Source organism: Pseudomonas ulcerans (genome assembly GCF_036324125.1).
GTDB classification, from domain to species: domain Bacteria; phylum Pseudomonadota; class Gammaproteobacteria; order Pseudomonadales; family Pseudomonadaceae; genus Aquipseudomonas; species Aquipseudomonas ulcerans.
On record NZ_JAZDQN010000011.1, the window covers coordinates 1 to 57,120 of the forward strand.

Genomic DNA, 57,120 nt, shown 5'->3' on the forward strand with positions numbered 1-57,120 from the left:
TGGGGGGGGGGTGGGGGGGGCGGCGCCCCCCCGGGGGCCGCCCCACCCCCCCCCCCCCCCCGCCCCGCCCCCCCCCCCCCCCCCACACGGTCCCTGCCAAAGCCTCACTCCATCTCGATGATGACCTGCTCCTGCCACTTCTGCGGCAGTGCCTTGGAGGTCGCTTCCCAGGCCGCCGCATCCTTGATCGGCTGGGCCGCGCGATATTGCTCGTTAGGCAGCAGCTTGGCCTGTACCTCGGCCGGCAGCTTCAGGTGCTCGGCGCGGATCGGACGGGCGTGGCCGATGGCCAGGTTGGTCTGGCCGGCATCGCTGAAGATGTACTCGCGGGCCAGCTTGGCCGCGTTCGGGTGCTTGGCGTACTTGTTGATGATGGTGGTGTAGCCGGAAATCACCGAGCCATCCGCCGGGATCAGCACTTCGAAGCGCTTCGGATCGATCTGCTCGCGGTAGCTCAGGCCGTTGAAGTCCCAGACCACGCCGACTTCCACTTCGCCCTTCTCCAGGGTCTGGATGGTCGGGTTCGCCAGCGACAGGCGCTTCTGCTGGGCCAGCTTGGTGAACAGTTGCAGGCCAGGCTCGATGTTCTTCTCGTCGCCCTTGTAGGCGATCGCCGCGGCCAGCACGCCGTTGGCGGCCTGGGCGGCGGTACCGACGTCACCGATGGCGACCTTGTACTTGCCCTTTTCCAGGTCATGCCAGGTCTTCGGGATGTCTGCTTCCTTCACCAGTTGCTTGTTGACGATGAAGGCGATGGTGCCGGTATAGGCCAGGGCCCAGTGGCCGTCCTGGTCCTTGGCCCAGTCCGGGACCTGGTCCCAGGTGCTCGGCTTGTACGGCTGGGTCACGCCCTTGGCCACGGCGATCGGGCCGAAGGCGGCGCCGACGTCGCCGATATCGGCGCTGGCGTTGTCCTTCTCGGCGTCGAACTTGGCCACTTCCTGGGCCGAGCTCATGTCGGTGTCCATGTGCTTGAGGCCGTACTTGCTCGCCAGGTCGGCCCAGGTCCCCTTCCAGTTGGCCCAGGCGTCAGGCATGCCGACGCTGTTCACGGTGCCTTCCTTGCGGGCGGCGTCTTCCAGGGCTTTGAGGTCGGTGTCGGCGGCGAACGCCGAGTGCGACAGGGCAATGCTCGCGCCTAACAGAGAGGCCAGGAAAAGCTGTTTCATCCGAAGCTCCTTAATGGGTGCCTTGCACAACGTGAGAGGTTGGGGCGGGTTGCGTTTCGGTTGGTCTAGGTCAGCAATACCTGAGCCAAGGTAGGGGGCTTGCGTGACAGTTTGATGTCGATGAACGCTACCGAGGTTCGCCAACTGACCCTGGAAATACAGCGTAGACCACCCTGGAAAGCCCGCCCGCCGGGGCTTTCGCCGTTACCCTGGATGACCGTTCGGCGGCCCTGTCATCTGGCGTTCATCTGCGTTGCCTAAGCTCAAGGGGTTTTCCGGCACGGCATTTGCGCACCATTGCGGTACCGATGCGAAGCTGGACTAGTCCAGAAAGGAAGCCTTTGATGCACGCACTGGCGCCCCGCGCAGTTACATCGATCTGCCATGCCTTGCAGGAGCAGATCGAACACGGCCTGCTCCCGCCGGGAGGCAAGCTGCCGGCCGAACGCAAGCTCAGCGAAGTGTTCGACACCACCCGCATCACCCTGCGTGAAGCACTGGTGCAACTGGAGGCACAGGGGCTGATCTACCGCGAGGAACGCCGTGGCTGGTTCGTGGCGCCGCAGCGGCTGACCTACGACCTGATCCAGCGTAGCCACTTCCACGCCATGGTGCGTGACCAGGGTCGCACGCCGGCCACCGAGCTGCTTTCGGCGCGCCTGCAACCGGCGGCCGCGGCGATCTGCGCGCGTCTGCAGTTGCCGGCGCTGTCCAGCGTGATCCAGATATGCCGCCTGCGCCGCATCGACGGGCGCGCGGTGCTGTATGCCGAGCACTACCTGAACCCGGAGTACTTTCCCGGCATTCTCGACCACGACCTTGGCCAGTCGCTGACCGAGATCTATGGCCGCCACTACGGGATCCAGTACGGAAAGGTGCGTTTCGAGATCCTCCCGACCGCCTTGCCGGTGGCAGCGGCATCGGCACTGAAGGTGTCGCCGGGCAGTGCCGGGCTGCACATCACCCGGGTCAACAGCGACCAGGACGGGCGCCTGATCGACTGTGATCTGGAATATTGGCGGCACGATGCGATCCGCATCCGTGCCGATGCCGGCTAGCGCTAGCTCTTCTCGCTGCCGCCCCCGGCGGTGATGACTTGCACGGAAAGGCGGGGCGTGGCCAGGTCCAGGCCCGCCTCGTCGAGCTGGCGCTTGAGCGCCAGGTTGAAGGCCCGCGACACCTCCCACTGCTTGATCGGCGCGGTCTTGAAGCGTGCGCGCAGCACCGCCGAGCCGGACTCGAAGCTTTCCACCCCCTGGAACTCCAGCGGCGACCAGATATTGCGTCGCTGCAACGGATCGGTGCGCATCTTCTGCCCGACGTCGCGGACCAGGGCGATCGCCTGGTCGATGTTCATGTTGTAGGGAATGGCGATGCGGAAGATCGCGTAGCCGAACTCGCGGGAGTAGTTCTTGATGCTCTTGATCTCGCTGAACGGGATGGTGTGGACGATGCCGTCGATGTCCCGCAGGCGCACGGTACGGATGGTCAGGCCCTCGACGGTGCCCAGGTGGCCGCCGACATCGACGTAGTCGTCGATGGCCAGGGAGTCCTCGATGATGATGAACAGGCCGGTGATCAGGTCGGCCACCAGCGACTGCGCGCCGAAGCCGATGGCCAGGCCAATGACACCGGCACCGGCGAGCAGCGGGGTGACGTTCATGCCCATGTTGGCCAGGGCGACGATCAGGCCGATGATGAAGATGGCCACGAACAGCACGTTGCGGATCAGCGGCATCATGGTCTGTGCGCGGGCATTGGCTAGGCCCTTGCGCGAGCGGGTCAGGGCGTGATGCACGGCAGTGTCGGCGAGGATCCACACCAGCCAGGCGGCGATCAGGGTACCGGCGAGCCCGGCCAGGCGCATCGCCACCTCATGGCCTTCGCCTTCGGCGAAGCCGATCAGCGAGAAGCCCCAGACCCGTAGGCCCAGCTCGATGAACGCCAGCCACACCGCCAGGTGCACCAGGGTGTAGGCGAAGCTGCGCAGGCGTTCGGCGTAGACCGCCTGGCGGCGATTGGCACGGCGCGGCTTGAGCGAATGGCGGCGCACCAGGCCGTTGATCACCATGCACAGGATCACCAGGACGGTGCACATCAGCGACTGGCGCAGGGCAGTGCTGGTGTCGCCGGCGGACACGAAGGTGGCGAACAGGGAGATCCCCACCAGCACCAGCGCCGGAAGGTACCAGAAGGTACCGAGGACCTCGATGGTGTCGCTCAGGGCGCGGCGCTTGAGGCGCTGGGCCAGCGGCTGGTTGCGGATCAGGTGGGCGATGGGGCGGCGGAAGCGCAGGATGAACAGGGCCGTGGACAGCGCCGCCAGCACGTTGGCCAGGGTCGCCAGGGCGTGGGCCAGGTGGGTGCCGAGGGCGAGGTACAGGCGCGGATCGTTCATCGCCTCGCCGAAGGCGGCGAAGCTGCCGATCAGCCACAGCGGGCGGAAGGCCTGGTGCCGGAGGATATGCAGGGCGCGATGGCGGTGCGGGCCGTCGAGCAGGGAAAAGGCGATGACGCAGATGGCCGAGAAGCAGGTGCCGACCACCAGCGCATAGGCCAGCACCATGGCCATGGACTTGCCCAGCGACGAGGGCAGGGCGAAGCTCAGGTACACGGTGATCACCAGTGCCACCAGCCAGGGCCCGAGCTTGCGCAGGGCGAAGCGCACCAGGTCCCAGGTGCGCGGGTGCTGGGGCAGTTCCTCGGTCAGGCCGAACTTCACCCGCAGGCGATGGCTGGCCCAGTTCAGCGCGTAGGCCAGCAGGCTCCACAGGGCGATGATGGCGATGAAGCCGAACAGCAGGCCCGGCAACTGCTGGACCGGGACCTTGAGCGCAGAGAGCTCGATCTGCGCCAGCTCCATTTCGTCGGACCAGCGCTTGAACGGACTGGCCTCGCCGCTGAACTGCTTTTCCAGCTCGGCGAGGGTGCCGCCGATCAGGCCCAGCACGCCCTGTTCCGGTTCCGGCTGGGCTTGGCGGGTGCTGTCGCGAAGCTTCTTCAGGTCGTTGAGCAGGCGCGTGCGCTGCTGGTCGTTTTCCAGGGTGGTGATGACTTCGTCGAGGGACTTGCCCAGCGGCTCGCTGGCTTGTGGCTGGGCCGGGGCACTGCCGCCAAGCAGGCCTGGCAGGCCGGCGGCGTTGGCCGGGCCAGCGGTGGCGAGGAGAACAAGGAGCAGGGCGAGACAACGCAGGACGACAGACACTGGACGATCAACCTCGAACACCGGTAATCGGCGCAGTGTAGAGGATTTCTCAGGTCAGTTTTTCGAGGATCTTCCAGACCATGATGCCGAGTATCGACAGCATGCCCAGCCACATCATCAACACGCCCCAGTTGCTGTCACGTTTGGTGAAGCCGATGGTCAGCAGGATCAGGCCGGCAAGCACCGGAAGGAACATCGAATGAAACGCAGACATGCGCAAGGTCCTTCTTCTTCCTCGGAAACGTCAGGCAGAAGCATAGGCGCAAAACGAGCGAAGCGGCTTGACCGGTGTCACGGATCGCCAAAAAGGGCGGGGCAGAGCGCCCCGCCTCGGGCTTACGGTAGCTCGCGGCTGCGGTAGAAGGCGGTCAGCACCTTGACCAGGTGGGCGAGGTCCTGGCTGCCGCACAGCTCGCGGATCGAGTGCATGGCGAAGGTCGGCAGGCCGATGTCGACGGTGCGCACGCCGAGGTGGCTGGCGGTGATCGGGCCGATGGTCGAGCCGCAGCCCATGTCGCTGCGCACCACGAAGCTCTGCACCGGTACTTCCTCGGCCATGCACAGGTGGCGGAAGAATCCGGCGGTTTCGCTGTTGGTGGCGTAGCGCTGGTTGTTGTTGACCTTGATCACCGGACCGGCGTTGAGCTTGGGACCGTGGTTGCCGTCGTGCTTCTCGGCGTAGTTGGGGTGCACGCCGTGGGCGTTGTCCGCCGAGACCAGCAGCGAGCGCTGGATGGTGCGTACGTACTCGTCGCCATCCGGCAGCAGGCGGCGCAGGGTCTGTTCGAGCATCGGGCCGTCGGCGCCGCAGGCCGAGCAGGAACCGACTTCCTCGTGGTCGGTGCACACCAGCACGCAGGTCTCGTCGCTGTCGGCACCGAGCAGGGCCTGCAGGCCGGCGTAGCAGGACAGCAGGTTGTCGAGGCGCGCACCGGCGATGAACTCGCCGTGCAGGCCGACCAGGGCGGCATCCTGGGTGTCGTAGAAGCTCAGTTCGTAGTCCAGCACCACGTCGGCGTTGAGGCCGTGCTCGCGGGCCAGTTGCTCGGTGAGCAGGGCGCGGAAATCGACGCGCTCGTCGCCGGCGACCTGGGCCAGGATCGGTGGCAGCTCGGTCTGCGGGTTGATCGCCCAGCCTTCGTTGGCGGTGCGGTTGAGGTGGATCGCCAGGTTGGGGATCACTGCGATCGGCAGCTTGAAGTCGACCAGGGCGCTTTCCACCTTGCCGTCACGGCGGAAGGTGACGCGGCCGGCCAGCGACAGGTCGCGGTCGAACCACGGCGCGAGCAGGGCGCCGCCGTAGACTTCCACGCCCAGCTGCCAGAAGCCGTGGCGCTGCAGCTCAGGCTGCGGCTTGACCCGCAGGCACGGGCTGTCGGTGTGGGCGCCGACCAGGCGGATGCCGTCGAGCAGCGGCGAGTGGCGGCCGAGCTTGATGGCGATGATCGAGGAGTCGTTGCGGGTCAGGTAGTAGCGACCGCCGGGCACCGTGGCCCAGCTGTCGCGCTCGTCCAGGCGCTGGTAGCCGGCCGCTTCGAGGCGCTGGGCCAGGCTGGCGGTGGCGTGGAAGGGCGTGGGGGAGGCTTTGAGGAATTCAATCAGGCCTTGGTTCAGGGCGTCGCGCATAAGTCACTCCAGACAGCAGTGGGCGCGAGTTTAGCGCAGATGTGCTTATGGGAGCACGCGGACCCTGTGGGAGCGGGTTCACCCGCGATTGCGATGGTGAATTCACTAAAGTAATCGCGGGTGAACCCGCTCCCACAGGATCCTGTGCAATATCAGCCCAGCGATCGGACATTCAGAACGGTGCCGGGCACTCGAACTTCAGGCGCTCGCCGCTTACCGGATGGGTAAAGCTCAGCATCGAAGCATGCAGGCACAGCCGCTCATGGGCGGCCAGGGCTTCGGGGTTGGCGTAGAGGCGGTCGCCCAGCAGCGGATGCCCGATCGACAGCATGTGCACGCGCAGCTGGTGCGAGCGCCCGGTGATCGGCGTCAGCTCGACCCGGCAGTGGTCGCCACAGCGTTCGACGATGCGCCAGAAGGTCAGGGCATGCTTGCCCTGCTCGTGATCCACCACGTGGCGCGGCTTGGTCGGCGGGTCGTAGCGCAGGGGCAGGTCGATGCTGCCGCTGTCCAGCGCCGGTTGTCCCCAGCACAGGGCGGTGTAGGCCTTCTCGGTCTCGCGGTCGTGGAACTGGCGCGACAACTCGCGGTGGCTGTCGGCATCGCGGGCAAGGAGGATGATCCCCGAGGTCTCCCAGTCGAGGCGGTGGACGATCAGGGCATCGGGAAAGCCGTTTTCCTGCAGGCGGGTGATCAGGCAGTCCTTGTTGTCCTCGGCCCGGCCGGGCACGGAGAGCAGCAGGGTGGGTTTGTTGATCACCAGGATGGCGTCATCCTGGTACAGGATCTCGACGTTGGACAACGGCATTGCGTGTTCTCTGCAAACGCCAACGGCGACGGCCAGGTCCAGGCTTTGCAGCCTGGCCCCGGCCGTCGCCGCGGCAGGTTACCCGGGACGCCTCAGGTGCGGTCGGGCAGGGTGATGTTGAGTTCGAGAATCGAGCAGCTGCCCTGGTTCTCCAGCGCCACCTGCACGTCATCGTTGCCGATGTTGACGTACTTGCGGATCACCTCTACCAGCTCCTTCTGCAGGGCCGGCAGGTAGTCCGGGGTGCTGCGCTGTCCGCGCTCGTGCGCCACGATGATCTGTAGACGCTCTTTCGCAACCGACGCGGAACTGGGTTTTTTGTTGGCACGAAAGAAGTCAAAAAGGTTCATGGTTCAATTGCCTCCAAACAGGCGCTCGAAGAATCCCTTCTTCTGCACGTCGAGGAACCGGTGTTCCACGGTTTTGCCCAGCAGGCGGTCGACGGTGTCGCTGTACGCCTGGCCAGCATCGCTCTGGTCGTCGAGGATGACCGGGACGCCCTGGTTGGAGGCCTTGAGCACGGCCTGGGATTCGGGAATGACACCCAGCAGCGCGACGGAGAGGATTTCCTTGACGTCTTCGACGCCCAGCATCTCGCCCTTGCTCACGCGCTCGGGGTGGTAACGGGTGATCAGCAGGTGTTCCTTGATCGGGTCTTCGTTGCGCTCGGCACGGCGCGACTTGCTGGCCAGCAGGCCGAGCATGCGGTCCGAGTCGCGTACCGAGGAAACTTCCGGGTTGGTCACGACGATGGCTTCGTCGGCGAAGTACATCGCCAGGTGCGCGCCCTTCTCGATACCGGCCGGGGAGTCGCAGACCACGTAGTCGAAGGTTTCCTTCAGTTCCATCAGGACCTTCTCGACGCCTTCCTGGGTCAGCGCGTCCTTGTCACGGGTCTGGCTGGCGGCCAGCACGTACAGGTTTTCCAGGCGCTTGTCCTTGATCAGGGCCTGCTGCAGGTTGGCTTCGTTGTTGACGACGTTGACGAAGTCGTACACCACGCGGCGTTCGCAGCCCATGATCAGGTCGAGGTTACGCAGGCCGACGTCGAAGTCGACGATCACAGTCTTGTGCCCGCGCAGCGCGAGGCCGGTACCGATGGCGGCACTGGTGGTGGTCTTGCCCACACCACCCTTGCCGGAAGTCACCACGAGAATCTTGGCCAAGGTGTATCACCCCTAAAAATGATGAAAATGGACGCGTGGTCCCAAAAATACAAAAAACGGCAACTAACTGATGAAGTTGCGCGGAAAATGGCGGCAGTATCCGTTAAAGGCGGGTGATGTTCAACACGTCTCCGGACAGGCTGACCTGCACCCCGGCACCCCACAGCGGATCGCGTCGCAGGTCTTCGGAAACCTTGTACTGCCCGGCGATGGAGACCAGCTCGGCGGTCATCTGCTGGCAGAAGATCCGCGCCTTGGTATTGCCTTTTATGCCCGCGAGGGCGCGACCGCGCATTGGCCCGTACACATGGATGTTGCCATCGGCGAGAAGTTCCGCACCCGGGCTGACCGCCGACACCACGACCAGGTCGCCACCCTGAGCATAGATCTGTTGGCCACCGCGTACAGGCGAGGTGATGATCTTCGTCGGGCGCACCGTTGGCTCGGGCGGCGGAGGCGGTGGCGCAGGGGCGGGTTCGGGCTTTTTCACCGGTTCGATTTCCACCGGGTCCACCGGCCGTTCGCGGGCGCCGGACGGCGGCAGCACCGGCAGGTCGATGGCGATGGCCGCGGCGATGTCCTCGATGCGGCTGGCGCGGATGGCCAGGGTGCGCAGGCCATGCTGGCGGCAGATGCGCATCATCCCCGGCAGGTCGACGCTGCCTTCGCCGGCCGGCAACTTGTCCAGCGCCAGCACCAGCGGCGTGTTGCTGAAGAAGTTGGGCGCCTGGGCCACCTTGGCCGCCAGCTGCCGGTCGAGTCCATCGAGATCGTTCCGGGCAAGCTCCAGCACGGTGATGGCGAGCATGCTGCCCTTGAGCTGGAACACGGGGGCTTGGTCTGGCGTCTGGCTTTGGCTCATGGTCTGCGTCGAGGCGGCTTTGTTGCGAAAAGTGCCCAGACTTATAACGAGAACGCCGGTTAGCCGCAACCCACGTGGAACCGTTGTAGAATGCCCGGCCTTTTTCTTTCCGGAATCTTGAATGGATCGCCCGCGTTTTCAACCTCGTTTCCTGCACCCGCGTTTCTGGCCGTTGTGGCTGGGGCTCGGCCTGCTGTGGCTGATCGTGCAGCTGCCATACCCGGTTTTGCTGGGGATCGGTCGTGCCCTCGGCGCCGTGATGTACCGCGTCGCCGGCTCCCGGCGGGCGATCGCGGCGCGCAACCTGGAACTGTGCTTCCCGGAATTGCCGTCCGTCGAGCGAACCCGCCTGCTCAAGGAAAACTTCGCGTCCACCGGCATCGCCTTCTTCGAAATGGCCATGAGCTGGTGGTGGCCAAAGGCCCGTCTGGCGCGCCTGGCGCACATCGAGGGGCTGGAGCACCTGCAGGCGGCGCAGCGTGATGGCCAGGGTGCCATCTTGATGGCCCTGCACTTCACCACCCTGGAGATCGGCGCCGCACTGCTCGGCCAGGAGCACACCATCGACGGCATGTACCGCGAACACAAGAACGCCCTGTTCGACTGGGTCCAGCGCCGCGGTCGCGAGCGCCACAACCTCGACTCGCTGGCGGTGGAGCGCGAGGATGTGCGCGGCATGCTCAAGCTGCTGCGTGCCGGCCGTGCCATCTGGTACGCACCGGACCAGGACTACGGCGCCAAGCAGAGCCTGTTCGTGCCGCTGTTCGGCATCCAGGCGGCGACGGTCACCGCCACCACCAAGTTCGCCCGCCTGGGCCGGGCCCGGGTGATTCCCTTCACCCAGCAGCGCCTCGCCGACGGCAGCGGCTACCGCCTGGTCATCCACCCGCCGCTGGCGGACTTCCCCGGCGAGACCGAGGAAGCCGACTGCCTGCGCATCAACCAGTGGATCGAACAGGCGCTGCGCGAGTGCCCCGAGCAGTACCTGTGGGCCCACCGGCGCTTCAAGTCGCGGCCGCCGGGAGAGCCGAAGCTGTACAAGAAGTAAGCAGGCTTTATCGGTCATCTCAGGGAGTAAGCGCATGGCAGCAGCAGAACCGGTCACCGGCCTGATCCTTTCCGGCGGCGGCGCCCGTGCCGCCTATCAGGTCGGGGTCCTGGCGGGTATCGCCGACCTGCTGCCACAAGGCGCGGCCAATCCCTTCCCGGTGATCGTCGGCACCTCGGCCGGGGCGATCAATGCGGTGACCCTGGCCAGTGGTGCCCTGCAGTTCGCCGAGGCGATCCGGCGCCTGACGGCGTTCTGGCAGGGCTTTCGCAGCCACCAGGTGCTGCGCAGCGACTGGCCTGGTGTGGTGCGCCAGGCCAGTCGCTTCGTCGGCCACAGCCTGCTCGGCCTGGGCCGCCAGGTGCCGGTGGCGTTGCTCGACAGCTCGCCGTTGCGCGGCCTGCTGACCGAGCACCTCGACCTTGGCGGGATCGGCCATGCCATCGAGCAGAAGCATCTGCGCGCGGTGGCGGTGACTGCGTTCGGCTACGAGTCGGGGCAGGCGGTGACCTTCTATCAGGGGCGTGGTGCCATCGACCCCTGGTTGCGCCATCGCCGCATCGGCCTGCCGACGCGTCTGAGCATCGAGCACCTGCTGGCCAGTTCGGCGATCCCGCTGTTGTTCGCGCCGGTCAAGCTGGGGCACGAGTACTACGGGGATGGCGCGGTGCGCCAGTCGGCGCCGATCAGCCCGGCGCTGCACCTGGGGGCCAACCGCATCCTGGTGGTGGGGGTCAGCGGCAACCCGCGCGGCCCGGCGGATACCATGCCCCATGCGCGGGTCTACAGTGGCCAGCCGCCGAGCCTGGCGCAGATCGGCGGGCACCTGCTCAACAGTACCTTCATCGACAGCCTGGAAGACGATCTGGAGCTGCTTCAGCGTCTCAATCACCTCAGCCACCTGGTCCCCGCGCAGGAACGGCCGCAGCGCCTGGGGCTGACGCCGGTGGAGGTGCTGGTGGTCGCGCCGAGCCAGCCGCTGGACGAGATCGCCGCGCGTCATCGGCGCGAGCTGCCGGCGGCCTTGCGTCTGTTCTTGCGTGGGCCGGGGGCGACCAAGACCAGCGGAGCCGGGGTGCTTAGCTACCTGCTGTTCGAGGCAGGGTACTGCAGCGAACTGATCGAACTGGGGCGGCGGGATGCCTTGGCCAAGAGTGCCCAGCTTCGCAGCTTCCTGGGCTTGCCCGGAAATCAAAGCTGACGCATGACCCCTGTGGGAGCGGGTGAACCCGCTCCCACAGGGGGCTGTGTCGTTCTGTTATTCGGCGATCTGCAGCTTGCGCGACTCGGTATAGACGTAGCGCACCTTCTCGTACTCGAACGGCGAGTTCATCTGGCCGTAGCGGAAGTTGGTGGTGTAGCGCTTGTCGATGGCGCGCAGCACCCAGATTTCCGGGTGATTGCTGCTGACCTCGGCGACGTTGAGGAAGTTGATCTGGTTTTCCGCGCCGTAGTCCACCACCAGGCCGCCGGTATCGCGCAGGTTGGACGGGCCGAGGATCGGCAGCATCAGGTACGGACCGCCTGGCACGCCCCACACGCCGAGGGTCTGGCCGAAGTCTTCGTTCTGCTTGGGCAGGCCCATCTTCGCCGCCGGATCCCACAGGCCGAACACGCCGATGGTGGTGTTCAGCAGCAGGCGCCCGGTGATCTCCATGGAGCGCTGGCCCTTGAACTGCAGCAGGCTGTTGAGCAGGTTGGGCACATCGCCCAGGTTGCTGAAGAAGTTGCTCACGCCGCTGCGCAGGAACTCCGGGGTGACGTAGCGGTAGCCGTTGACCACCGGCAGGAACACCCATTGGTCGAAGCGGTAGTTGAAGTGATAGACCCGGCGGTTCCACGACTCCAGCGGGTCGTAGACCTCAAGGGCGTCGAGGGTCGCCCGCTCGAATTCGCGCTGGTCCAGCCCGGGGTTGAACTTGAGCTCCTTGAGCGGCTCGGTGAAGCCGTCGGTGTCGAGGACGCTGGCCGCCGGGGCGGGTTCGTCGGCGAAGGCCGGCGCGGCGGCCAGCAGCAGGGCGGTGATCAGCAGGCGTTTAACCACGGAAGAACTCCAGCATGTCGTCGCTGTTGACGCGGTAGTTGAGGTTGCCGCAATGGCCGCCATGAGGGTAAAGGGTCAGCCGGTCGCCGAAGGTCTTGCGCAGGAAACCGATGTCGCCGGGGCCGAGGATCACGTCGTCGGCGTTGTGCATCACGGCGATCTTCGGCGACTTGCTGAGGTAGTCCTGCAGGGCGTAGAGGCTGACCTGGTCGATCAGTTGCAGCAGGCTGCCGCCGTCGGTGCGGGCGCGCCACATGGGGATCACCTGCTCGGTCAGGTAGCAGTCGAAATCGCATTGCAGCGCGCGCTTGAAGAACGGCGTCAGGCTGCTGCCCTCGGTAATCGGAAACTTCGGCGGAATGATCAGGCCGCGGCGGTTGATCAGGTCCGAGGTGAAGGCGATGTCGGCGGCGGAGAAGCGGAACGAGCTGCCGATGAGCATGGCCATCTGTTCGTTGGACAGGTGCTGGCGCGACTGCTGGAAGTCGTAGAGCAGGGCGTCGTTAAGGTCGATGTAGCCCTTCTGCTGGAAGTAGCGGGTCAGCTTGTTGAGCACCAGTTCGTAGAAGTTGGTGTGGCTGGTGATGCCCTTGACCTCGGTCTGCACCAGGCGGTCGAGGTTGGTGATCGAGGTATACAGGTTCACCGGTGGGTTGAGCAGCAGCACGCGCTTGAAGTTGAAGCTGCGCCGGGTCTCGTCGAGGTGGGCGACGAAGGCCGCGTCGAGGGCGCCGAGGCTGTAGCCGCTGAGGTAGAACTCTTTCACCGGCAGGCGCGGGTGCTGGGCGCGCACGCCTTGCATGACCCGGTAGAGGTCCTCGGCGTCCTCGCTGCTGATGCCTGGCGTGGCGAAGCGCGAGGCGGCGCTCATGAAGTCGTAGCTGGTCGGCGAGGACAGCTGTACCACATGGAATCCGGCCTTGTAATAGAGGCGCTTGAGGTATTCGTTGATGCTGGCGTTATAGGGTGCGCCGGTGCCGGCGATCAGGAAGATCAGCGGCGCCTCGTGGTCCTGGCGGGCCAGGCGGTAGGTCAGTTTCTTCACCGGCCAGAAGTTGTCCGGCAGGGTGAAGGCGCGCTCGGGGCGCATGTTCAGGGTGTAGTCGTTCTGGGTGATGTCATCGTCCGTGGGCAGCTCGGGACGCAGGTCCGGCGGCGTGGTGGCGATGGTCGCCTCGAACGGATTGGTCAGTGGATAGCCGTAGGTGGCGGCATCGATATCCGCAGCCGACGCGGCCGCACTCAGCAATAGGCCGCCTAGCAGGGCAGCGAGGCGCAGTGGTCGAAACATGACGGATCCCCGGAAAAGACAAAAATCGCATTGCACCCTAGGACACTTGTGTGACGGAAGAAGTTGCCAAGTGCCACTGTCTTTGTTGTCCCGGATGTTGCCGCGCCCGGCTTGATGGCTGCAACACCGGGTTGCATTTCTCTCTGGGGTAAAAATAGCCGAGGCGGGCGCTTTCGCCTTGCGCAGACGGCCCGAGGGATTATGCTGGCCACCGATTTTTCTGACTTTGGAGTACCCCATGTCCCAGCGGTTACCACTGATCGCCTTGCTGCTGTTCATCCCGCTGTGGCTGGCTGCCAGTTACGGCGTGCGCTACGGGTTCATGGAGGACCCGCAGTGGGTCGGGGTCTGCTCGGCACAGGTGCAGGTGTGGGAGTGTTCGGTGCGCTCGACCCTGGGGCTGACCATCCACTTCCGGATCCTGGCGTGGATCGGCCTGGGCCTGGCGCTGCTGGCGACCCTGGTGCCACGCCGTGCCGGCTGGTGGCTGGCGGTGCTGGCGCTGGTGGCGGGGATTCCGGCGCTGGTGCTGTACACGGCGAGCATTGCCGTGTTCACGGTGGTGCTGGCGGGGTTACGTCTGGTTAGAAAGGGATAGCAGGCAGGTTTTGGGACCGCTGAGCGGTCCCAAAACCACTCAGCGCCGAACCCGCAGGCAGCGCCACAAGGCTGCGGCCATCGCCACGCCGACCGCCGCCCAGACCCAGGCCTGCTGGCTCAGCAGCCCCTCCCGGTACAACTGGGGCGCAATGCCCGCCCCCACGATGAAGGTCAGCAAGGCCACCTCGGCCCGCGGCACGCGGACCGGCCGCAGCAGGTACACCAGCGCCGGCACCACGAACGCCGCACTCGGGAAACTGCGATAACGCGGATCGAATACCAGCGCCAGCACGCTCACCGCTGCCGCGAAGCCCGCCGCCACGACCCACCAGCCCGCCCGCGCGTCCAGCCAGGCGAACAGCCGCTGGCGCCAGCCCTCGCGAGAGGCCAATGCCAGCGCCCCGTGGGCCAGCACCAGCAGGTTGAGCCCTGCCAGCAACACCACCCACAGCCATTCACCCATGAAGCGGCTGTTGGTCCGCGCCAGTTCGCCCCACAAGCCAAGACTCGCCGCGCCGATCGCCGCCAGCAGCGGCAGAGCCAGGGCATTGCGCGTGCCCCGTACCGGCCCGGCCAGCACCAGCACGCCGATGAACAGCGCCACGCCGGCCGCCAGCCATTGCGGCCACAACGGCAGGTTGCTCACCGGTCCTTCGAGCACGCCCTTGTCATGCCGGTCGGCGTCGTACAGCCCCCAGTAGCCGCCCACCGCGCCTTCGCTGGCGCGCTTCCACGGCTGGTCGAAGGCTTCGATCAGGTTGTAGTGCCAGCCGTTCTTCTCGGCCATGGCCACGAAGCCGCGGATGAAGCGCGCCTCGTTGACCCGGCTGGGCAGGGCGGTCTCGCGCTGGCGGCCCTCGCTGGGCCAGCCGGTTTCGCCGATCAGGATGTCCTTGGGCGCGAACCTGTTGCCGAACACCTGGCGGATCTCGCCGACATGGGCCAGGGCATCGTCGATGCCGCGTGGATCGTCTTCCCAGTACGGCAGCAGGTGGATGGTCAGGAAGTCCACTGCCGGGGCGATCTGCGGGTGCTGCAGCCAGAATTCCCAGACATCGGCGTAGGTCACCGGCACCTGGACCTGGCTTTTCACCTGGCCGATCAGCTCGGCCAGGCGGTCACCGGTGATTTCCTTGCGCAGCAGGGTCTCGTTGCCGACGATCACCGCGCGGACCACGTCCGGGTTGGCGTTGGCCGAGGCGATCAGGGCCTTGATTTCCTTGTCGGTATCCAGCGGATTGCCGTTGACCCAGGCCCCCAGCATCACCTTCAGCCCGTACTTGCGCGCGATGGCCGGGATGCCTTCGAGGCCGGTCATGGAGTAGGTGCGGATGCACTCGAAGCGTTTCGACAGCAAGGCCAGGTCGGCATCGATGCGCTCGGGGCGCAGGGTGAAGGGCTGGTCGAAGGGCGACTGGTCCTTGTCGAACGGGGTGTAGGACGCGCACTGCAACTTGTGCGTGGCACTGGCGGCGTCGGGCAGCACCACCGGCTTGCCGAGCCCGTACCAGAGCCCGGCGAGGGCGAACAGGCCGAGCAGGCAGGCGAACAGGTAGGGCGGCAGCGCAAAGCGGGCGGTCGAGGGCATGGAGCGTTCCGGTGGGCCAACAAAGCCGCCAATACTACCCGTAAACGCCTGCGGATTTTTCCTTGGCATGCAAAGTTCGGACAGGTTTTGCGCAAGCCCCCGGGAGCCGGGCAGATGCTGGCCAGATGGTGTCGTTTCTCGATGTTTCGAGGTCGCTGACAGAGCAGGATCATCGCGCCCCGGGGTTGATGATGGACGCCATCAGTACTCCGCTGATGCGGTCCTGGTCCAGGTTTTATGGCGTGAAGGGGGCGCCGTGCACCAGAACAAGACGTAGCCCGATCTGCGTCGGGCGCTTGACTCTATCCGTGAAGCGACAAGGGGAAGCTTTGATGAAAATGCGACGACTCCTAGGGGCGGGCACCGCCCTGGTATTGGCATTCAGCGCCGCGCAGGCGATGGCCAAGGAAGTGAGTATCGGTTATGTCGATGGCTGGTCCGATAGCGTGGCGACCACCCATGTGGCGGCCGAGGTCATCAAACAGAAGCTGGGGTACGACGTGAAACTCATGCCGGTGGCCACCGGCATCATGTGGCAGGGTGTCGCCACCGGCAAACTCGACGCCATGCTCTCCGCCTGGCTGCCGGTCACCCACGGCGAATACTGGGCCAAGAACAAGGACAACGTGGTCGACTACGGCCCCAACTTCAAGGACGCCAAGATCGGCCTGATCGTGCCGGAGTACGTCAAGGCGCAATCGGTGGCGGACCTGAAGACCGACGAAGGCTTCAAGAAGAAGATCGTCGGCATCGACGCCGGCTCCGGCGTGATGCTCAAGACCGACCAGGCAATCAAGGACTACGAGCTCACCGGCTACAAGCTGCAGGCCAGCTCCGGCGCGGCGATGACCGCCGAACTGGGTCGTGCCTACGACAAGAAGCAGGACATCGCGGTGACCGGCTGGGTGCCGCACTGGATGTTCGCCAAGTGGAAACTGCGCTTCCTCGAAGACCCGAAAGGCGTCTACGGCGCTGCCGAGACCGTGAACAGCATCGGCAGCAAGGAGCTGGCGAGCAAGGCTCCGGAAGTCGCCGAGTTCCTCAAGAAGTTCTCCTGGCAGTCCAAGGACGAGATCGGCGAGGTCATGTTGGCCATTCAAGAGGGCGCAAAGCCTGATGCCGCCGCCAAGGACTGGGTCGCCAAGCACCCTGAGCGCGTCGCCGAATGGACCGCCAAGTAATGGCTTGATGCCTCTATCCTGAGGCTTGCAAGGCCGCTCCCCGGTTTCCCGGCGGGCGGCCTTGTCGTTTCCGGGTTGTTACGGCGTTCGCAAAACACTTTTACATCTAAGACTAAGGTCGTCTGGAGCGCGTTCATGGGCAGCATAAAGTGGTGACGGGTTCTACCTAATCTGTGCTGCGAGGACAAAAACAATGAACGACAGCATTTACCTATCGATACAAAACAGCCCGCGGTTCAAGGAGCTGGTGTCAAAACGCGAGCGTTTCGCCTGGATTCTCTCGGTGATCATGCTCGGCCTTTACTCTGCTTTCATCCTGCTGATTGCCTATGGCCCGCAAGTACTGGGCGCCAAGATCAGTCCCGACTCGTCGATCACCTGGGGCATTCCCCTCGGCGTGGGCCTGATCCTCTCGGCCTTCATCCTCACCGGCATCTACGTACGTCGTGCCAATGGCGAGTTCGATGAGCTGAACAACGCAATCCTCAAGGAGGTTCAGCAATGATCCGGCGTGTACTGGCAACCTTGGCCATCGGCGCGTTCGCACCCGCCGTCTGGGCCGCCGACGCCCTCACCGGCGAGGTGCAGAAACAACCGCTGAACGTCGCGGCGATCCTCATGTTCGTCGCCTTCGTCGGTGCCACCCTGTGCATCACCTACTGGGCCTCGAAGAAAAACAACTCGGCATCCGACTACTACGCCGCCGGCGGCAAGATCACCGGCTTCCAGAACGGCCTGGCGATCGCCGGCGACTACATGTCCGCGGCGTCCTTCCTGGGGATTTCCGCCCTGGTGTTCACCTCCGGCTACGATGGCCTGATCTACTCGATCGGCTTCCTCGTCGGCTGGCCGATCATTCTCTTCCTGATCGCCGAACGCCTGCGCAACCTGGGTAAATACACCTTCGCCGACGTGGCCTCCTATCGCCTCGGCCAGAAGGAAATCCGCACCCTGTCCGCTTCCGGTTCGCTGGTGGTGGTGGCCTTCTACCTGATCGCCCAGATGGTCGGCGCCGGCAAGCTGATCCAGCTGCTGTTCGGTCTCGACTACCACATCGCGGTCATCCTGGTCGGCATCCTGATGTGCATGTACGTGCTGTTCGGCGGCATGCTGGCGACCACCTGGGTCCAGATCATCAAGGCGGTGCTGCTGCTCTCCGGTGCCAGCTTCATGGCGCTGATGGTGATGAAACACGTCAACTTCGACTTCAGCCAGCTGTTCTCCCAGGCCATCGCCGTGCACCCGAAAGGCGAGGCGATCATGAGCCCCGGCGGCCTGGTGAAAGACCCGATCTCGGCCTTCTCCCTGGGTCTGGCGCTGATGTTCGGTACCGCCGGCCTGCCGCACATCCTGATGCGCTTCTTCACCGTGAGCGACGCCAAGGAAGCCCGCAAGTCGGTGTTCTACGCCACTGGCTTCATCGGCTACTTCTACATCCTGACCTTCATCATCGGCTTCGGCGCGATCCTGCTGGTCAGCACCAACCCGACCTTCAAGGACGCGGCTGGCGCCCTGATCGGCGGCAACAACATGGCGGCGGTGCACCTGGCCGACGCGGTAGGCGGCAGCATCTTCCTCGGCTTCATCTCGGCCGTGGCCTTCGCCACCATCCTCGCGGTGGTTGCCGGCCTGACCCTGGCCGGTGCCTCGGCAGTGTCCCATGACCTGTACGCCAGCGTATGGCGCAAGGGCAAGGCCAACGAGAAGGACGAGATCCGCGTATCGAAGATCACCACCATCGCCCTGGCGATCCTCGCCATCGGCCTGGGCATCCTCTTCGAAAGCCAGAACATCGCCTTCATGGTCGGCCTGGCGTTCTCCATCGCGGCCAGCTGCAACTTCCCGGTACTGCTGCTCTCGATGTACTGGAAGAAGCTGACCACCCGTGGCGCCATGATCGGCGGCTGGATGGGCCTGATCAGTGCCGTGGCACTGATGATCCTCGGCCCGACCATCTGGGTGCAGATCCTGCATCACGAGAAGCCGATTTACCCGTACGAGTACCCGGCGCTGTTCTCGATGCTGATTGCCTTCGTCGGTATCTGGTTCTTCTCGATCACCGACAAGTCCAAGGCCGCTGAAGACGAGCGCGCGCTGTTCTTCCCGCAGTTCGTCCGTTCGCAGACAGGCCTGGGTGCCAGTGGTGCGGTTTCCCACTGATCCCGAGCTGAAATGAAAAAGACGGCCCTTTCGAGGGCCGTCTTTTTTTGTCCGCGGGTCAGGTCATATGTAGCCGAGCAACAGCAATATCAGCAGGACGATCAGCACCGTGCCGATGACCCCCGACGGCCCGTAGCCCCAGCTTCTGGAGTGCGGGAAGACCGGCAGGCCGCCGATCAGCAGGAGGATCAGGATGATGATCAGGATTGTGCCCATGACGGATTCCTCTGGTTTCGGTCGGATGGGCAGACCTGCCGTTCAGGTCCGCTTGCAATTGTGATTGCCGGCGGGAGCAGAAAGTTTAATCGGGGTGCTTTCGAGGCCCTCGAAGTCACCGAAAAACCTCGGGGCTTTGCCCCCGCCATTCAGCAACCTGATACCCCTCCAGCCCGCGCAGACCCTTCGCTACACTGCCCCTCATCGACCAAACGCACACAAGGCAAACCGTCTATGCACAACCGCATGATGATCACCGGCGCAGGCTCCGGACTGGGGCGCGAGATCGCCTTGCGCTGGGCCCGCGAGGGCTGGCAACTGGCATTGAGCGACGTCAATGACGAAGGCTTGCGCGAGACCCTGGCCCTGGTCCGCGAGGCCGGCGGCAGCGGCTTCGTGCAGCGCTGCGACGTGCGCGACTACAGCCAGCTGATCGCCCTGGCCCAGGCCTGCGAGGAACACTTCGACGGCATCGACGTGATCGTCAACAACGCCGGTGTCGCCTCCGGCGGCTTCTTCGCCGAACTGTCCCTGGAAGACTGGGACTGGCAGATCGCGATCAACCTCATGGGCGTGGTCAAGGGCTGCAAGGCCTTCCTGCCGCTGCTGGAGAAGAGCAAGGGCAAGATCATCAACATCGCCTCCATGGCCGCGCTGATGCAGGGCCCGGCGATGAGCAACTACAACGTGGCCAAGGCCGGCGTGGTGGCGCTGTCGGAGAGCCTGCTGGTGGAACTGCGCCAGCTGGATGTCGGCGTGCACGTGGTCTGCCCGTCGTTCTTCCAGACCAACCTGCTCGACTCGTTCCGCGGCCCGACGCCGGCGATGAAGGCCCAGGTCGGCAAGCTCCTGGAAAGCTCGCCGATCAGCGCCAGCGACATCGCCGAGTACATCTACCAGCAGGTTGCCCGCGGCCAGTTCATGATCCTGCCCCACGAGCAGGGACGCATGGCCTGGCACCTCAAGCAGCATGACCCGCAGGCGCTCTACGACGAGATGGCCAGCATGGCCGAGAAAATGCGCGCCAAGGCCCGTCCGGGCCAATCCTGAGGCGTGCGATCAGGTATCCTCGGCTTTTTGCCAGTACCGGGGATACCAGTGATCAACTACCTGCTGTTCTTCTTTGCCGCCGTGTTCGAGATCGCCGGCTGCTACGCCTTCTACATGTGGTTACGGCTGGACAAGAGCGCCTGGTGGATCGCCCCGGCGCTGCTCAGCCTGACCCTGTTCGCCCTGCTCCTGACCCGCGTCGAGGCGGCCTACGCCGGGCGCGCCTATGCCGCCTACGGCGGGATCTACATCGTCACTTCGCTGCTGTGGCTGGCCTTCGTCGAGAAAGGCCGCCCGCTGGCCAGCGACTGGCTCGGCGCCTTGCTCTGTGTGCTGGGAGCGACGGTGATCCTGCTGGGGCCGCGGTTTCACCAGGCGGGCTGAGTTTGTAGGGTTTTTCCGTAGGTTTGGTCTGGCGGTGTGGTAGGACACCTCTATTTGTCGGCCAGACCGTTGAAGCGGACTACGCCGCCGGCCAGTCTCCGAATTCATCTTGAAATGGAGGATTCGGGAATGCTGGTCATAGGACGCGAGATTGGCGAAGTCATCAACATAGGTAACGACATCAAGCTCAAGGTGATCGCCGTGGACGGCGGCACCGTGCGCTTCGGCGTCAGCGCGCCGCGCAACGTGGAGATCCATCGCGCGGAGATCTATCAGAGGCTGGCGGAGGAACTGCAGAAGCAGAAGGCCGGCTGATCAGTCGAACAGCTCTTTCGGCACATCATGCTTGGGCAGCAGCTGGCATTGCTGGCTGTCCAGGTCGAAGAGGATGAATGCCTGTCCCTTCGCCAGGGCCTGGCGCACCCGCAGCACGCGGGTTTCCAGTGGGGTGTCGTCGCCGTTGTCGGTGCCGTCGCGGGTGACGAAATCCTCGATCAGGCGGGTGAGGGTCTCGGCTTCGAGTTGGTCGTAGGGGATCAGCATGGGGGCCTGCTCTTGAAGTAATGGCACATGCTACCTGCTTTGTTGATCGCCGCGGACCCTGTAGGAGCGGGTTACCCGCGATTGCGGCAGTGGGTTCACCATCGTAATCGCGGGTGAAACCGCTCCTACAGGTGTCCTCACGATCAATCCCTGCGGCCAAGCACCTCATCCACTGCCGGCACCCGCGTCTCGCTTTCCATCTGCGCATCGTGTTCCAGCTGGTGACTGAACCGCTCCAGCGAACTCCCCGCCGGATGCGAATCCGCCGCGAACACCGGCGGGCTCAGCAGGTAAGCGCCCAGCAGTCGGCTCAACGCCGCCAGGCTGTCGATATGGGTCCGCTCGTAGCCATGGGTCGCATCGCAGCCGAAGGCCAGCAGCGCGGTGCGGATATCGTGCCCGGCCGTGATTGCCGAATGCGCATCGCTGAAGTAATAGCGGAACAGGTCGCGGCGAACCGGCAGGTTGTGTTCGCCGGCCAGCTTCAGCAGATGCCGCGACAGGTGATAGTCGTAGGGCCCCGACGAGTCCTGCATCGCCACGCTCACCGCATGCTCGCTGGACTGCTGCCCGGGCGCCACCGGGGCGATATCGATGCCGACGAACTCGCTGACATCCCAGGGCAGTGCGCCGGCCGCGCCGGAGCCGGTTTCCTCGGTGATGGTGAACAGTGGATGGCAATCGATCTGCGGCTGCTGGCCGCTTTCCACCACCGCCTTGAGCGCCGCCAGCAGGGCGGCGACCCCGGCCTTGTCGTCCAGGTGCCGGGCGCTGATATGGCCGCTTTCGGTGAATTCCGGCAGCGGATCGAAGGCGACGAAATCCCCCACGTTGATGCCCAGCGACTCGCAATCGGCGCGGGTCGCGCAGTAGGCGTCCAGGCGTACCTCGATGTGTTCCCAGCTCACCGGCATCTGGTCGATGGCGGTGTTGAAGGCGTGCCCGCTGGCCATCAGCGGCAACACGCTGCCGCGCAGCACGCCGTTGTCGGTGAACACGCTGACCCGGCTGCCTTCGGCGAAGCGGCTCGACCAGCAACCCACCGCCGCCAGGCCGAGGCGGCCGTTGTCCTGCAGGCAGCGCACGCTGGCGCCGATGGTGTCGAGGTGGGCGGAAACGGCGCGGTCGGGAGAGTTGCGCCGGCCCTTGAGCGTGGCGCGGATGGTGCCGCGGCGGGTCAGTTCGAAGGGGATGCCCAGTTCTTCCAGGCGCTCGGCGACATAGCGCACGATGGTGTCGGTGAACCCGGTGGGGCTGGGGATCGCCAGCATTTCCAGGAGGACTTTCTGCAGGTAGTTCAGGTCCGGTTCGGGTAGGGGGGCGGACATGGGGACTCCTCTGATCATTGCGTCGGCCGGCTGTGGGGGAACAGCAGGTCGACGAAGCGTTCGGCAACGGGTTGCGGCTCATGGTTGGCCAGGCCGGCCCGTTCGTTGGCTTCGATGAATACGTACTCCGGCTGGTCGGCGGCGCGGACCATCAGGTCCAGGCCGACCACCGGGATATCCAGGGCGCGGGCCGCCTGGACCGCGGCCTCGGCCAGCACCGGGTGCAGGCGCGCGGTGACATCTTCCAGGCAGCCACCGGTGTGCAGGTTGGCGGTACGGCGCACGGCCAGGCGCTGCCCGGCCGGCAGCACGCTGGCGTAGTCGAAGCCGGCGGCCTGGACCGTGCGCAGGGTCTCGTCGTCCCGCGGGATGCGGCTTTCGCCGCCAGTGGCGGCCTGGCGCCGACGGCTTTGGGCCTCGATCAACTGTTCGATGCGGTGCAGGCCGTCGCCGACTATTTCGGCGGGATGGCGGATCGCCGCAGCGACCACCTCGAAACCGATTACCACGATGCGCAGGTCGAGGCCCTGGTGGAAGCTTTCCAGCAGGACCCGGCTGTCGAAACGGCGGGCCTGCTGGATGGCCTGTTCGAGTTCCTCCGGCGTGCTCAGGTTGACCGCCACGCCGTTGCCCTGTTCGCCGTCCACCGGCTTGACCACCACGGCGCCGTGTTCTTCGAGGAAGGCCAGGTTGTCGTCGGTCTCGCCCGCAAGTTGCTGCGCTGGCAGGCGCAGGCCGGCGGCGGCAAGGGTGCGGTGGGTCAGTTGCTTGTCCTGGCACAGGGTCATGCTCACCGCGCTGGTCAGGTCGCTCAAGGACTCGCGGCAGCGCACCCGGCGGCCACCGTGGTTGAGGGTGAACAGGCCGGCATCGGCGTTATCCACCTGCACGTCGATGCCGCGGCGGTAGGCCTCCTCGACGATGATCCGCGCGTAGGGATTGAGCCCGGCTTCAGGGCCCGGGCCGAGGAACAGCGGCTGGTTGATGCCGTTCTTGCGCTTGACCGCGAAGGTCGGCAGGGTGCGGAACCCCAGCTTGGCGTAGAGGCGCTTGGCCTGGCGGTTGTCGTGCAGCACCGAGAGATCGAGGTGGCTGAGGCCGCGACTCATGAAGTGCTCGATCAGGTGGCGCACCAGCACCTCGCCGACACCGGGCCGGGTGGTGTTGGGATCCACCGCCAGGCACCACAGGCTGCTGCCCAGTTCCGGGTCGTCGAAGGCCTTGTGGTGGTTGAGGCCCATGACGCTGCCGATCACCGCGCCGCTGTCCTCGTCCTCGGCCAGCCAGTACACCGGCCCGCCCAGGTGACGCGGGGTGAGCAGGGCGGTATTCACCGGCAGCATGCCGCGGGTCTGGTACAGGGTGTTGATCGCTTGCCAGTCCTCGTCGTTCTGCGCGCGGCGGATGCGGAAGCCGCGAAACACCCGGCTGGCCGGGCGGTAGTCGCTGAACCACAGGCGCAGGGTGTCCGAGGGGTCGAGGAACAGCTGTTGCGGGGCATGGGCCAGTACCTGTTGCGGCGCCGCCACGTACAGGGCGATATCCCGTTCACCGGGGCTTTCTTCCAGCAGCGCGGCGGCCAGTTGTGCCGGTTCCGCCCAGGTGTGCCCGATCAGCAGCCGGCCCCAGCCGCAGTGCAGGGCACGGGGCTGGTCGCTGGGCTCGTTGCCTTCACCGGCCAGGCGCGCCTGCAGACGTTCGTAGGACGGCACCTGGCCGCGCAGCAGGCGCTGGCCGTAAGCGGTTGCGTGGGCTTTCATCAGTCAGATTCCTTGCTCGCTGAGCCACAGGTTGAGGGCTGCCAGTTGCCAGAGCTTCGAGCCGCGCAGCGGGGTCAGCTGGCCATGCGGGTCGCTGAGCAGGCGGTCGAGCATCGCCGGGTTGAACAGCCCGCGATCCTGGCTCGGGTCCAGCAGCAGGTCGCGTACCCAGTCCAGGGTCGCGCCTTGCAGGTGCTTGAGGCCGGGCACCGGGAAATAGCCTTTCTTGCGGTCGATCACCTCGCTGGGAATTACCAGGCGGGCCGCTTCCTTGAGCACCTGCTTGCCGCCGTCCGGCAGCTTGAAACGCGCCGGGATGCGTGCCGACAGCTCCACCAGGCGGTAGTCGAGGAACGGCGTGCGGGCTTCCAGGCCCCAGGCCATGGTCATGTTGTCGACCCGCTTCACCGGGTCGTCCACCAGCATCACCGTGCTGTCCAGGCGCAGGGCCTTGTCCACCGCGTCGCGGGCGCCGTGCTCGGCGAAGTGCTGGCGGACGAAGTCGCCGGCGGCGTCGTGCTCCAGCAGCCAGGGCAGTTGCACGGTGTCGCGGTACTCGGCATGGCTGCGGTCGAAGAACGCCGCGCGGTAGGCCGCCACCGGGTCGGCGGCGCCGTCCACCTGCGGGTACCAGTGGTAGCCGGCGAACAGCTCGTCGGCACCCTGGCCGCTCTGTACCACCTTGCAATGCTTGGCCACTTCCCGCGACAGCAGGTAGAAGGCGATGCAGTCGTGGCTGACCATCGGCTCGCTCATGGCGCGGAATGCTGCCGGCAGCTGGGTGATGATCTCGCGCTCGTCGATGCGCAACTGGTGGTGGCGGGTGCCGTAGTGCCTGGCGATCAGGTCGGAGTACTGGAACTCGTCGCCGCGTTCGCCGCCGGCATCCTCGAAGCCGATGGAGAAGGTCGACAGGTCGTCGACGCCGACTTCCCGCAGCAGGCCGACCAGCAGGCTGGAGTCGACGCCGCCGGACAGCAGCACGCCGACGTCCACGGCCGCGCGCTGGCGGATGGCCACGGCCTGGCGGGTGCTGTCGAGGACGCGGTCGCGCCAGTCTTCCAGGGTCAGGTCCTGCTCATCGGTGTGAGGGCCGTAGTGCAGGCTCCACCATTGCTGCTGCTCGGCGCGGCCCTGGGCGTCGATGCGCATCCAGGTGGCCGGCGGCAGCTTCTCGATGTTGGCCAGCAGGGTGCGTGGCGCGGGCACCACGGCGTGGAAATTAAGGTAGTGGTTGAGCGCCACCGGATCGAGTACCGGGTCGATATCGCCGCCTTGCAGCAGGGCGGGCAGGGTCGAGGCGAAGCGCAGGCGCTCGTTGGTGCGCGACAGGTACAACGGCTTGACGCCGAGACGGTCGCGGGCGAGGAACAGTTGCTGCTTGTCACGCTCCCAGATGGCCAGGGCGAACATGCCGTTGAGGCGCGGCAGCAGTTGCTCGCCCCAGGCGTGATAGCCCTTGAGCAGGACTTCGGTGTCGCCCATGGAATGGAAGGTATAGCCGAGGTCTTTCAGCTCGCGGCGCAGTTCCGGGTAGTTGTAGATGGCGCCATTGAAGGCCAGGGCCAGGCCCAGCTGGTTGTCGACCATGGGCTGCGCCGAGGCGTCGGACAGGTCCATGATCTTCAGGCGACGATGGCCGAGGGCGATCGGGCCCTGGCTGAAAAAGCCCCAGGCATCGGGGCCGCGAGGGGCCAGGTGGTGGGTGATCCTCTCGACCGCGGCGAGATCCGCCGGGCGCGATGGGGTGGCTACAGGGGTGAAACGAAACTCTCCAGCTAATCCGCACATAGGTCCTTACCGGTTTTGCCGTTGGGGAAGGTGCCCGAACAGGGGGCACTCAGGAACTGACCGGTGGGGATTGCTGGAGTTTTAGATCGATATGGAATAAGCCAGGAAAGGCGTTCAGATCATGAAGGTTCTACGCGGACCCTGTGGGAGCGGGTTCACCCGCGATTGCGATGGTGGATTCACTGACGTCATCGCGGCGGTCCGGCGTTCCGGTGAACCCGCTCCCACAGGGTCCGCGTTGTTCTCAGGCTTTGCCGCGCTTGAGCTCGCGCAACATGAAGCGATTGGGGTGACAGGCCTGGGCCATCTCCTGCGGTACCGGCAAGGCATCGCCATTGATCCAGGCCGCCACCAGTTCGCCGCACAACGGCGCGGTGATCAACCCGCGCGAGCCATGCCCGCTGTTGACGTACAGCCCGTCCAGCCACGGGCACGGCGCATTGGGCACCTGCCGCGCATTCCTGGCCAGCGCGGCATAGGTCTCGGCGAACAGCGCAGCATCCGCCACCGGCCCCACCAGCGGCAGGTAATCCGGGCTGGTACAGCGAAACGCCGCGCGACCTTGCAGGTGCTGTGGATCGAGGTGATCGACAGCCAGGCGCTCGGCCAGATCCGGGGAAATCTCCCGCAGCAGGTCGAGGTTGCTGCGGTGTTCCTCCACCGTCGGCTCCAGCCCGGTGGCATGGAAATCGAAACTGGCGCCAAGGGTGTGTTCGCCATGCCGTGGCGGCGCCACGTAGCCGTCGGCACAGACCACGGTCTGCAAGGCCTGGCTCGCCGCTGTTACAGGCAGGCGGGTGATCTGCCCGCGGATACGCTTGAGCGGCAACCCCGCGCAGCCTTCGAAGCGGCGGATCTCAGCGGCGCCAGCCAGCACGACGACGGGCGCTGCGGCCAGCACCCGCTCGCCGTCGAGGGCCTGCCACTGGCCATCGATCCGGCGCAGTTGCAGCACTTCATGGTGGCTGAGCAGGCGCACATTCGCCTGGCCCGCCTGCCATCGGCACAGCGCCGGCGGATGCACCCAGCCGCCCTCCGGATAGAACAGCCCGCCGCTGGGCAGGGTCACCCCGGCCACGGTTTCGGCCTGCTGGCGATCTAGGCGCTGTACCAGTTCCTTGCTGAAGGCCCCGGCCAGCTGGGCCTGGCGCTGGTCTTCCTTGGCGTCGAAGGCCAGTTGCAGCACCCCGCAATCGTCCCAGTCGCTGCCCCGCTGCAGGCGCTGGAGCAGGCGCCGGGTGTGGCCGAAACCGCTGACGATCAGGCGCGACAGCACAGTTCCGTGGGCCGATAGCTTGAGGTACAGCACGCCCTGCGGGTTACCCGAGGCTTCCTCGGCGACGTGTTCGTGACGTTCCAGCAGGGTGACTTGCCAGCCACGGGCGGCCAGGCTGGCGGCACTGGTGCAACCGGCCAGGCCTGCACCGATCACCAGGGCATGGCGCGGGCCTTCGACGGGGGCTGGGCGTCGATACCACGGCTCGGTGAGCGGCAGTGGCGGCTGTTCGGCGGGCCAGCCCTCGAAGCGACCGCGCAGCACCTCCCATTTCTTGCCGATGCCCGGGATGCGCTTCATCTTGAAGCCCACCGCGATCAGCGCGCGGCGTACCCAGCCGGTGCTGGTGAAGGTGCCGAGGGTGGTGTGCGCTGTCGACAGGCGCCCGAGCTGGGCGAACAGCTCCGGGGTCCACATGTCCGGATTCTTCGCCGGGGCGAAGCCGTCGAGGAACCAGGCGTCGATATGGCCGTCGAGTGTCTCGAACTGTTCGCGGGCATCGCCGATCATCAGGGTCAGGCTGACCCGGCCGTCGTCGAAGAGAAAGTGCTGGTAGCCCTCGTGCACCGCCACGTACTGCTCAAGCAGGGCCTTGCCCTGGGCGGCCAGTTCGGGCCACAGGGCCAGGGCGCGGGTCAGGTCGGCGCGGGTCAGGGGAAACTTCTCGGCGCTGATGAAATGCAGGCGCGTGCCCGGCGCTGCGCAGGCGTTGAACAACTGCCAGGCGCAGAGGAAATTCAGCCCGGTGCCGAAGCCGGTCTCACCGATCACCAGGCACGCGCCCGGGGCCAGCGCGCTGAAGCGCTGGCGCAGGTCGTTCTGCTCGATGAACACATGGGCGGTTTCCTCCAGGCTCTGGTCCTTGGAGAAATAGATGTCGTCGTACTGCCGCGAATAAGGGCGGCCCAGTTCGTCCCAGTCGATCTGGGCATGGCGTGGGGCAGGGGTGTCGGTCATGGAGGGGCTCGGCAACAGCGGATCGCACATTCTAGCCGATCGCCGCAGCGCCGTTTGATCTGGCGCAAGCCGGACAAAACCAATGGCAATCCGCTAGTCTTGCTTATCCAAGAAGGGAGCCTGGTATGTTCGAATCCGCTGAAATCGGTCACTCGATCGACAAAGAAACCTACGAAGCTGAAGTGCCCGCCCTGCGCGAGGCGCTGCTTGAAGCCCAGTTCGAACTCAAGCAGCAGGCGCGCTTCCCGGTGATCGTGCTGATCAACGGCATCGAGGGCGCCGGCAAGGGCGAGACCGTCAAGCTGCTGAACGAATGGATGGACCCACGGCTGATCGAAGTGCGCACCTTCGACCAGCAGAGCGACGAGGAACTCGCCCATCCGCCGGCCTGGCGCTACTGGCGGGCATTGCCGGCCAAGGGGCGCATGGGTGTGTTCTTCGGCAACTGGTACAGCCAGATGCTCCAGGGGCGGGTCCACGGCCATTTCAAGGATGCGGTGCTGGACCAGGCCATCAGCGGCGCCGAGCGCCTGGAGCAGATGCTCTGCGACGAAGGCGCGCTGATCTTCAAGTTCTGGTTCCACCTGTCCAAGAAACAGATGAAGACCCGCCTCAAGGCCCTGAAGAAAGATCCGGTGCACCGCTGGCGTATCAGCCCGCTGGACTGGGAGCAGTCGGAGACCTACGACCGCTTCGTGCGCTTCGGCGAGCGGGTGCTGCGCCGCACCAGCCGCGACTATGCACCCTGGCATGTGATCGAGGGCGTCGACCCGTACTACCGCAGCCTGGCGGTGGGCAAGATCCTTCTCGAAGGCCTGCAGAACGCCCTCAAGGCCAAGAGCATCAAGGCGCCGACGCCGATCGCGCCGCTGGGCGAAAGCATCGACCAGCTCAGCCTGCTGCAGGCCCTCGACCTCAGTGTCCACCTGGACAAGCACGACTACGAGAAGCAACTGGTCAGCGAGCAGGCGCGCCTGGCCGGCCTGCTGCGCGACAAGCGCATGAAGCACCACGCGCTGGTGGCGGTGTTCGAAGGCAACGACGCCGCGGGCAAGGGCGGGGCGATCCGTCGCGTGGCGGCGGCGCTCGACCCGCGCCAGTACCGCATCGTGCCGATCGCCGCGCCGACCGAGGAAGAGCGGGCCCAGCCGTACCTGTGGCGGTTCTGGCGGCATATTCCGGAGCGCGGCAAGTTCACCGTGTTCGACCGTTCCTGGTATGGCCGGGTGCTGGTGGAGCGGGTCGAGGGCTTCTGCACGCCGGCCGACTGGATGCGCGCCTACGGCGAGATCAACGATTTCGAGGAACAGCTGAGCAATGCCGGGGTGGTGGTGGTCAAGTTCTGGCTGGCGATCGACCAGCAGACCCAGCTGGAGCGTTTCCAGGAGCGCGAGGAGATTCCGTTCAAGCGCTTCAAGATCACCGAGGAAGACTGGCGCAACCGCGACAAGTGGGATGCCTATGCCCAGGCGGTGGGCGACATGGTCGACCGCACCAGCACCGAGATCTCGCCGTGGACCCTGGTGGAGGCCAATGACAAGCGCTGGGCGCGGGTGAAGGTCTTGCGCACCATCAACGACGCGCTGGAGGCGGCGTTCCGCAAGCACAAGAAATAATCCCCGGACGACGCGGTCGGTGCACACCGACCGCGTCGTTTCAGGCTTCGATACACAGCTCCATGTCCTCCCCAGACCAGCACAGTTATTTCCCCAACTGTCACTGTGTAATCCCGCTGTTGCTCCCTAGGGTCTGTACGAAATGTATTCGAGCGAAGGCCAGGCAAGGCAAAAACAGGCGAGGAAGCGGAGTTTACTGGTGTAAATGAGCATTCCGAGCCTGTTTTTAACGCAGCATGGGCGAGCTCGGATGCATTTCGTACAGAGCCTAGACTCATGCCATCCACCACCCCGGGAATATCGAGGCCATCATGCATACCACCTCCGGACGCTGGGCGTACGGGTTGTTCCTCGCGCTGTCCACCGCCGTGCTCTGGGGCATCCTGCCGGTCAAGCTGAAGCAGGTGCTGCAGGTCATGGACCCGGTCACCGTCACCTGGTATCGCCTGCTGGTCTCCGGCGGCCTGCTGTTCGCCTGGCTGGCGGCAAGCCGCCGCTTGCCGTCCTTCACCGTGCTGGGCCGGCGCGGCAAGGGGCTGGTGGCGCTGTGCATCCTCGGCCTGACGGGCAACTACGTGCTCTACCTGGTCGGCCTCAAGCTGGTCAGCCCCGGCACCGCGCAACTGGTGGTGCAGATCGGCCCGGTGCTGTTGCTGGTGGGCAGCGTGCTGGTGTTCAAGGAGCGCTTCAGCCTGACCCAGGGCTTTGGCCTGGCCTTGCTGCTGGTGGGTTTCGGGTTGTTCTTCAACCAGCGCCTGGAAGAATTGCTCACCTCGCTGGGGGCCTACACCACCGGCGTGCTGGTGATTCTCCTGGCGTCGACGGTGTGGGTGTTCTACGCCCTCGGCCAGAAGCAGCTGCTGACGGTGTGGAACTCGATGCAGGTGATGATGGTGATCTACCTGTCCTGCGCCTTGCTGCTGACACCCTGGGCGCATCCGCTGGAAGTGCTGCAATTGAGCGCGCTGCAAGGCTGGCTGCTGTTCGCCTGCTGCCTGAACACCCTGGTGGCCTATGGCGCCTTCGCCGAGGCGCTGGCGCACTGGGAGGCCTCGCGGGTCAGCGCGACCCTGGCCATCACCCCGCTGGTGACTTTCGTCACCGTGGCGCTGGCCGCCTGGCTGTGGCCGGACTTCGTCAGCGCCGAGCAGATCAACCACCTGGGCTATATCGGTGCCTTGGTGGTGGTCTCGGGATCGGCGCTGACCGCCCTGGGCCCATCCCTTAGTGCCGGCTGGAAGGCCAGGCGCGCACGCCTGGCCGGTTGATTCAGCCCTTGCCACCCGCTTCGAGCATCTGCTCGGGGCGTACCCACTGGTCGAACTGGGCGTCGGTCAGGTAGCCGAGGGTCAGCGCCGCCTCGCGCAGGGTGGTGCCTTCGGTGTAGGCCTTCTTGGCGATTTCCGCCGCCTTGTCGTAGCCGATATGCGGGTTCAACGCGGTCACCAGCATCAGCCCGCGTTCCAGGTGCGCGGCCATCTGTTGCGGGTCCGGCTCGATGCCGGCGACGCAATGCTGCTGGAAGTTGCGGCAGCCGTCGGCAAGCAGTTCGATGGACTGCAGCAGGTTGTGGATGATCACCGGCTTGAACACGTTCAACTGCAAGTGCCCCTGGCTCGCCGCGAAGCTGATCGCGGTGTCGTTGCCCAGCACCTGGCAGGCCAGCATCGACAACGCCTCGCACTGAGTCGGGTTGACCTTGCCGGGCATGATCGAGCTACCCGGCTCGTTGGCCGGCAGGCGCACCTCGGCCAGGCCCGCGCGCGGCCCGGAGCCGAGCAGGCGCAGGTCGTTGGCGATCTTCATCACGGCCACGGCGAGGGTCTTCAGGCCACCGGCGAGGCTGGTCAGCGGTTCATGCCCGGCCAGGGCGGCGAACTTGTTCGGGGCGGTGACGAACGGCAGCCCCGACAACGCTGCCAGCTCCGCGGCAATCGCCTCGGCGAAGCCGTGGGGGGCGTTCAGCCCCGTGCCCACCGCCGTGCCGCCCTGGGCCAGCTCGCACACGGCGGGCAGCGAGGCGCGGATGGCGCGCTGGGCGTAGTCGAGCTGGGCGACCCAGGCCGAGACTTCCTGGCCGAAGGTGATCGGCGTGGCATCCATCAGGTGCGTGCGCCCGGTCTTGACCAGGTGCAGATGCCGCGCCGACAGCTCGGCCAGCCCCGAGGACAGCTCGGCGATGGCTGGCAGCAACTGGGCGTGCACGGCCTGGGCGGCGGCGATGTGCATGGCGGTGGGGAAGCAGTCGTTGGAGCTTTGCGAACGGTTGACGTGGTCGTTGGGGTGTACCGGATCCTTGCCGCCGCGGCCCTTGCCGGCCAGTTCGTTGGCCCGCCCGGCGATCACCTCGTTGACGTTCATGTTGCTCTGGGTGCCGCTGCCGGTCTGCCAGACCACCAGCGGGAACTGGTCGTCGTGCTCGCCGGCGAGCACTTCGTCGGCGGCCTGTTCGATCAGCCGGGCGATATTCGCCGGCAGGTCGCCGTTGCGGTCGTTGACCCGCGCGGCGGCTTTCTTGATCAGCGCCAGGGCGTGCAGGACCGCCAGCGGCATGCGTTCCTTGCCGATGGCGAAGTTGATCAGCGAACGCTGCGTCTGAGCGCCCCAGTAGACCTGGTCCGGAACTTCGACCGGGCCGATGCTGTCAGTTTCGATGCGGCTCATGTGCTACCCACTCCTTATGCAAGATGCCAGGTTTGACCAGACAGTTTAGGCGCCGATTCGAAAGGTCGGTTCCATAGCCCGCTCGCCCTATTGAGCGCCTGTCGCCGTCGGCGCAGAATGCTCTACTCTGGAAACACTCACTTACTCTTTTAAGGAATTCCAATGACCCGTCTCCGCGCCCTTTGCACGGCTGTCGCCCTGGTTTGCGCAAGCGGCCAGGTGTTCGCCGCTGGTCCAAGCCACGATGCTGCGGCAGAGAAGTTTCTGACCCTGGCGCACGCCGACAAGCTCGGAACCCCGGTCTACATGCAGGTTCAGCAGATGTTCGCCCAGCGCTTCGAGCAGACCAAGGCGCCAGCCTCGAAGAAAGCCGTGCTCGACAGCTACCAGGCCAAGGCCAACGCCGCGCTGGACAACGCCATCGGCTGGAACAAGCTCAAGCCCGACATGATCAAGCTGTACACCAACACCTTCAGCGAGCAGGAGCTGAAAGACCTGGTGGCCTTCTACCAGTCGCCGCTGGGCAAGAAAGTCCTGGAGAAGATGCCGGTGGTCACCCAGCAATCCGCCCAGATGACCCAGCAGAAGCTGGAAAGCGCGGTGCCGGTGGTGAACAAGCTGCTGGCCGACATGACCAACGAACTCGACCCGAACGCCGGCAAGGCCGCCGCGCCGGCCAAGAAGCCGTAAGCGGAGTCGCCGATGTCGATGCAACAGAAGATCGAACAGAGCCTGGGCGCCCTGGCGCCCTCGCATCTGCAGGTACTGGACGAAAGCCATATGCACAGCCGCGGCGTGGAAACCCACTACAAGGCGGTGCTGGTCAGCGAACAGTTCGAAGGCCTGAACAGCGTCAAGCGCCACCAGAAGGTCTACGCCACCCTCGGCGACCTGATGGGCCAGTTCCATGCCCTGGCGCTGCACACCTACACCCCGCAGGAGTGGGAAAAGACCGGCATCGCGCCGGCGTCCCCGACCTGCGCCGGAGGCAGCAAGCACTGATTTCATCGTCAGGCTTTGCTAGAATCCGCACCCGCGCCGCTTGTCGGCGCGTTTTTATTTGTATTTCTGACCCGGTCCGCCCTTTGCGAGGGTGACCACTGGAGAGTTGCAAGCATGACCCAATCCATCGTCGTGGCGGCGCTGTACAAGTTCGTCACCCTCGAAGACTACGTAGAACTGCGCGAGCCGCTGCTGGCCTGCATGGAAGCCAACGGCGTCAAAGGCACCCTGCTGCTGGCCGAGGAAGGCATCAACGGCACCGTGTCCGCCAGCCGCGAAGGCATCGACGGCCTGCTGGCCTGGTTGCGCAACGACCCGCGCCTGGTGGATGTCGACCATAAAGAGTCGTACTGCGACGAGCAGCCGTTCTACCGCACCAAGGTCAAGCTGAAGAAAGAGATCGTAACCCTCGGCGTGCCGGGCGTGGACCCGAACAAGCAGGTCGGCACCTACGTCGAGCCGCAGGACTGGAACACCCTGATCAACGACCCGGAAGTGCTGCTGATCGACACCCGCAACGACTACGAGGTGGCCATCGGCACCTTCGAGGGCGCCATCGACCCGAAGACCACCTCCTTCCGCGAGTTCCCCGACTACATCAAGGCCCACTTCGACCCGACGCGGCACAAGAAGGTGGCCATGTTCTGCACCGGCGGCATCCGCTGCGAGAAAGCCTCCAGCTATATGCTCGGCGAGGGGTTCGAAGCCGTCTATCATCTTAAGGGCGGGATCCTGAAATACCTGGAAGAGGTGCCTCAGGAGCAGAGCAAGTGGCAGGGCGACTGCTTCGTCTTCGACAACCGGGTCACCGTGCGTCATGACCTCAGCGAAGGCGACTACGACCAGTGTCACGCCTGCCGCCATCCGGTGAGTGTCGAGGACCGGGCCTCGGAGCACTATTCGCCAGGCATCAGTTGCCCGCATTGCTGGGACAGCCTGAGCGAGAAGACCCGCCGCAGCGCCATCGACCGGCAGAAGCAGATCGAACTGGCCAAGGCCCGCAACCAGCCACACCCGATCGGATTCAACTACCGCAAAGCCGAGGTGTGATGCATGACCGCTCGCCTGCTCTACGTGATGGACCCCATGTGTTCCTGGTGCTGGGGGTTCGCGCCGGTGGCCGCGGCCCTGATCGCCCAGGCCCGGGAGGCGGGCGTCGACACCCGCCTGGTGGTGGGCGGCTTGCGTACCGGCAGCTCGGCGCTGGACGCCTCGACCCGACGCTACATCCTCGAACACTGGCAGGCGGTCAATGAGGCCACCGGCCAGCCGTTCCAGTTCGACGGTGCCATGCCCGACGGTTTCGTCTACGACACCGAGCCGGCCTGCCGTGCCCTGGTTACCGCGCGCAGCCTCGATGGCGACAAGGTCTGGAATTTGCTGGCGCTGATCCAGCAGGCTTTCTACCAGCGCGCCGAGGACGTCACCCTGGCGCCGACGCTGGTCAACCTCGCCGAGCAGGGCGGGTACGATCGCGCCGCTTTCGCCACAGCCTTCACCAGCCAAGAGCAGCGCAGCGCCACCGCCGCCGACTTCACCTGGGCCCAGGACCTGGGCATCGCCGGCTTCCCCACGCTGCTGGCCGAGCGCAACGGCCAACTGGCCCTGCTGACCAACGGCTACCAGCCGATGGAATCCCTCGAATCCCTGCTCGGCCGCTGGCTGGAGCGCGCCGCGTATGCTTGATCTGCCAGGCTCGCCGGACCCGGTTCCCGGGCCTGCGGCGGCGTCTGCCGATCGCTTGAGCTGGGCGGAGATCCGCCGCCTGGCGTTGCATCACAAGAAAGCCCTGTGGATCGCCAACGGCGTCGCCGTGCTGGCGGCGCTGTGCAGCGTGCCGATTCCCTTGCTCCTGCCGTTGCTGGTGGACGAGGTGTTGCTGGGGCACGGCGACACCGCGCTGAAATGGATGAACCAGTTCCTTCCCGGGCACTGGCAGGTGGCGGCCGGCTATATCGGCCTGATGCTCCTGGTGACCCTGGTGCTGCGCTGTTCGGCGCTGGCCTTCAACGTGGTCCAGGCGCGGCTGTTCGCCGGCCTGGCCAAGGACATCGTCTACCGCTTGCGCATCCGCCTGATCGAGCGCCTCAAGCGGATTTCCCTGAGCGAATACGAAAGCCTCGGCAGCGGCACCGTCACCACCCACCTGGTGACCGACCTGGACACCGTCGACAAGTTCGTCGGTGAAACCCTCAGCCGCTTCCTCGTGGCCATCCTGACCCTGACCGGCACCGCGGCGATCCTGATCTGGATGCACTGGCAACTGGCGCTGCTGATCCTGCTGTTCAACCCGCTGGTGATCTTTGCCACGGTGCAGTTGGGCAAGCGGGTCAAGCACCTGAAGAAGCTGGAGAACGACAGCACCTCGCGTTTCACCCAGGCGCTGGCGGAAACCCTCGATGCGATCCAGGAAGTCCGCGCTGGCAACCGCCAGGGCTATTTCCTCGGCCGCCTCGGCCTGAGGGCCCAGGAGGTACGCAACTATGCGGTCGCCTCGCAGTGGAAGAGCGACGCCAGCAACCGCGCCAGCGGCCTGCTGTTCCAGTTCGGCATCGATATTTTCCGCGCTGCGGCCATGCTCACCGTGCTGCTCTCCGACCTCAGCGTCGGGCAGATGCTCGCGGTGTTCAGCTACCTGTGGTTCATGATCGGCCCGGTGGAGCAGTTGCTGAACCTGCAATACGCCTACTACGGGGCCGGCGGCGCGCTGAGCCGGATCAACGAGCTGCTGGCGCGCGCCGACGAACCGCAGTACGCCGGTGGCGCCGATCCGTTCCAGGGCCAGGCCACCGTCGGCATCGAGGTGCGCGGGCTGCGCTTCGGCTATGGCGAGGAACCGGTGCTGGACCAGTTGAACCTGTCCATCGCCCCCGGGGAGAAGGTCGCCATCGTCGGCGCCAGCGGCGGCGGCAAGAGCACCCTGGTGCAACTGCTGCTCGGCCTGTACAGCGCCCAGGCCGGGAGCATCCGCTTCGGCGGCGCGACGCTCCAGGAAATCGGCCTGGAAACCCTGCGGGAAAACGTCGCGGTGGTGCTGCAACATCCCTCGCTGTTCAACGATACCGTGCGCGCCAACCTGACCATGGGCCGCGACTGCACGGACGAGGAGTGCTGGCAGGCCCTGGCCATCGCCCAGCTCGACGAGACCATCGCTGCCTTGCCGCAAGGCCTGGACAGCGTGGTCGGGCGTTCCGGCGTGCGCCTGTCCGGCGGCCAGCGCCAGCGCCTGGCGATCGCCCGGATGGTCCTGGCCAAGCCCAAGGTAGTGATCCTCGACGAGGCCACCTCGGCCCTCGACGCCGCGACCGAATACAACCTGCACCACGCCCTGGCGCGCTTCCTCAGTGCCCGCACCACGCTGATCATCGCCCACCGCCTGTCGGCGGTGAAGCAGGCCGATCGGGTGCTGGTGTTCGATGGTGGGCATGTCGCCGAGGATGGCGGGCACCAGCAACTGATCGCCGAAGGTGGTTTGTACGCAAAGTTGTATGGGCACTTGCAGCAGAGCTGATGCCACTATTGTGAGAAATCACTTATCCGCATGAAGGCAAATGGCCTAGTCTGTATCGGAACAGAGTGAGGTAGCTCACCGGTGCAGTTGCAAGGGACTTCATGAAGGGAAAACGGACGCTCGAAACGCCCAGGCTCCTGGGGATCATCTGGCCATTTATTGCCGTGGTGCTGTTTCAGGCGCTGCTCGGCGGCATGAGCCTGTACGCGATGTCGGCGATGCGCGCCTACGTGGGTGGGGAAAGCCTGTGGTCCAAGGGCCAGAAGGACGCGATCTACTACCTGAGCCTGTACGTCGACAACCGCGACGAAGAGAACTTTCGCAAGTACCGCGAGGCCATCGCCATCCCCGAGGGCAGCCATCGCCTGCGCCTGGCCCTCGACCTCGACCCGCCGGACCTGGAAGCCGCGCGCCAGGGCATTCTCGCCGGTGGCAATCACCCGGACGATGTCGCCAGCGTGATCTGGTTCTATCTCAATTTCCGCCATGTCAGTTACCTGCAGAAGGCCATCAGCCGCTGGCAGGTGGGCGACAGTTTCCTCCAGGAGCTGGCGACCCTGGCCGACGAGATCCATGCCGGTATCGCCGGCAACCGCGCCACGCCCCGCGACCTGGCCGAGTGGAAGCGCCGCATTGTCTCGATCAACGACAACGTGACTCCGGCCGCGCGGGCCTTCAGCGATGCCCTCGGCGAGGGCTCGCGGATGCTCCTGCGCCTGTTGCTGCTGACCAACCTGGCCACCGCGATCTTCCTTATCGCCCTGGCCTGGCTGCGTTCGAGCAAGCTGCTGGCCCAGCGCCAGGCCTTCGCCAGCGCCTTGCAGGTGGAAAAGGACCGGGCGCAGATCACCCTGGCTTCCATTGGCGACGGGGTGATCACCACCGATGTCGACGGCTGCATCGTCTACATGAACGCCGCCGCCGAACAGCTGACCCACTGGGATGCCCTGCACGCCCAGGGCCTGCCACTGGCGGCGCTGTTCAGCCTGCTCGACGACAACGCCGAGAAGGACAGCCTGACCCTCACCGAACACATCCTCAACGGCGCCCTGCGTGGAGGCACTGAGCATGTGCGGCTGATCCAGCGCCTGGATGGCAGCACTGTGTCGGTGGCGCTGGTCGGCGCGCCGATCATCACCGAAGGGCAGGTCAGCGGCACCGTGCTGGTGCTGCATGACATGACCCAGGAGCGCCAGTACATCGCCAACCTGTCCTGGCAGGCGACCCACGATGCCCTGACCGGCCTGTCCAACCGTCGCGAGTTCGAATACCGCCTGGAGCAGGCGCTGAATGGCCTGGCCCGGCAGCAGGGCCGACATTCGCTGATGTTCCTCGACCTCGACCAGTTCAAGCTGGTCAACGACACCAGTGGCCACGCCGCCGGCGACGAGCTTTTGCGGCATATCTGTGCGGTGTTGCAATCGGCACTGCGCGAGGGTGACGTGCTGGCCCGGCTGGGAGGCGACGAGTTCGGCGTGCTGTTGCTCGACTGCCCGCCGGAGCAGGCCGAGCGCATCGCCGAGAACCTGCGCCAGGAGGTGCAGAGCCTGCACTTCGTGTGGAAGGGGCGGCCGTTCGTGAACACGGTGAGTATCGGCCTGGTGCACCTTGACCAGGCGCCCGACTCACTGGAAGGTGCACTGCGCGCCGCCGACATGGCCTGCTACATGGCCAAGGAGAAGGGTCGCAACCGGGTGCAGCTGTACCAGGCCGACGACACTGAGCTGTCGGTGCGTTTCGGCGAGATGGCCTGGATCCAGCGCCTGCATATCGCCCTGGAAGAAAACCGCTTCTGCCTTTATGCCCAGGAGATCGCCGCCCTCGACCCCGAGGAACGGGGAGGCGGGCACCTGGAAATCCTCCTGCGCCTGCACGACGAAAGCGGGCGGATCATTCTTCCCGACAGCTTCATCCCCGCCGCCGAGCGCTTCGGCCTGATCACGGCCCTCGATCGCTGGGTGGTGCGCAGTGTCTTCGCGGTGATCCGCCAATGCCTGGACGAGGGTGCCGAGGGCCCGCTGGCGATGTGCTCGATCAACCTGTCGGGCAATAGCATCGGTGACGACAAGTTTCTCGACTACCTGCGCCGGCAGTTCAGCGAGCACGGTATTCCGCCTGAATTGATCTGTTTCGAAATAACCGAGACCAGCGCGATTGCCAATCTCGGGAGTGCCATTCGTTTTATCAACGAATTGAAAGGATTGGGTTGTAAGTTCTCCCTTGACGATTTCTGCGCCGGAATGTCGTCGTTCGCGTATCTGAAACATTTGCCTGTAGACTTCCTGAAGATCGACGGAAGTTTCGTCAAGGATATGCTCGACGACCCGATTAACCGGGCGATGGTCCAGGTGATCAACCATATTGGCCACGCGCACCATCGCCGAGTTTGTCGAGACGCCGTTGATCGAGCAGGCCTTGCAGGAGATCGGTGTCGACTACGCCCAGGGTTTCCTGATCGAGCGGCCCCAGGTCTTCTCCTGTGCCAGCCTTCAGCGTCAGCGCGACGCCGCCAGGCCATTGCTGTTCGGATCGCCGGGGACGCTTCGCTGACGCTCTTTCCAGATCACAAGGACAAGGAGCTGACAGTGATTGACGCATTTACCCGGACTGGTCCATTGATGGACGCCACCAGTTACCCCCTCTGGGCTCAACGCCTGATCCAGGAATGCAGCGCGAGCAAGCGCCGCGTCGTTGAGCACGAGTTCTACCAGCGCCTGCGCGACGGGCTGGTCAGCGGTCGCACCATGCACCAGTATTTGGTGGGTGGTTGGCCGGTGGTCGAGCAATTCTCCGTCTACATGGCGCAAAACCTCACCAAGACCCGCTACGCCCGTCACCCCGGCGAGGACATGGCGCGCCGTTGGCTGATGCGCAACATCCGCGTCGAACTCAACCATGCCGACTACTGGGTGCACTGGTGCGAAGCCCATGGCGTCAGCCTCGACGACCTGCAGGCACAGGACGTGCCGTCGGAATTGCAGGCATTGAGCGACTGGTGCTGGCACAGCTGCAGCCAGGACTCGCTGGTGGTGGCCATGGCGGCGACCAACTATGCGATCGAAGGGGCGGTGGGGGAATGGTCGGCGGTGGTCTGTTCCACCGACACCTACGCCCAGGGCTTCCCCGAGGAAGGCCGCAAGCGGGCGATGAAGTGGCTGAAGATGCACGCCCAGTACGACGATGCCCACCCGTGGGAGGCGCTGGAGATCATCTGCACCCTGGCCGGCAACAGTCCGGCCAAGGCCTTGCAGGCCGAGCTGAAGCGGGCGATCTGCAAGAGCTACGACTACATGTTCCTGTTCCTCGAACGCTGCATGCAGCTGGAACAGCAGGAGTCGCACCAGGGCTCGCGCCTGCGCGGCGCCCTGGCGCAGGGGCTTACTGGGCGTTGAATGCCTGACCGTTGACCCCGGTGCTGTCCGGGCCCATCAGGTAGAGGTAGACCGGCATGATGGCCTCGGGCAGCGGGTTGTCCTGCGGGTTTTCCGCAGGATACGCCTGGGCGCGCATGCTGGTGCGGGTGGCGCCCGGGTTGACGCTGTTGGCCCGCACCGGGGCAACGTCTTCCAGTTCGTCCGCCAGGGTCTGCATCAGGCCCTCGGTGGCGAACTTCGACACGCCGTAGGCACCCCAGTAGGCGCGGCCCTTGCGCCCGACGCTGCTGGAGGTGAACACCACCGAGGCGTCTTCCGACAGCTTGAGCAGCGGCAGCAGGGTCTGGGTCAGCATGAACATGGCGTTGACGTTGATGTGCATGACGCGCATGAAGTTGTCGCCGCTAAGCTGCTCCAGCGGCGTGCGCGGGCCGATGATCGAGGCGTTGTGCAGCAGGCCGTCGAGGCGGCCGAAGGCGTTTTCCACCATTACCGCCAGTTCGTCGTACTGGTGCGGCAGGGCGGTTTCCAGGTTGAACGGGATCACCACCGGTTGCGGATGGCCGGCGGCTTCGATCTCGTCATATACCGCGGTCAGGTTGGCTTCGGTCTTGCCCAGCAGCAGGACGGTGGCACCATGGGCGGCGAAGCTCCTGGCCGCCGCCGCGCCGATTCCGCGACCGGCGCCGGTGACCATGATGACCCGGCCCTTGAGCAGGTCGGGACGGGCGGAGTAATCGAACATGAGGATTGCCTCGAAAAGGAATTGGCTTCAAGCGCCAGCGGGCCGGCGCTGAGGCCGACCCGGCATGGCCAGTGGATGCGTGGTCAGCAGCCGCAGAGGGCGCTGTCGAGCACCTTGCGCAGCTCCAGCGGATGGTCGACCACGACGTCCGCACCCCAGTTGTTGGGGTTGTCCTCTGGATGAATATAGCCATAGCGCACCGCCGCCGTGCGGGTGCCGGCATCGCGGCCGGACTCGATGTCGCGCAGGTCGTCGCCGACGAACAGCACGCTGGCAGGGTCCAGGTCGAGAGTCTTGCAGGCGAGGATCAGCGGCTCGGGATCGGGCTTGCTGTTTTTCACGTGGTCCGGGCAGATCAGCAGCGAGGAACGCTCGGCCAGGCCCAGGCGCTGCATGATCGGCTCGGCGAAGCGCACCGGCTTGTTGGTGACCACGCCCCACAGCAGCTTGCCGCGCTCGATGTCCTGCAGCAGCTCTTCCATGCCGTCGAACAGCTTGCTATGCACCGCGCAGTCGCGCTGGTAGCGCTCGAGGAATTCCAGGCGCAGCGCTTCGAACTCAGGGGATTCGGGGTCCATCTCGAAGGTGGCCGCAACCATCGCCCGGGCGCCACCGGAGATCACGTCGCGCACGGCCTTGTCGGCGACCGGCGGCAGGCCGCGGTCGGCGCGCATGGCCTGGCAGATGGCGATGAAGTCCGGCGCCGTGTCGAGCAGGGTGCCGTCCATGTCGAAAAGTACTGCTCGCAAACGCATGTTCATTCCTCGCGCAGGGTCTGGATCATGTAGTTGACGTCAACGTCGGCGGCCAGCTTGTAGTGCTTGGTCAGCGGGTTGTAGGTCAGTCCGATGATGTCCTTGACGCTCAGGCCCGCCGCGCGGCTCCAGGCGCCGAGCTCGGAAGGGCGGATGAATTTCTTGAAGTCATGGGTGCCGCGGGGCAGCAGCTTCATGATGTATTCCGCACCGATGATGGCGAACAGGTAGGCCTTCGGGTTGCGGTTGATGGTGGAGAAGAACACCTGGCCGCCGGGCTTGACCATGCGGAAGCAGGCGCGGATCACCGAGGACGGGTCCGGGACGTGTTCGAGCATCTCCAGGCAGGTGACCACGTCGAACTGCTCGGGCATCTCCTCGGCCAGGGCTTCGGCGGTGATCTGCCGGTACTCGACGTTGACCCCGGATTCCAGCTGGTGCAACTGGGCCACCGCCAGCGGTGCCTCGCCCATGTCGATGCCGGTCACGGTGGCGCCGCGCAGGGCCATGGCCTCGCTGAGGATGCCGCCACCGCAGCCGACGTCGAGGACTTTCTTGCCGGCCAGCTTGACCCGCTCGTCGATCCAGTTGACCCGCAGCGGGTTGATGTCGTGCAGTGGCTTGAATTCGCTCTCGCGGTCCCACCAGCGATGGGCCAGGGCCTCGAACTTGGCGATTTCGGCGTGGTCGACGTTGCTCATTGAACAATCCTCTGAAGCTGTGAAAATTCGGTGCGGCAGCACGGCTGCCGGCAGGTCATTCGGTGTGTCCGGCAATACGCTGGCCCCAGGCCACGGCGGCGGCATGCACGGCCTGCTCGTCGAGGCGGGTCAGGCGACGCTCGTCCAGCAGGGCCTTGCCGGCGACCCAGACATGCTTCACGCAGTCGCGGCCGCTGGCGTAGATCAATTGCGACACCGGATCGTAGATCGGTTGCTGGGCCAGGCCGCTGAGGTCGAAGGCGACCAGGTCGGCGGCCTTGCCGATTTCCAGCGAGCCGGTGATGTCTTCCAGGCCCAGGGCCCGCGCGCCGTTCAGGGTGGCCATGCGCAGCGCGCGGTGGGCGTCCAGGGCGCTGGCCGAGCCGGCCACGGCTTTCGCCAGCAGGGCGGCGGTGCGGGTTTCGCCGAGCAGGTCCAGGTCGTTGTTGCTGGCGGCGCCATCGGTGCCCACGGCGACGTTGACCCCGGCCTGCCACAGACGCTCTACCGGGCAGAAGCCGCTGGCCAGCTTGAGATTGGATTCGGGGCAGTGCACCACGCTGGTGTTGCTTTCTACCAGCAAGGCCAGGTCGTCATCGCTGACCTGGGTCATGTGCACCGCTTGCAGGCGCGGGCCGAGCAGGCCGATGCGGGCCAGGCGCTGCAGCGGGCGCTCGCCGTGCTGGTCGAGGGCGTCGCGGACTTCCCCGGCCGTCTCGTGGACATGCATGTGCACTGGCGCGTCCAGCTCGTCGGCCACCACCCGCACCTTCTCCAGGTTCTCATCGTTGACCGTGTAGGGCGCGTGGGGGCCGAGGGCGACGCTGATGCGGGGGTGATGGCGCAGGTCGCCGAACAGCTCGACGGCCACATGCAGGCCCTCGTCGAAGCTGCGTGCGCCGGGAATCGGGAAATCCAGCAGGGGCACGGAGATCTGCGCGCGGATGCCGCTATCGTGCACGCATTCGCTGGCGATCTTCGGGTAAAAATACATGTCGCTGAAACAGGTGATGCCGCCCTTGACCTGCTCGGCGATGGCCAGGTTGGTGCCGTCGCGGACGAAGTCCTCGTCGACCCAGCGACCTTCCGCGGGCCAGATGTGCTCCTGCAGCCAGGTCATCAGCGGCAGGTCGTCGGCCATGCCGCGGAACAGGGTCATCGCGGCATGGCCGTGGGCGTTGATCAGTCCCGGCGCGAGCAGGCAGCCCGGCAGTTCGCGGACCTCGCTGGCGGCGAAACGCGCGGCTTCGCTGCGTGGGCCGATGAAGGCGATCCGCCCGTCGTGGATCCCCAGGGCATGCTCCTTGAACACTACGCCGGCCGGTTCGACGGGCACCAGCCAGGTCGGCAGGAGCAGCAGGTCGAGAGGGGCGGGGTGCTTGGGCATGGACAAGGAATTCCCTGGGTCATGGGGTGGTGGCGAAGTATACCCGAGCGTCCGCGCTTGGGGCTCGTTATAATCGCCGGTTTTTGATGTCCGAATGACGGGGTGGGGCAATGCGCGATCGACTTCTGGCTGCAGAGAAAGTGAGAGCCATCGATTGGCGTGATGGCACTCTTTACTTGCTCGACCAGCGCGCGTTGCCGCTCAAGGAAACCTGGCTGGCTTACCGCGATGCCGCCGGTGTCGCCGAGGCGATCCGCTCCATGGTGGTGCGCGGGGCCCCGGCCATCGGCATCAGCGCCGCCTACGGGCTGCTGCTGGGGGTGCGTCAGCGCCTGGGCGAAGGTGGTGACTGGCGCGCGGCGCTGGAGGCCGATTTCAGCGTGCTGAGCGAGGCGCGGCCGACCGGGGTCAACCTGTCCTGGGCACTGAATCGCATGCGCGAGCGCTTGCAACGGCTGCGCGAGGGCGACGATCCGTCGCAGGTGATGGAAGCCGAGGCCCTGGCGATCCATGACAGCGACCGTGAGGCCAACCTGAACATGGCCCAGTTGGGCATGGAACTGATCCGCAAGTACCAGGGCAGCGAGCAGACCGTGCTCACCCACTGCAACACCGGCGCCCTGGCTACCGGTGGCTTCGGTACTGCGTTGGGAGTCATCCGTGGCGCCTGGCTCGACGGCATGATCGAGCATGTCTACGTCGATGAGACCCGGCCGTGGCTGCAAGGAACCCGGTTGACCGCCTGGGAGCTCGGCAACGAGGGCATTCCGGTGAGTGTCAACGCCGATTCGGCCGCCGCGCACCTGATGAAGACCAAGGGCATCACCTGGGTCATCGTTGGTGCCGACCGCATCACCGCCAACGGCGACGTGGCGAACAAGATCGGCACCTACCAGCTGGCGGTCAACGCCATGCACCACGGCGTGCGCTTCATGGTGGTGGCACCGAGCTCGACCATCGACATGAGCCTGGCCAGTGGCGACGAGATCGTCCTGGAGGAGCGCGACGGCAATGAGTTGCTGGAAGTTGCCGGGACCCGGGTGGCGCCGAGTGGGGTGTCGGCCTGCAATCCGGTGTTCGACGTGACGCCGGCGGACCTTATCGACGTGATCGTGACCGAGAAAGGCATCGTCGAGCGGCCGGACACCGCCAAGCTGGCGCAGTTGATGTGCCGCAAGCGCCTGCATTGAACCGTTCCGTGACGGGCCTCCCGGGCCCGTTTTCCCGCGCGCCAGGCGGCGCTTTGCCATACTCCCATGCCCCCGGCGACTGTGATAACATCCGGCGGTTTCCAAGGCGGCCCGGCAGGGCGGTCTTCACTACGCAGATCCAAGGCTTAACTCGTTGATTTGTCGTAAGTCGTTGCGGGGGAGGCCCTCCGCGGCGGCGAGCTTCGTTCGTCCCATATGGATGTGACGAAGTTTCACCAGAAAAAGGAATCAGGCTTCTCATGGGCGAACTGGCCAAAGAAATCCTCCCGGTCAATATCGAAGACGAACTGAGACAGTCCTATCTCGACTACGCGATGAGCGTCATTGTCGGGCGTGCACTGCCCGATGCGCGTGATGGCTTGAAGCCCGTGCATCGCCGCGTTCTGTATGCGATGAGTGAACTGGGTAACGACTGGAACAAACCGTACAAGAAATCCGCCCGTGTGGTCGGTGACGTCATCGGTAAGTACCACCCCCACGGTGACACCGCCGTGTACGACACCATCGTGCGCATGGCCCAGCCTTTCTCCCTCCGTTACCTGCTGGTCGACGGCCAGGGCAACTTCGGTTCGGTCGACGGCGACAACGCTGCGGCGATGCGATACACCGAAGTGCGCATGGCCAAGCTGGCCCACGAGCTGCTGGCCGACCTGCACAAGGAAACCGTGGACTGGGTGCCCAACTACGACGGCACCGAGCAGATCCCGGCGGTCATGCCGACCCGTATTCCCAACCTGCTGGTCAACGGCTCCAGCGGCATCGCCGTGGGTATGGCGACCAACATCCCGCCGCACAACCTCGGTGAAGTCATCGACGGTTGCCTGGCGCTGATCGACAACCCGGAAATCTCCATCGACGAACTGATGCAGTTCATCCCGGGTCCGGACTTCCCGACTGCAGGCCTGATCAACGGTCGCCAGGGCATCATCGAGGCCTATCGCACCGGTCGCGGCCGCATCTACATGCGCGCCCGCTCCACCGTCGAGGACATCGACAAGGTCGGCGGTCGCCAGCAGATCGTGGTCACCGAGCTGCCGTACCAGCTGAACAAGGCACGCCTGATCGAGAAGATCGCCGAGCTGGTCAAGGAGAAGAAGCTCGAAGGCATCACCGAACTGCGCGACGAGTCCGACAAGGACGGCATGCGCGTGGTCATCGAGCTGCGTCGTGGCGAAGTGCCGGAAGTGGTGCTCAACAACCTTTACGCCCAGACCCAGCTGCAAAGCGTGTTCGGCATCAACATCGTCGCCCTGATCGACGGCCGTCCGCGCCTGCTCAACCTCAAGGACCTGCTCGAAGCCTTCGTGCGTCACCGCCGCGAAGTGGTGACCCGGCGCACCGTGTTCGAGCTGCGCAAGGCCCGCGAGCGTGGTCACATCCTCGAAGGCCAGGCGGTCGCGCTGTCCAACATCGACCCGGTCATCGCCCTGATCAAGGCTTCGCCTACGCCATCCGAGGCCAAGGAAGCGCTGGTCAGCACGCCGTGGGAATCCAGTGCCGTGCAGGTAATGGTCGAGCGCGCCGGCGCCGACTCCTGCCGTCCGGAAAACCTCGACGAGCAATACGGCCTGCGTGACGGCAAGTACTACCTGTCGCCGGAACAGGCCCAGGCCATCCTCGACCTGCGCCTGCACCGCCTGACCGGCCTGGAGCACGAGAAGCTGCTGGCCGAGTACCAGGAGATCCTCAACCAGATCGGCGAGCTGATCCGTATCCTCAGCAGTGCCGAGCGCCTGATGGAAGTGATCCGCGAGGAACTGGAACTGATCCGCGCCGAATACGGCGACGCGCGCCGCACCGAGATCATCGATGCGCGCCTGGACCTGACCCTCGGCGACATGATCCCCGAGGAAGAGCGTGTCGTGACCATCTCTCATGGTGGCTACGCCAAGACCCAGCCGCTGTCGGCCTACCAGGCCCAGCGCCGCGGTGGCAAGGGCAAGTCGGCCACCGGCGTGAAGGACGAGGACTACATTTCTCACCTGCTGGTCGCCAACAGTCACGCCACCCTCCTGCTGTTCTCCAGCAAGGGCAAGGTGTACTGGCTCAAGACCTACGAGATTCCCGAGGCTTCCCGTGCCGCCCGTGGCCGTCCGCTGGTCAACCTGTTGCCGCTGGAAGAGGGCGAGTACATCACCACGATGCTGCAGATCGACCTCGAGGCACTGCAGCAGAGCATCGGCGCCGATGACGAGCTGGACGATGCCGAAGAGGGCGTGATCGAAGGCGAGATCGTCGAGGCCGAGGAAATCGACGAGGAAGACGGCGATACGCCTGAGCTGGTGGCCGAGCCGACCGGTGCCTATATCTTCATGGCCACTGCTTCCGGTACCGTCAAGAAAACCCCGCTGGCGCAGTTCGCCCGTCCTCGTTCCAGTGGCCTGATCGCCCTGAAGCTGAAGGAAGGCGACACCTTGATCGCGGCGGCCATCACCGATGGCGCCAAGGAAGTCATGCTGTTCTCCGATGCTGGCAAGGTGATTCGCTTCGCCGAAAGCGTCGTTCGCCAGATGGGCCGTGGTGCCCGCGGTGTGCGCGGCATGCGCCTGGGCAAGGAACAGCAACTGATCTCCATGCTGATCCCCGAGTCGGGTGCGCAGATCCTCACCGCGTCCGAGCGCGGCTTCGGCAAGCGCACGCCGCTGAGCAAGTTCCCGCGGCGCGGTCGTGGTGGCCAGGGTGTCATCGCCATGGGCACCAAGGGGCGCAACGGCAAGCTGATCGGCGCCATCCAGGTTCAGGAAGGCGAGGAAATCATGCTGATCTCCGACCAGGGCACGCTGGTGCGCACCCGGGTCGGCGAAGTGTCCAGCCTGGGCCGCAATACCCAGGGCGTCACCCTGATCAAGCTCGCCAACGACGAGACCCTGGTGGGCGTCGAGCGGGTCCAGGAGCCGTCCGAGGAAGCCGATGACGAGTTCATCGACGACGTTGCCGAAGGCGAGGCCGTGGCGACGACGGTCACTCCGGCAGACGATGCGCAAGCCGATGAAGAGGCTTCGCAGGAGTAAGCAGCGCAACAACCCGAGCGGGGCGGCCAAGGTCGCCCCGCTGATCTTAAGAGCAGAGCGAGAGTGGATGTGAGCAAACGAGCCTTTAACTTCTGCGCAGGCCCCGCCGCGCTCCCCGACGCTGTCCTGCAGCGCGCCCAGGCCGAAATGCTGGACTGGAACGGCAAAGGCCTTTCCGTCATGGAAATGAGCCACCGTAGCGACGACTACGTGGCCATCGCCGCCAAGGCCGAGCAGGACCTGCGCGACCTGCTGTCCATCCCCTCCAACTACAAGGTGCTGTTCCTGCAGGGCGGCGCGAGCCAGCAGTTCGCCGAGATCCCGCTGAACCTGCTGCCCGAGAGCGGCACCGCCGACTATGTCGAGACCGGCATCTGGTCGAAAAAGGCCATCGAGGAAGCGCGTCGCTTCGGCAACGTCAATGTCGCCGCTTCGGCCAAGCCTTACGACTACCTCGCCATCCCCGGCCAGAACGAGTGGAAGCTGACCCAGGGTGCCGCCTACGTGCACTACGCCTCCAACGAAACCATCGGCGGCCTGCAGTTCGACTGGGTTCCGGAAACCGGTGACGTTCCGCTGGTGGTCGACATGTCCTCGGACATCCTCTCGCGCCCCATCGATGTCTCGCAGTACGGCCTGATCTACGCTGGCGCGCAGAAGAACATCGGTCCCAGCGGCCTGGTGGTGGTGATCGTTCGCGAAGACCTGCTGGGCCGTGCCCGCAGCGCCTGCCCGACCATGCTCGACTACAAGATCGCCGCCGACAACGGTTCGATGTACAACACCCCGGCCACCTATTCCTGGTATCTCTCCGGCCTGGTGTTCGAGTGGCTGAAGGAGCAGGGTGGCGTCGCCGCCATGGAGCAGCGCAACCGGGCGAAGAAAGAGCGCCTGTACGGCTTCATCGACAAGAGCGATTTCTACTCCAATCCGATCAGCGTCAACGCCCGTTCGTGGATGAACGTGCCGTTCCGCCTGGCTGACGAACGCCTGGACAAGGCCTTCCTTGCCGGTGCCGATGCTCGCGGCTTGCTCAACCTCAAGGGTCACCGTTCGGTGGGCGGCATGCGTGCCTCGATCTACAACGCTCTGGGTCTGGAAGCCGTCGAGGCGCTGGTGGCCTACATGGCTGAATTCGAGAAGGAACATTCCTGATGTCGGAACAGGAACTCAAGGCCCTGCGGGTACGCATCGACAGCCTCGACGAGAAGATCCTCGAGCTGATCAGCGACCGTGCCCGCTGTGCCCAGGAAGTCGCCCGGGTGAAGATGGGTTCGCTGGCGGAAGGCGAGGTCCCGGTGTTCTATCGGCCCGAGCGTGAAGCGCAGGTGCTCAAGCGGGTCATGCAGCGTAACCAGGGGCCCCTGGGCAACGAGGAAATGGCCCGGCTGTTCCGCGAGATCATGTCCTCCTGCCTGGCGCTGGAGCAGCCGCTGAAGGTTGCCTACCTCGGTCCCGAGGGCACCTTCACCCAGGCCGCGGCCATGAAGCACTTCGGCCATGCAGTGATCAGCAAGCCGATGGCGGCGATCGACGAAGTCTTCCGCGAAGTGGCCGCCGGTGCGGTCAACTTCGGCGTGGTGCCCGTGGAAAACTCCACCGAAGGTGCGGTCAACCACACCCTGGACAGCTTCCTCGAACACGACATGGTCATCTGTGGCGAAGTCGAGCTGCGTATCCACCACCACTTGCTGGTGGGCGAGAACACCAAGACCGACAGCATCAGCCGCATCTACTCCCATGCCCAGTCCCTGGCCCAGTGCCGCAAGTGGCTGGACGCGCACTACCCGAACGTCGAGCGCGTGGCGGTATCGAGCAACGCCGAGGCTGCCAAGCGGGTCAAGGGCGAGTGGAACTCCGCCGCCATCGCCGGTGACATGGCGGCCGGCCTTTACGGTCTGACGCGCCTGGCCGAGAAGATCGAGGACCGTCCGGACAACTCCACCCGGTTCCTGATGATCGGCAACCAGGAAGTCCCGCCGACCGGCGACGACAAGACGTCCATCATCGTCTCCATGAGCAACAAGCCGGGCGCGCTGCACGAGTTGCTGGTGCCGTTCCACGAGAACGGTATCGACCTGACGCGCATCGAGACCCGCCCGTCGCGCAGTGGCAAGTGGACCTACGTGTTCTTCATCGACTTCGTCGGCCACCATCGCGATCCGCTGATCAAGGCCGTGCTGGAGAAGATCAGCCAGGAAGCGGTTGCCCTGAAAGTGCTGGGTTCCTACCCGAAAGCGGTGCTTTGAGGCGATGGGTGATGTTTTGAACAGGGTCCTGCTCCGTGATTGAAGTTGAAACGCAAAAGAGCGGGCCTGTGATCGGCCGGCTGGTGGTCGTGGGCCTTGGCCTGATTGGCGGCTCTTTCGCCAAGGGTGTGCGTGAAAGCGGCCTGTGCCGTGAGGTGGTTGGTGTCGACCTCGATCCGCAGTCGCGCAAGCTGGCAGTCGAGCTGGGCGTGGTCGACCGCTGCGAGGAGGATCTTGAAGCCGCCTGTGTCGGTGCCGACGTCATCCAGTTGGCGGTGCCGATCCTGGCCATGGAAAAGCTGCTGGCTCGCCTGGCCGGAATGAACCTCGGCCAGGCCGTGCTGACGGACGTCGGCAGCGCCAAGGGCAATGTCGTGCGCGCGGCGCGGGCAGCCATGGCGGGGCGGCTGGGGCTGTTCGTTCCGGGGCACCCGATCGCCGGCTCCGAGCAGAGCGGGGTGGAAGCCTCCAATGCCGCGCTGTTCCGCCGGCACAAGGTGATCCTCACGCCGCTGGCGGAAACCGATCCCGCGGCGCTCGCGCTGGTTGACCGGCTGTGGTGCGCGCTGGAAGCGGATGTCGAGCACATGCAGGTCGAGCGCCACGACGAAGTCCTCGCTGCTACCAGTCATCTGCCGCACTTGCTGGCCTTCGGCCTGGTCGATTCCCTGGCCAAGCGCAATGAAAACCTGGATATCTTCCGTTACGCTGCGGGCGGATTCCGCGATTTCACGAGAATCGCGGGAAGCGACCCGGTCATGTGGCACGACATCTTCCTCGCCAATCGCGAGGCTGTCCTGCGCACGCTGGATACATTTCGCAGCGACCTCGACGCCTTGCGCGACGCGGTCGATGCAGGGGACGGGCATCAGCTGCTGGGCGTGTTCACCCGCGCCCGCGTGGCCCGCGAGCATTTCAGTAAAATCCTGGCCCGCCGGGCCTATGTGGACGCTATGAACTCCAACGACCTGATTTTCCTGGCACAACCTGGTGGCCGTCTGTCCGGGCGCATTCGCGTTCCTGGCGACAAGTCGATTTCCCACCGTTCGATCATGCTTGGCTCCCTGGCCGAGGGCACTACCGAAGTCGAAGGCTTCCTCGAAGGCGAGGATGCCCTTGCGACCCTGCAGGCCTTCCGCGACATGGGCGTGGTGATCGAAGGTCCGCACCACGGTCGCGTGACGATTCACGGCGTGGGCCTCAATGGTCTGAAGCCGCCGCCAGGCCCGATCTACCTGGGCAACTCCGGTACCTCGATGCGCCTGCTGTCCGGCCTGCTGGCTGCGCAGGACTTCGATACCGTGCTGACCGGCGATGCCTCGCTGTCCAAGCGTCCGATGAACCGTGTCGCCAACCCGCTGCGTGAAATGGGGGCGGTGATCGAGACCGGTGAGCAAGGTCGTCCTCCCCTCACCATCCGTGGTGGCCACAAGCTGAAGGCGCTGACCTATACGCTGCCGATGGCGAGTGCCCAGGTGAAATCCTGCCTGCTCCTCGCCGGCCTGTATGCCGAAGGTCAGACCGTCGTCACCGAGCCTGCTCCGACCCGCGATCACACCGAGCGCATGCTGCGTGGCTTCGGCTACGACGTGCAGGTCGACGGCCCGACCGCCTCGCTGAAGTCCGGTGGCAAACTGGCTGCGACCCATATCGAAGTGCCCGCGGACATTTCCTCGGCGGCGTTCTTCCTGGTGGCAGCGTCGATTGCCGAAGGCTCCGAGCTGCTGCTGGAGCACGTGGGCATCAACCCGACCCGTACTGGCGTGATCGACATCCTGCGCCTGATGGGTGGTGACATCACCCTGGAGAATCAGCGTGAAGTCGGCGGCGAGCCGGTGGCTGACCTGCTTGTGCGTGGCGCGAAGCTGAAAGGTATCGAGATCCCAGAGCACCTGGTGCCGCTGGCCATCGATGAATTCCCCGTGCTGTTCGTTGCTGCCGCCTGCGCCGAAGGGCGTACCGTGCTGCGCGGCGCCGAGGAGCTGCGGGTGAAGGAGTCCGACCGTATCCAGGTCATGGCTGATGGCCTGCTGGCCCTGGGCGTGAAGTGCGAGCCGACCCCGGACGGCATCATCATCGACGGTGGCGAGATCGGCGGTGGCGAAGTCCATGGTCACGGCGACCATCGCATCGCCATGGCCTTCAGCGTTGCGTCGCTGCGCGCTACCGCGCCGATCCGCATCCACGACTGCGCCAACGTCGCCACTTCGTTCCCGAACTTCCTGGCGCTGTGCGCCGAAGTCGGTATCCGCGTCGCCGAAGAGGGCAAATCGTGAACATGCAAGCGCCGGTCATCACCATCGACGGACCGAGTGGCTCGGGCAAGGGCACGGTAGCCGGCCTGCTGGCCCGCCGCCTGGGCTGGAACCTGCTGGATTCCGGCGCCCTGTACCGCTTGCTGGCATTCGCCGCCAGCAACCACGGCGTCGACCTGACCAATGAGGAACTGCTCAAGGCCCTGGCCGCCCATCTGGACGTGCAGTTCCTCGCGGCGGAAGAAGGCCAGCTGCAGCGCATCATTCTGGAAGGCGATGATGTCAGCAATGACATCCGCAACGAGCATGTCGGTGCCGGCGCCTCCCAGGTTGCCGCGCTGCCGGCGGTGCGCGAGGCGCTGCTGCAGCGCCAGCGCGCATTCCGCGAGTCCCCGGGCCTGATCGCCGATGGTCGGGACATGGGTACGGTGGTGTTTCCCGATGCACCGTTGAAGATCTTCCTGACCGCCAGCGCCGAGGAGCGCGCCCGTCGCCGTTACCTCCAGTTGAAGGCAAAGGGCGATGATGTTAGTCTGTCGAGTCTGCTAGATGAGATACGTGCGCGTGATGAGCGCGACACCCAGCGTTCCGTAGCCCCGCTCAAGCCGGCGGCAGACGCGATTCAGCTGGATTCCACGGAGTTGTCCATCGAGCAGGTGCTGGAACGCATTCTGAGCGAAGTCGCGCTGCGCGATATCGCCGGATGACCAGGGAGGCTGCAGGATCACCAGTCAACGTCCTGCAGGCCGACCTTACTTTGAACGAACCCACATTGTCTGGAATGTGGCTGATGGGCGTTTTCTCCGCCCGAATCAACAGGAATTAAAATGAGCGAAAGCTTTGCAGAACTTTTTGAAGAAAGCCTGAAAACCCTCAACCTTCAACCAGGTGCGATCATCACCGGTATCGTTGTCGATATCGACGGTGACTGGGTTACTGTCCACGCTGGTCTGAAATCCGAGGGCGTCATCCCGCTCGAGCAGTTCTACAACGAAGCTGGCGAGCTGACCATCAAGGTCGGTGACGAAGTTCACGTTGCGCTGGACGCGGTGGAAGACGGCTTTGGCGAAACCAAACTGTCCCGTGAAAAAGCCAAGCGCGCCGAGTGCTGGATTGTTCTGGAAGCAGCTTTCGCCGCCGAAGAAGTGGTCAAGGGCGTTATCAACGGTAAGGTTAAGGGCGGCTTCACTGTCGACGTTAACGGTATCCGTGCGTTCCTGCCGGGCTCCCTGGTTGATGTCCGCCCAGTGCGCGACACCACCCACCTGGAAGGCAAAGAGCTGGAATTCAAGGTCATCAAGCTGGACCAGAAGCGCAACAACGTTGTCGTTTCCCGTCGCAGCGTCCTGGAAGCCGAAAACAGCGCCGAGCGCGAAGCTCTGCTGGAATCGCTGCAGGAAGGCCAGCAAGTCAAGGGTATCGTCAAGAACCTCACCGACTACGGCGCATTCGTGGACCTGGGCGGCGTAGACGGCCTGCTGCACATCACCGACATGGCCTGGAAGCGTATCAAGCACCCATCGGAAATCGTCAACGTTGGCGACGAGATCGATGTCAAGGTTCTGAAGTACGATCGCGAGCGCAACCGCGTTTCCCTGGGCCTGAAGCAACTGGGCGAAGACCCATGGGTTGCTATCAAGGCGCGTTACCCAGAAAGCACCCGCGTCATGGCGCGCGTCACCAACCTGACCGACTACGGCTGCTTCGCTGAGCTGGAAGAAGGCGTTGAAGGTCTGGTGCACGTTTCCGAAATGGACTGGACCAACAAGAACATCCACCCGTCGAAAGTCGTTCAGGTTGGCGACGAAGTGGAAGTCATGGTTCTGGACATCGACGAAGAGCGTCGTCGTATTTCCCTGGGCATCAAGCAGTGCAAGTCGAACCCATGGGAAGACTTCTCTGGCCAGTTCAACAAGGGCGACAAGATCTCCGGCACCATCAAGTCGATCACCGACTTCGGTATCTTCATCGGTCTGGACGGCGGCATCGACGGTCTGGTTCACCTGTCCGACATCTCCTGGAACGAAGTCGGCGAAGAAGCCGTACGTCGCTTCAAGAAGGGCGACGAGCTGGAAACCGTCATCCTGTCGGTTGACCCAGAACGCGAGCGCATCTCCCTGGGCATCAAGCAGCTGGAAGACGATCCGTTCTCCAACTACGTTGCTGTCAACGACAAAGGCGCCATCGTCAAGGGTACCGTCAAGGAAGTCGACGCCAAAGGCGCCGTCATCACCCTGGCCGATGATATCGAAGCTACTCTGAAGGCTTCCGAAATCAGCCGTGACCGCGTTGAAGACGCGCGTAACGTCCTGAAGGAAGGCGAAGAGATCGAAGCCAAGATCATCAGCGTTGACCGCAAGTCCCGCGTCATCAACCTCTCCATCAAGTCGAAAGACGTTGAAGAAGAGAAAGAGGCTATCCAGCAAATCGCCAAGGCTCCAGAAGCCGCTGGCGCTACCCTGGGTGACCTGCTGCGCGCGGAAATGGCCAAACAGAACTAAGTTCTGCTTGATCAAAAAAAGGCGACTTCGGTCGCCTTTTTTTATGCCTGAAATTTCATATGGTTAAGCGCAACCCCCGTAGTCACGGGCTTTCCGGCATAAAGTGCCGTCATCTGATTCTGGATTTTTTCTTCAAGTCAATAAGTGCACTGTTCAAATTCACAAAGCCATGCTAAAACCAATGGAGGCAATGACCTAGCTGCTTGATACAGAAGGGAAAAACATGACGAAGTCGGAGCTGATCGAACGTATTGTCACCCATCAGGGGTTGCTCTCATCCAAGGATGTCGAACTGGCCATCAAGACCATGCTTGAGCAGATGTCCCAGTGCTTGGCTACAGGGGATCGTATCGAGATTCGTGGTTTTGGCAGTTTCTCGCTGCACTATCGTGCCCCGCGTGTCGGACGCAACCCCAAGACGGGCCAATCCGTTACGTTGGATGGAAAGTTCGTACCACACTTCAAGCCGGGTAAAGAGTTGCGTGATCGTGTCAATGAAGACGAAGGTCATGTGTGACAGGTGACGGAAGGAGGCTGTTATGCGGAACTTTAGTCGCATTGTTTTAGTCGTATTGTCATTATTGTTGGGTGTGGTCGCTTTTGTTTTTACGTTGGAGAATCAGCAGGGTGTTACGTTGATGTTCGTAGGTTGGTCTCTGCCGGTCCTGCCGATATCTGTTTTGCTTTTGTTGGCTTTTCTACTGGGAGGAGCGGGAGGTGTGTTCTTCCTGAGCGGGTTGCGTCTACTGAGGCAAAGAAGCCTTGCCAAATAGGTTGAAGGGATTCACGTTGGCGATGGGCCTAAAGCTGTACTGGCCTCTGTAGGAAAATTCAGATTTTTCATTGAATTGATACTTCCTTGCGGGTCAGTGGGGTAACCTGTTTGCAAAGCCCATGCATAATAATAAGCAATGCTAACCGGGATAGGATTGAGTTGGATGCAAAATGACGTCAATAAGGTTTTTCTAGAGCAGGACACAAATATCGTAGATGTACTCGGTGTGTTGTGGCGCTCGAAGTTTAGTATATTGGCGTTTACTTTATTTGGGTTGCTGTGTTCCGCGGTGTATTTATTTTTCGATCGTCCTCTCTATGAGGCGCGGGTCTTCGTCCTTCCCCCTACTCAAAATGGAATTGCCGAGTTGAATTTTGGCCGTACGCGAGAGGCTGAGTTGTCTCCGTACAGCGTCAAGGATGTTTATGACGTATTTTTGCGGAACCTCCAGGCTGAGTCTCTCCGGCGCGAATTTTTTAGTCGTTACTATCTCCCTTCTCTTGGCGACTCCGAAAAAAAGGTAACGCTCGATGAGCTGTATTCCGAATTTTCCGAGAACTTGAAAGTCACCAGTGATGCGAAGATTTCTCCCGATGGCTATTCATTGGTTGTTCGGGGGAGGGAGCCTGCCAAGCTAGCTGAGTGGGCTGGCATATACATGCAGAGTGCCGAAGAGGCGGCCAGGAAAGAGGTCGTCAAGAACGCGTCTCGTGAGGCCGAGGTTCGCGCGCGCAATTTGAATCAGCAAATAGTCGCGTTGAGAGAGCGGGGGCAGAAGGCTAGAGAGGATCTTGTTCTTCAGTTGCAGGAGGCTTTGAAAATTGCACAGACGATCGGGCTTGAAAATCCCCCAATACTGTCAGGTGGCCTTGGTGGTGAGGTGTCGGCGAATATGGGGGGGCAGCTGACTTACATGCGCGGTGCGCGTGCCCTGCGTGCTGAAATTGACAATCTGCAACAGCGCCAATCGGACGATCCTTTCATTCCCGAGCTGCGTGCGCTGCAAGTCAAGTACAGTCTTTTCAGAAGTATTGAAATCGTTCCGGAGAATGTGTCCGTATATCGTCTGGATGGTCCTATTGAAACGCCTGATACACCGCTGAAGGTAAGGTTTGGTTTGATTTTAGCTATCGGAGTTTTATTGGGTGGAGTTCTGGGGGTGATATTTGTGTTGGCGCGCTGGCTGCATGTCGCAGTGCGCAGATAGTCTCATGGCGTGAATTTGTCAAGTCTTGAAAAGTAGTCGTTTGGTGTCAAACTGCCAGTGAAACTCGGATGTAACGGGATCCTGAGCATGGATAACAGAGCAA

At 64.4% G+C, this 57,120-nt stretch carries 48 protein-coding genes and 2 pseudogenes; 28 read left to right on the top strand and 22 right to left on the bottom strand.

The genetic code is table 11. The features are described from left to right. Positions 1-104 precede the first annotated feature (104 nt). Positions 105-1,169: an ABC transporter substrate-binding protein gene (locus V0R59_RS12355; RefSeq protein WP_330075316.1), complete on the bottom strand. Its 1,065-nt coding sequence runs from the start codon at positions 1,167-1,169 to the stop codon at positions 105-107. 344 nt (positions 1,170-1,513) lie between these two features. On the opposite strand from V0R59_RS12355, the gene V0R59_RS12360 reads away from it, so the two are divergent. Continuing rightward, complete coding sequence (locus tag V0R59_RS12360; protein WP_330075317.1) at positions 1,514-2,227, top strand: UTRA domain-containing protein; 714 nt, start codon at positions 1,514-1,516, stop codon at positions 2,225-2,227. A gap of 2 nt (positions 2,228-2,229) precedes the next feature. Here V0R59_RS12360 and V0R59_RS12365 read toward each other — a convergent pair whose 3' ends face one another. The 7 genes from V0R59_RS12365 to minC form a co-directional block, all read right to left on the bottom strand. Then, positions 2,230-4,374, bottom strand: coding sequence for a mechanosensitive ion channel family protein (locus V0R59_RS12365; RefSeq protein WP_330075318.1), 2,145 nt, complete (start codon positions 4,372-4,374; stop codon positions 2,230-2,232). Positions 4,375-4,423: 49 nt separating this feature from the next. Beyond that, entirely contained in the window at positions 4,424-4,588 is a 165-nt protein-coding gene (locus V0R59_RS12370) for a hypothetical protein (protein WP_330075319.1), read from the bottom strand. A 122-nt stretch (positions 4,589-4,710) separates the two neighbouring features. Beyond that, entirely contained in the window at positions 4,711-6,000 is a 1,290-nt protein-coding gene (locus tag V0R59_RS12375; protein ID WP_330075320.1) for a M18 family aminopeptidase, read from the bottom strand. Between the two features lie 172 nt (positions 6,001-6,172). Next, positions 6,173-6,808 (bottom strand): RluA family pseudouridine synthase, encoded by a 636-nt coding sequence (locus V0R59_RS12380; protein WP_330075321.1) that lies wholly within the window; start codon positions 6,806-6,808, stop codon positions 6,173-6,175. Positions 6,809-6,900: 92 nt separating this feature from the next. After that, positions 6,901-7,158 carry a cell division topological specificity factor MinE gene (gene minE, locus V0R59_RS12385; protein ID WP_330075322.1) on the bottom strand — a complete coding sequence of 86 codons (258 nt, stop codon included), beginning with the start codon at positions 7,156-7,158 and terminating at the stop codon, positions 6,901-6,903. Positions 7,159-7,161: 3 nt separating this feature from the next. Continuing rightward, on the bottom strand, positions 7,162-7,974 hold the full coding sequence (minD, locus tag V0R59_RS12390; RefSeq protein ID WP_075803762.1) for a septum site-determining protein MinD: 813 nt from the start codon (positions 7,972-7,974) through the stop codon (positions 7,162-7,164). A 103-nt stretch (positions 7,975-8,077) separates the two neighbouring features. Then, complete coding sequence (gene minC, locus V0R59_RS12395; protein ID WP_330075323.1) at positions 8,078-8,836, bottom strand: septum site-determining protein MinC; 759 nt, start codon at positions 8,834-8,836, stop codon at positions 8,078-8,080. A 121-nt stretch (positions 8,837-8,957) separates the two neighbouring features. Here minC and V0R59_RS12400 point away from each other — a divergent pair, with 121 nt between their 5' ends. Both V0R59_RS12400 and V0R59_RS12405 read left to right on the top strand, forming a co-directional pair. Next, positions 8,958-9,884, top strand: a complete 927-nt coding sequence (locus tag V0R59_RS12400; protein ID WP_330075324.1) for a lipid A biosynthesis lauroyl acyltransferase — start codon at positions 8,958-8,960, stop codon at positions 9,882-9,884. Positions 9,885-9,918: 34 nt separating this feature from the next. Then, complete coding sequence (locus V0R59_RS12405; RefSeq protein ID WP_330075325.1) at positions 9,919-11,085, top strand: patatin-like phospholipase family protein; 1,167 nt, start codon at positions 9,919-9,921, stop codon at positions 11,083-11,085. A gap of 57 nt (positions 11,086-11,142) precedes the next feature. Here V0R59_RS12405 and V0R59_RS12410 read toward each other — a convergent pair whose 3' ends face one another. Further along, on the bottom strand, positions 11,143-11,928 hold the full coding sequence (locus V0R59_RS12410; RefSeq protein WP_330075326.1) for an MlaA family lipoprotein: 786 nt from the start codon (positions 11,926-11,928) through the stop codon (positions 11,143-11,145). Continuing rightward, positions 11,921-13,219: a serine/threonine protein kinase gene (locus V0R59_RS12415; RefSeq protein WP_330075327.1), complete on the bottom strand. Its 1,299-nt coding sequence runs from the start codon at positions 13,217-13,219 to the stop codon at positions 11,921-11,923. The genes V0R59_RS12410 and V0R59_RS12415 overlap by 8 nt, the downstream gene beginning before the upstream one ends. 238 nt (positions 13,220-13,457) lie before the next feature. Between V0R59_RS12415 and V0R59_RS12420 the strand changes: the two genes are divergently transcribed. Next, entirely contained in the window at positions 13,458-13,817 is a 360-nt protein-coding gene (locus V0R59_RS12420) for a hypothetical protein (protein WP_330075328.1), read from the top strand. 39 nt (positions 13,818-13,856) lie between these two features. Here the strand turns inward: V0R59_RS12420 and V0R59_RS12425 are convergent, their stop codons facing one another. After that, on the bottom strand, positions 13,857-15,407 hold the full coding sequence (locus V0R59_RS12425; RefSeq protein WP_330075329.1) for a glycoside hydrolase family 17 protein: 1,551 nt from the start codon (positions 15,405-15,407) through the stop codon (positions 13,857-13,859). A 332-nt stretch (positions 15,408-15,739) separates the two neighbouring features. On the opposite strand from V0R59_RS12425, the gene V0R59_RS12430 reads away from it, so the two are divergent. From V0R59_RS12430 to V0R59_RS12440, 3 genes are all read left to right on the top strand, one after another. Continuing rightward, positions 15,740-16,588, top strand: coding sequence for a glycine betaine ABC transporter substrate-binding protein (locus tag V0R59_RS12430; protein ID WP_330075330.1), 849 nt, complete (start codon positions 15,740-15,742; stop codon positions 16,586-16,588). Positions 16,589-16,781: 193 nt separating this feature from the next. Further along, complete coding sequence (locus V0R59_RS12435) at positions 16,782-17,093, top strand: DUF485 domain-containing protein (RefSeq protein ID WP_330075331.1); 312 nt, start codon at positions 16,782-16,784, stop codon at positions 17,091-17,093. Beyond that, positions 17,090-18,748: a cation acetate symporter gene (locus V0R59_RS12440; protein ID WP_330075332.1), complete on the top strand. Its 1,659-nt coding sequence runs from the start codon at positions 17,090-17,092 to the stop codon at positions 18,746-18,748. The genes V0R59_RS12435 and V0R59_RS12440 overlap by 4 nt, the downstream gene beginning before the upstream one ends. A 63-nt stretch (positions 18,749-18,811) precedes the next feature. Here V0R59_RS12440 and V0R59_RS12445 read toward each other — a convergent pair whose 3' ends face one another. Then, a complete protein-coding gene (locus tag V0R59_RS12445) occupies positions 18,812-18,964 on the bottom strand; it encodes a DUF3309 family protein (RefSeq protein ID WP_009407510.1) in 153 nt (50 codons plus the stop codon). A gap of 234 nt (positions 18,965-19,198) precedes the next feature. Between V0R59_RS12445 and V0R59_RS12450 the strand changes: the two genes are divergently transcribed. The 3 genes from V0R59_RS12450 to csrA all read left to right on the top strand — a co-directional run bounded on the left by V0R59_RS12450 (position 19,199) and on the right by csrA (position 20,713). Next, a complete protein-coding gene (locus tag V0R59_RS12450) occupies positions 19,199-20,014 on the top strand; it encodes an SDR family oxidoreductase (RefSeq protein ID WP_330075333.1) in 816 nt (271 codons plus the stop codon). Positions 20,015-20,062: 48 nt separating this feature from the next. Then, complete coding sequence (locus V0R59_RS12455; protein ID WP_330075334.1) at positions 20,063-20,398, top strand: YnfA family protein; 336 nt, start codon at positions 20,063-20,065, stop codon at positions 20,396-20,398. A 129-nt stretch (positions 20,399-20,527) separates the two neighbouring features. Continuing rightward, a complete protein-coding gene (gene csrA / locus V0R59_RS12460) occupies positions 20,528-20,713 on the top strand; it encodes a carbon storage regulator CsrA (protein WP_330075335.1) in 186 nt (61 codons plus the stop codon). Here csrA and V0R59_RS12465 read toward each other — a convergent pair whose 3' ends face one another. The 5 genes from V0R59_RS12465 to mnmC form a co-directional block, all read right to left on the bottom strand. Next, the gene (locus V0R59_RS12465) at positions 20,714-20,941 is read right to left on the bottom strand and encodes a YheU family protein (protein WP_330075336.1); all 228 of its coding nucleotides are present in this window, start codon (positions 20,939-20,941) and stop codon (positions 20,714-20,716) included. A gap of 143 nt (positions 20,942-21,084) precedes the next feature. Continuing rightward, positions 21,085-22,269, bottom strand: a complete 1,185-nt coding sequence (locus V0R59_RS12470) for an osmoprotectant NAGGN system M42 family peptidase (protein WP_330077370.1) — start codon at positions 22,267-22,269, stop codon at positions 21,085-21,087. Between the two features lie 14 nt (positions 22,270-22,283). Continuing rightward, positions 22,284-24,029, bottom strand: coding sequence for an N-acetylglutaminylglutamine synthetase (ngg, locus tag V0R59_RS12475; protein ID WP_330077371.1), 1,746 nt, complete (start codon positions 24,027-24,029; stop codon positions 22,284-22,286). Positions 24,030-24,032: 3 nt separating this feature from the next. Next, positions 24,033-25,820, bottom strand: coding sequence for an N-acetylglutaminylglutamine amidotransferase (locus V0R59_RS12480; RefSeq protein ID WP_330077372.1), 1,788 nt, complete (start codon positions 25,818-25,820; stop codon positions 24,033-24,035). A gap of 244 nt (positions 25,821-26,064) precedes the next feature. Then, a complete protein-coding gene (mnmC, locus tag V0R59_RS12485) occupies positions 26,065-28,053 on the bottom strand; it encodes a bifunctional tRNA (5-methylaminomethyl-2-thiouridine)(34)-methyltransferase MnmD/FAD-dependent 5-carboxymethylaminomethyl-2-thiouridine(34) oxidoreductase MnmC (protein WP_330077373.1) in 1,989 nt (662 codons plus the stop codon). Between the two features lie 125 nt (positions 28,054-28,178). Here mnmC and pap point away from each other — a divergent pair, with 125 nt between their 5' ends. Then, on the top strand, positions 28,179-29,669 hold the full coding sequence (gene pap / locus V0R59_RS12490) for a polyphosphate:AMP phosphotransferase (protein WP_330077374.1): 1,491 nt from the start codon (positions 28,179-28,181) through the stop codon (positions 29,667-29,669). A gap of 311 nt (positions 29,670-29,980) precedes the next feature. Next, on the top strand, positions 29,981-30,937 hold the full coding sequence (locus V0R59_RS12495) for a DMT family transporter (protein ID WP_330077375.1): 957 nt from the start codon (positions 29,981-29,983) through the stop codon (positions 30,935-30,937). Position 30,938: 1 nt separating this feature from the next. On the opposite strand, the gene V0R59_RS12500 is transcribed toward V0R59_RS12495, so the two are convergent. Further along, positions 30,939-32,333 (bottom strand): class II fumarate hydratase, encoded by a 1,395-nt coding sequence (locus tag V0R59_RS12500; RefSeq protein ID WP_330077376.1) that lies wholly within the window; start codon positions 32,331-32,333, stop codon positions 30,939-30,941. Between the two features lie 162 nt (positions 32,334-32,495). Between V0R59_RS12500 and V0R59_RS12505 the strand changes: the two genes are divergently transcribed. The 7 genes and pseudogenes from V0R59_RS12505 to V0R59_RS12535 all read left to right on the top strand — a co-directional run. Further along, entirely contained in the window at positions 32,496-33,023 is a 528-nt protein-coding gene (locus tag V0R59_RS12505; RefSeq protein ID WP_330077377.1) for a DUF2059 domain-containing protein, read from the top strand. Between the two features lie 12 nt (positions 33,024-33,035). Then, a complete protein-coding gene (locus V0R59_RS12510) occupies positions 33,036-33,335 on the top strand; it encodes a BolA family protein (protein WP_330077378.1) in 300 nt (99 codons plus the stop codon). Between the two features lie 114 nt (positions 33,336-33,449). After that, positions 33,450-34,385, top strand: coding sequence for an oxygen-dependent tRNA uridine(34) hydroxylase TrhO (trhO, locus tag V0R59_RS12515; RefSeq protein WP_330077379.1), 936 nt, complete (start codon positions 33,450-33,452; stop codon positions 34,383-34,385). Between the two features lie 3 nt (positions 34,386-34,388). Then, on the top strand, positions 34,389-35,021 hold the full coding sequence (locus V0R59_RS12520) for a DsbA family protein (protein ID WP_330077380.1): 633 nt from the start codon (positions 34,389-34,391) through the stop codon (positions 35,019-35,021). Further along, positions 35,014-36,846: an ABC transporter ATP-binding protein gene (locus V0R59_RS12525; protein WP_330077381.1), complete on the top strand. Its 1,833-nt coding sequence runs from the start codon at positions 35,014-35,016 to the stop codon at positions 36,844-36,846. The genes V0R59_RS12520 and V0R59_RS12525 overlap by 8 nt, the downstream gene beginning before the upstream one ends. A 101-nt stretch (positions 36,847-36,947) precedes the next feature. Then, positions 36,948-39,396, top strand: a pseudogene (locus tag V0R59_RS12530) (EAL domain-containing protein). A 146-nt stretch (positions 39,397-39,542) separates the two neighbouring features. Further along, a pseudogene (locus tag V0R59_RS12535) lies at positions 39,543-40,238 on the top strand (TenA family transcriptional regulator); the annotation flags it as partial. Here V0R59_RS12535 and V0R59_RS12540 read toward each other — a convergent pair. The 4 genes from V0R59_RS12540 to V0R59_RS12555 all read right to left on the bottom strand — a co-directional run bounded on the left by V0R59_RS12540 (position 40,225) and on the right by V0R59_RS12555 (position 43,808). Beyond that, positions 40,225-40,965, bottom strand: a complete 741-nt coding sequence (locus tag V0R59_RS12540) for a YciK family oxidoreductase (protein ID WP_330077382.1) — start codon at positions 40,963-40,965, stop codon at positions 40,225-40,227. The pseudogene V0R59_RS12535 and the gene V0R59_RS12540 overlap by 14 nt on opposite strands. Before the next feature lie 83 nt (positions 40,966-41,048). Then, positions 41,049-41,720: an N-acetylmuramic acid 6-phosphate phosphatase MupP gene (mupP, locus tag V0R59_RS12545; RefSeq protein ID WP_330077383.1), complete on the bottom strand. Its 672-nt coding sequence runs from the start codon at positions 41,718-41,720 to the stop codon at positions 41,049-41,051. 2 nt (positions 41,721-41,722) lie between these two features. Next, positions 41,723-42,421: a bifunctional 2-polyprenyl-6-hydroxyphenol methylase/3-demethylubiquinol 3-O-methyltransferase UbiG gene (gene ubiG, locus V0R59_RS12550; protein ID WP_042122517.1), complete on the bottom strand. Its 699-nt coding sequence runs from the start codon at positions 42,419-42,421 to the stop codon at positions 41,723-41,725. Positions 42,422-42,476: 55 nt separating this feature from the next. Continuing rightward, positions 42,477-43,808, bottom strand: coding sequence for a TRZ/ATZ family hydrolase (locus tag V0R59_RS12555; protein WP_330077384.1), 1,332 nt, complete (start codon positions 43,806-43,808; stop codon positions 42,477-42,479). Between the two features lie 110 nt (positions 43,809-43,918). Here V0R59_RS12555 and mtnA point away from each other — a divergent pair, with 110 nt between their 5' ends. From mtnA to V0R59_RS12600, 9 genes are all read left to right on the top strand, one after another. Beyond that, positions 43,919-44,998 carry an S-methyl-5-thioribose-1-phosphate isomerase gene (gene mtnA, locus V0R59_RS12560; RefSeq protein ID WP_330077385.1) on the top strand — a complete coding sequence of 360 codons (1,080 nt, stop codon included), beginning with the start codon at positions 43,919-43,921 and terminating at the stop codon, positions 44,996-44,998. 260 nt (positions 44,999-45,258) lie between these two features. Continuing rightward, positions 45,259-48,030 (top strand): DNA gyrase subunit A, encoded by a 2,772-nt coding sequence (gene gyrA, locus V0R59_RS12565; RefSeq protein WP_330077386.1) that lies wholly within the window; start codon positions 45,259-45,261, stop codon positions 48,028-48,030. A gap of 69 nt (positions 48,031-48,099) precedes the next feature. Next, on the top strand, positions 48,100-49,185 hold the full coding sequence (gene serC / locus V0R59_RS12570) for a 3-phosphoserine/phosphohydroxythreonine transaminase (RefSeq protein ID WP_330077387.1): 1,086 nt from the start codon (positions 48,100-48,102) through the stop codon (positions 49,183-49,185). Then, positions 49,185-50,279, top strand: coding sequence for a prephenate dehydratase (gene pheA / locus V0R59_RS12575; RefSeq protein ID WP_330077388.1), 1,095 nt, complete (start codon positions 49,185-49,187; stop codon positions 50,277-50,279). The genes serC and pheA overlap by 1 nt, the downstream gene beginning before the upstream one ends. A gap of 35 nt (positions 50,280-50,314) precedes the next feature. Continuing rightward, positions 50,315-52,555: a bifunctional prephenate dehydrogenase/3-phosphoshikimate 1-carboxyvinyltransferase gene (locus V0R59_RS12580; RefSeq protein WP_330077389.1), complete on the top strand. Its 2,241-nt coding sequence runs from the start codon at positions 50,315-50,317 to the stop codon at positions 52,553-52,555. 2 nt (positions 52,556-52,557) lie between these two features. After that, the gene (gene cmk / locus V0R59_RS12585) at positions 52,558-53,241 is read left to right on the top strand and encodes a (d)CMP kinase (protein ID WP_375547411.1); all 684 of its coding nucleotides are present in this window, start codon (positions 52,558-52,560) and stop codon (positions 53,239-53,241) included. 120 nt (positions 53,242-53,361) lie between these two features. Then, entirely contained in the window at positions 53,362-55,035 is a 1,674-nt protein-coding gene (gene rpsA, locus V0R59_RS12590) for a 30S ribosomal protein S1 (RefSeq protein ID WP_042122503.1), read from the top strand. 223 nt (positions 55,036-55,258) lie between these two features. After that, positions 55,259-55,552 carry an integration host factor subunit beta gene (gene ihfB / locus V0R59_RS12595; protein WP_330077391.1) on the top strand — a complete coding sequence of 98 codons (294 nt, stop codon included), beginning with the start codon at positions 55,259-55,261 and terminating at the stop codon, positions 55,550-55,552. Between the two features lie 421 nt (positions 55,553-55,973). Continuing rightward, complete coding sequence (locus tag V0R59_RS12600) at positions 55,974-57,017, top strand: LPS O-antigen chain length determinant protein WzzB (RefSeq protein ID WP_330077392.1); 1,044 nt, start codon at positions 55,974-55,976, stop codon at positions 57,015-57,017. Positions 57,018-57,120: the final 103 nt, after the last annotated feature.

Excerpts from the sequence above, each read along its gene's own strand:
- V0R59_RS12355 (WP_330075316.1), bottom strand. The coding sequence starts at position 1,169 with ATGAAACAGCTTTTCCTGGCCTCTCTGTTAGGCGCGAGCATTGCCCTG.
- V0R59_RS12360 (WP_330075317.1), top strand. The coding sequence starts at position 1,514 with ATGCACGCACTGGCGCCCCGCGCAGTTACATCGATCTGCCATGCCTTG.
- V0R59_RS12370 (WP_330075319.1), bottom strand. The coding sequence starts at position 4,588 with ATGTCTGCGTTTCATTCGATGTTCCTTCCGGTGCTTGCCGGCCTGATC.
- V0R59_RS12375 (WP_330075320.1), bottom strand. The coding sequence starts at position 6,000 with ATGCGCGACGCCCTGAACCAAGGCCTGATTGAATTCCTCAAAGCCTCC.
- V0R59_RS12380 (WP_330075321.1), bottom strand. The coding sequence starts at position 6,808 with ATGCCGTTGTCCAACGTCGAGATCCTGTACCAGGATGACGCCATCCTG.
- minE (WP_330075322.1), bottom strand. The coding sequence starts at position 7,158 with ATGAACCTTTTTGACTTCTTTCGTGCCAACAAAAAACCCAGTTCCGCG.
- minC (WP_330075323.1), bottom strand. The coding sequence starts at position 8,836 with ATGAGCCAAAGCCAGACGCCAGACCAAGCCCCCGTGTTCCAGCTCAAG.
- V0R59_RS12400 (WP_330075324.1), top strand. The coding sequence starts at position 8,958 with ATGGATCGCCCGCGTTTTCAACCTCGTTTCCTGCACCCGCGTTTCTGG.
- V0R59_RS12405 (WP_330075325.1), top strand. The coding sequence starts at position 9,919 with ATGGCAGCAGCAGAACCGGTCACCGGCCTGATCCTTTCCGGCGGCGGC.
- V0R59_RS12415 (WP_330075327.1), bottom strand. The coding sequence starts at position 13,219 with ATGTTTCGACCACTGCGCCTCGCTGCCCTGCTAGGCGGCCTATTGCTG.
- V0R59_RS12420 (WP_330075328.1), top strand. The coding sequence starts at position 13,458 with ATGTCCCAGCGGTTACCACTGATCGCCTTGCTGCTGTTCATCCCGCTG.
- V0R59_RS12425 (WP_330075329.1), bottom strand. The coding sequence starts at position 15,407 with ATGCCCTCGACCGCCCGCTTTGCGCTGCCGCCCTACCTGTTCGCCTGC.
- V0R59_RS12430 (WP_330075330.1), top strand. The coding sequence starts at position 15,740 with ATGAAAATGCGACGACTCCTAGGGGCGGGCACCGCCCTGGTATTGGCA.
- V0R59_RS12435 (WP_330075331.1), top strand. The coding sequence starts at position 16,782 with ATGAACGACAGCATTTACCTATCGATACAAAACAGCCCGCGGTTCAAG.
- V0R59_RS12440 (WP_330075332.1), top strand. The coding sequence starts at position 17,090 with ATGATCCGGCGTGTACTGGCAACCTTGGCCATCGGCGCGTTCGCACCC.
- V0R59_RS12445 (WP_009407510.1), bottom strand. The coding sequence starts at position 18,964 with ATGGGCACAATCCTGATCATCATCCTGATCCTCCTGCTGATCGGCGGC.
- V0R59_RS12450 (WP_330075333.1), top strand. The coding sequence starts at position 19,199 with ATGCACAACCGCATGATGATCACCGGCGCAGGCTCCGGACTGGGGCGC.
- csrA (WP_330075335.1), top strand. The coding sequence starts at position 20,528 with ATGCTGGTCATAGGACGCGAGATTGGCGAAGTCATCAACATAGGTAAC.
- V0R59_RS12465 (WP_330075336.1), bottom strand. The coding sequence starts at position 20,941 with ATGCTGATCCCCTACGACCAACTCGAAGCCGAGACCCTCACCCGCCTG.
- V0R59_RS12470 (WP_330077370.1), bottom strand. The coding sequence starts at position 22,269 with ATGTCCGCCCCCCTACCCGAACCGGACCTGAACTACCTGCAGAAAGTC.
- ngg (WP_330077371.1), bottom strand. The coding sequence starts at position 24,029 with ATGAAAGCCCACGCAACCGCTTACGGCCAGCGCCTGCTGCGCGGCCAG.
- V0R59_RS12480 (WP_330077372.1), bottom strand. The coding sequence starts at position 25,820 with ATGTGCGGATTAGCTGGAGAGTTTCGTTTCACCCCTGTAGCCACCCCA.
- mnmC (WP_330077373.1), bottom strand. The coding sequence starts at position 28,053 with ATGACCGACACCCCTGCCCCACGCCATGCCCAGATCGACTGGGACGAA.
- pap (WP_330077374.1), top strand. The coding sequence starts at position 28,179 with ATGTTCGAATCCGCTGAAATCGGTCACTCGATCGACAAAGAAACCTAC.
- V0R59_RS12495 (WP_330077375.1), top strand. The coding sequence starts at position 29,981 with ATGCATACCACCTCCGGACGCTGGGCGTACGGGTTGTTCCTCGCGCTG.
- V0R59_RS12500 (WP_330077376.1), bottom strand. The coding sequence starts at position 32,333 with ATGAGCCGCATCGAAACTGACAGCATCGGCCCGGTCGAAGTTCCGGAC.
- V0R59_RS12505 (WP_330077377.1), top strand. The coding sequence starts at position 32,496 with ATGACCCGTCTCCGCGCCCTTTGCACGGCTGTCGCCCTGGTTTGCGCA.
- V0R59_RS12510 (WP_330077378.1), top strand. The coding sequence starts at position 33,036 with ATGTCGATGCAACAGAAGATCGAACAGAGCCTGGGCGCCCTGGCGCCC.
- trhO (WP_330077379.1), top strand. The coding sequence starts at position 33,450 with ATGACCCAATCCATCGTCGTGGCGGCGCTGTACAAGTTCGTCACCCTC.
- V0R59_RS12520 (WP_330077380.1), top strand. The coding sequence starts at position 34,389 with ATGACCGCTCGCCTGCTCTACGTGATGGACCCCATGTGTTCCTGGTGC.
- V0R59_RS12525 (WP_330077381.1), top strand. The coding sequence starts at position 35,014 with ATGCTTGATCTGCCAGGCTCGCCGGACCCGGTTCCCGGGCCTGCGGCG.
- V0R59_RS12540 (WP_330077382.1), bottom strand. The coding sequence starts at position 40,965 with ATGTTCGATTACTCCGCCCGTCCCGACCTGCTCAAGGGCCGGGTCATC.
- mupP (WP_330077383.1), bottom strand. The coding sequence starts at position 41,720 with ATGCGTTTGCGAGCAGTACTTTTCGACATGGACGGCACCCTGCTCGAC.
- ubiG (WP_042122517.1), bottom strand. The coding sequence starts at position 42,421 with ATGAGCAACGTCGACCACGCCGAAATCGCCAAGTTCGAGGCCCTGGCC.
- V0R59_RS12555 (WP_330077384.1), bottom strand. The coding sequence starts at position 43,808 with ATGCCCAAGCACCCCGCCCCTCTCGACCTGCTGCTCCTGCCGACCTGG.
- mtnA (WP_330077385.1), top strand. The coding sequence starts at position 43,919 with ATGCGCGATCGACTTCTGGCTGCAGAGAAAGTGAGAGCCATCGATTGG.
- gyrA (WP_330077386.1), top strand. The coding sequence starts at position 45,259 with ATGGGCGAACTGGCCAAAGAAATCCTCCCGGTCAATATCGAAGACGAA.
- pheA (WP_330077388.1), top strand. The coding sequence starts at position 49,185 with ATGTCGGAACAGGAACTCAAGGCCCTGCGGGTACGCATCGACAGCCTC.
- cmk (WP_375547411.1), top strand. The coding sequence starts at position 52,558 with ATGCAAGCGCCGGTCATCACCATCGACGGACCGAGTGGCTCGGGCAAG.
- rpsA (WP_042122503.1), top strand. The coding sequence starts at position 53,362 with ATGAGCGAAAGCTTTGCAGAACTTTTTGAAGAAAGCCTGAAAACCCTC.
- ihfB (WP_330077391.1), top strand. The coding sequence starts at position 55,259 with ATGACGAAGTCGGAGCTGATCGAACGTATTGTCACCCATCAGGGGTTG.
- V0R59_RS12600 (WP_330077392.1), top strand. The coding sequence starts at position 55,974 with ATGCAAAATGACGTCAATAAGGTTTTTCTAGAGCAGGACACAAATATC.